Below are 45645 nucleotides of genomic sequence, written 5' to 3'. Positions count from 1 at the left end.
TCACGCAAAAGCCGCAGAATACCTTCATCCGAATACCGTTTCCGCGCCATAAATCCTGTCCCCAAAACTAAGATAACCTGCCAAAAAATTGTACAGTGGAAGGTAGCGACGGGTTTGCAAAGTCCGAAAAGCAAGATGAAATGATCAGGCCCCTCAAAAGCATTCAGCATAGGCGTGAAGATATCCCGACGATATCAGACAATGGGCACTTATGGAAACACGCCCTAAAAAGATTGAATCTGGTCCATCTTGGGCCAGTGCCCCCTAACCAAAACTTGTGCGCCGAAAATCCTTGACAAAACTAGGCTTGATTTTAGCGCCTGTTCTGGCCGCGCTTGGAAACCGGACCTTCGTCCACAACGCAGCATTCGGTGTTTTGGATCCACAGTCAGCTTTAGCCGCGTTTTGCATCAACGGCGGCTTTGTAGAATCCACAAGGGCATCGAGTATTCCGATATGTGGGGTCTCCAAGCTCAATGCCCTTGCTACCGTTGCTCCCGGATGTTGACCGAAGGTCCACGGTGGATATTTCTGGTCAGAAGAAGTTTAGGGACGTTTGTGGCCAGTGAGATCGCCGCCCCCTTTTTGTCCGATGCGTGTGATTGCAGTTGCGATGGGTTCCTCGACAACTGACATGTGGAAGGCGTTGGCATGGATCATGTGTGTGTTGCCGGTCACAAGCGCGACGTGCCCTTTCCAGAAGAGTAGGTCGCCGGGTGCGTACTGCCCGGCGGCGTCTTCAAAAGCTGTCTCTTGCTGGTCACTGTCGCTTGGGCATAGTGTGCCTGCCGTGGTCAAAGCGATCTGTGTGAGGCCTGAGCAGTCGATGCCAGTGCGCGTATTGCCGCCCCAGAGGTAGGGCGTTCCAAGAAAGAGGCGGGCCGTTTCAATTGCGTCAGCGGTGTAGGGCAACGGTGTGAGCTGTGACTTTGGCACGTGGCCAAAGGTGGTTTCGATGAAGTCAGGCATCTCAGACCAGGCAGTGAGCTTTGTTCCGAATGTCAGGCTGGCCGTTTCCGGGGATTTGATGTTGGCGTCTGAGTAGGCGTGTCCGGCAGGTGTTGTAACGACATGGGTGGGGTTGGTGATGGGCCCGACCGCAGCAGTGGGCACGAAGCCGACATACCCATCGAGATCGGCGCGGACATAGGCATGGTCATCGCTGTTTCCGAGAACGGTAAGTGTGGCACCACCAATCAGTTGGCGGTCACGAGGGCCGTTTGGACTTGCCAGTAAATCCACGTGGGGCACGATGATTTGCCCAGGCCTAGTGCCGTCCACGAGACGTGGATCGGGTGTGGTCCTGCGGTCGGTCATAGGCCCAGCATGTCTGGCAGGGCGGCAAAGAGGGCGCGTGTGCCTTGTCCTACACCGCCCTTCGGCCGGGCTGGGGCATCGCTGGGTTGCCAGCCATAGATGTCAAAATGCATGTAGCGGTTTTGCTCAACAAAGCGACGTAGGAAGAGGGCTGCGGTGATGGACCCGGCAAACCCACCCTTTGGCGCGTTATCTAGGTCCGCGATGCCCGGTTCGATCATGGCTTCGTAAGGCGTGTGGAATGGCATGCGCCAGACCGGGTCGGCGGTGGCGGACGCTGCTGTTTCCAGCGCTGCGGCAAGTTTGGCGTCGTCGACGTAATATGGCGCAAGATCGGGGCCGACCGCGACGCGGGCCGCCCCTGTGAGCGTCGCCATCGAAATAATGAGGTCGGGATTGTCTTCGTCCGCTAGGGCCAGTGCGTCGGCCAGAACCAACCGCCCTTCCGCATCGGTGTTGTTGATTTCAACCGTAAGTCCCTTGCGGCTGGTCAGGATGTCTTGCGGACGAAAGGCGTTACCAGCCACCGAATTCTCAACCGCCGGGATCAGGACGCGTAGCTGGACGTCCATCCTCGTGGCCATGATCATGTGTGCAAGGCCCAGCACGGCAGCGGATCCGCCCATGTCCTTTTTCATCAGCCCCATGGATGCGCCAGGTTTCAGGTTCAGACCGCCGGTGTCAAAACACACGCCCTTGCCCACCAAGGTAAGTTTAGGGCCGGTGCCGCCCCATCGCATGTCGACGAGGCGCGGTGCGCGGTCTGCGGCACGGCCCACGGTGTGGATCATGGGAAAATTCTGGGTCAGCAGGTCATCGCCGACAGTGACCGCTATGTCTGCGCCGAAGGCAGATGCGAGGTTTCGAGCAGCTTGTTCAAGGTCGGGTGGCCCCATGTCGGAGGCAGGTGTGTTGATGAGTGTGCGACTGAGCGCCTCACCGTTGGCTATCGCCTCGACCCGCGTAGCGTCGATGCCTTCAGGTGCAACAAGGCGCGCGCCCATCGGGGCCTGGTCCTTGTACCGGTCGAACCGGTAGCCAGCCAACAACCACCCAAGTGTTTCGGTTGCGAGCGCGTCCGCATCAAGATCCGAGACAAGGGTGTAGGTGCCTGCCGGCAGTTTGACGGCTCCGGCGGCCAGGTGAAAACGGCCCCGCGCCCGTGTGTGTTCGTTGCCGTAGCCAACGATAGCACCTGCATCGTCTGGCAGAAGCAGTGTCTGACCAATCGCGCCCTTGAAACCGTGGGTCGCGGCCCAATCCTGGATCGTTTGCGATTGCTTTGCCAACCATTCCGGGGCCGCCGTATCGTCAACAAGATGAACCGGGCGGGTTGCGGAATCCGGCGTGGCAAAGCTGAGTGTCATGGTGGTGAAGGTCCTGCGTGACGTACCACGCAAAGCCTAGACTGTTTGGTTGCCGCCGCAAGTGGCTGCACCAACATCACAACGTGATGTTTTGCAGATCCCAGATTGCGCTCAATGATCCTTCGCCGGTGCGCATAAGGCGGCCAAGTGTGGCGGCCAGTGCCACCTGATCCCGTGCCTTGGCGCAAGAGACGACATCGCCGGCCACTTGTGCCAGCACATCCATACCGATCTGATCTGCAATCGCGATCATGGATTTGGCAGCGCGCCGCAGATCGTCCAGTTCACCCTTGCGATACAGCCGATCGCAATGTGCCATGCGCAGCGCCAACTCCTCCATCGCCCGGCATACGACATCTTCGGCATTGGCTGGGTCCATTTCCCCATAAAGCGCATTCAGGCGGTCGTGATTGACCTGCACGGCTTCGTGCAGCTGAATTTGTGTTACTGTCGACAAAATGTCACCTCTACTCACCCAAAAGTCGGTCTGCCCCCACGGCTTGATCCGGTTATGGGTCAAAGACCCTTCCCAAATCGTTATGCCGGGTCGGTCTTTTCGCTCGAATTTGCCTCGAAATCGGGCTAATCACCCCGCCAGACAACCAAAGACACGATAAACCGGGGACGCACATGCACAGGATGAAGCCGCTTCCGACCTTCCTTTTAAAGCGGTATCAGGGCTGGAAGGCCACGACTTATGAAGAGAACAGCGCGTGGTACAAGCGGCTGGCGACCGAAGGGCAGCGTCCGCGCGCCATGGTTATATCGTGTTGTGACAGCCGGGTGAACGTGACGTCGATCTTTGGCGCGGATCAGGGCGAGTTTTTTATCCACCGTAATATTGCAAACCTTGTCCCGCCTTACGAGCCGGACGGCGATCACCATGGCACGTCGGCGGCTGTTGAGTACGCGGTGAACGTGCTGCAGGTCGCGCATCTTGTGGTACTGGGTCACTCCCGCTGCGGCGGTGTTCAAGGCTGTATCGACATGTGCGAGGGCCGTGCGCCCGAGCTTGAAGAAAAAGAGAGCTTTGTGGGCCGCTGGATGGATATTTTACGTCCAAAGTTCCCCGAAGTGGCTGATATGTCGGTGCCCGAGGACAAGGCGCAGCGTCTTGAGCAGCTGGCCGTTGTCACGTCCATGGAAAACCTGATGACCTTCCCCTTTGTCGAAGACCGGGTAAACAACGGCTCGCTCAGTGTGCATGGTCTTTGGACTGATATTGCCGAGGGCGGGCTTAAGCAATTTATGGGCAAAACGCTCGACTTCCAACCGGTGTAATCCGCGTCACCCGAGGGGACAGATTTGGATCAGATCCTGAGTCTTGCGGCAACAAACCTGTTGTCGCCCATCATCCTGAGTTTCGCGCTGGGGGTGGCTGCGTCACTGGCCCGGTCTGACCTGAACATCCCCGAAGCCGTCGCCAAGGGCATGTCGATCTACCTGCTCTTTGCCATTGGCTTCAAAGGTGGGGTGAGCGTGGCCGATCATGGCATTGACGGAACGCTGGCAGCGTCGCTGCTGGCTGGGATCATTTTGTCGGCGGCCTTGCCAATTGTTGCCTTTGGCCTGTTGCAGGTGATGGGCAACCTCAGTCGCCTGGATGCGGCGGCGGTAGCGGCGCATTATGGCTCGATTTCGATTGTGACCTTCGTGGCGGCGTCATCCGTGCTGGATGGCAGTGGAATTGCGTCCGAAGGGTACATGGTGGCCGTCGCTGCAGCGATGGAGGCGCCTGCCATCCTGTCTGCCCTGTGGCTGATCTCGCGCGGTGGGGACAATCGGCGGATGGACCCTGAATTGCTGCGTGAGATCATGTTGAACGGATCCATTGTTTTGCTTGTGGGTAGCTTTTTCATTGGTTGGATCACGGACATCGACGGGTTGGCCAAGATCGAGGCGTTTATCGTGTCACCGTTTCAGGGCGTGTTGTGCCTGTTCCTGCTTGATATGGGGCTAGTCGCGGGTCGTGGTTTGCGCGGTGGCTCGGGGGTGTTGAAGCCTGGTGTCCTGACCTTTGGCGTTGTCATGCCGCTGGTCGGGGCGACCATTGGTTGCCTCGCCGGGCTTTTGCTGGGTGTCAGCACGGGCGGCGTGGCCCTGTTCATGGTGCTGTCCGCCTCGGCCAGTTACATCGCTGTCCCTGCGGCCATGCGTGTGGCCCTGCCAGAGGCGAACCCGTCAATCTACCTGACCCTATCGCTGGGGGTCACGTTCCCATTCAACCTGACGCTGGGTATTCCGATCTATGTTGCCGTGGCCAGCGCGCTGACCGGAGGATAAACCCATGCAGACGCACAAGGCGAAACGCGTTGCCATTATCATCGAGCAGGTGATGCAAAGCCGTCTGACCGATGCCATGGCGGACGCAGGTGTGACCGGGTGGACTGTACTGCCGGTTCTTGGTGGATCTGGCCAATCCGGTACATGGAGCCGTGAAGGCCAAGTCGGTCGTGGCACGGGTATGGTACAAGTGATTTGCGTGATCCGCCCAGACCGGCTGGACGCACTTCTGGAGGCGGCTTTCGCCGTGGTGGACCGACATATGGGGATCGTCACTGTTGGCGATTGCGAAGTGCTGCGGGCCGAGCGGTTCTGAAAAAAGGGCGATGTCTCCCACTGGATGCACCGCCCAAACCACTCGTTACCTCACTCTTCCACGCGCCACTCACCCATTCACTGGTTCCTTCACCGCGTAGAAGTTTCGCGTCGACGGCTGACAAATGGCCGCTGCCGTCGCTGTTATGATGTGCTTGCAAAAGGCCAGAGCCATCGCATTTGCCGGTCAGAAGATTTGACCATGGCGTCCTGCCATCAACCCGTGCAACGTCGGTAGCTCGTTGCTGCGGGCAGGCGCGCTTTTGCATCGCCGCATTTGCAGGAAAAGTGCAACCAAGGTTGTGACATCCTGCGTGGTACTGGACCCGTAGGCCCCTATATGCTGCGAGTGTCCCAAAGCGAAATTACCGTTTCCTTTCTGGGAACCAGCATTATCCAGAAAGTGTCTTTGATCCTACTAAAAGTGAACAAGATCAAATAATTAGACGGCGCACCACTTGGCTAAATTTCAACATATCCCGGGCAAGCCACCAGTTTCCCGGTGGGCTCCGACTTTGTTGTTGAGAAGAGGCGAGGTGCCGTGAGTCGCTCTAGCGCAGCACCTTGTCCTCGGGCCAGGTGAGCCTGGTGTTGATCGAGATGCCCAGCGTTTTGCCCGCGGGTACTGACAACTGCCATTCGAGAATGCCCCGCTGATCATCCACGGCGCTGCTGTCTGGTGTGGGGAAAGCGGACCAGTCGATCACAAGATCCTCCTGTTCCGAAAAAGGTACCGCGTCGCGCAAGGCCACATCCCATGCCTGGTCGGTCAGGTTCTCAACCTCAATCCGTACGTTCTCGGTTTCTTCGTTCGAGCGAGTGATGATGCCGCGATCTCCCTCATTGCGGTCCAGGACTGCCCGTGTCAGCCGCAGGCCATCGATGCGACCAAAGAAGATGTCGGCTTCGGCATTTGGTGGCAGGGCGCTGACTTGGGTGCTGCCGACAAGCTGGCCGTCTACATAGAGCAATGCGCGCCCCGGCAGCAGGAGTTCACCGCTTGTATTTGTGATCTTTGTCAGTCGGAATGCGGTTTCGTCAAAGCGCGGAATGGCGCGTGCGCTGAGCGTCGCGTCCATGGTGAGTGTGTCGAACGCGATTTGCAGGTCCTCGCTGCGCGCCTTGATCGTGACGGGGGCTGGCAGTGCGTACGTCACGCCAATACCCTCGAAATTGGCTGCTGCTGTCTCTTCGGCGACTACGGGTGCTTCGATGATGGGTTCGGTCCTGCCCATCGCACTGTCGGATTGTAGCCGTAACAAGTCGCGTTTTTGCTGCACCGGGTCTTCGATCCGACGCAGCTGTGGCCACAGCTGGCTTGGCTCGGCTTGGGCAAAGGGTTCGAGCGTGGAGAGCGTGAGCTGGATGTCGGTCCAGTCCTCGTTCGTGAACTGCGAGATGACCGCACTACGCGCAATGGAGAGCGATGTGTTGTCCACCAGATCAAAGGCATAGACCGGTGCCCATGATACGCCGCCGGTGATGTAGGACAGATCGAGGATCGCTTCGACTGGTTGCGGGACGTTGACATTCAGCGCCAAGGTGGCAGGTGCTGTGTTGGTGGGCGTTGCTGCATCGAGGGCAGCCTGAGCCTCGGCGACCGAAAACTCAAGGTCGGGACGGTCCTTTCGTAATTGTCGCGCTTCGGCTTCGGCGTTGCGCATGGCCGCGCGGGCGGCAGTGCCATCGCTGGCGATCAGTTGCCCAATGGCCCGCAGGTTATTCACATCGGTGGCTGCGTCATCCGGGACAGTCAGACCGTTCAGGAACTGGATTTGATCCTGCGCCGCTTGGGCCGAGGCCAGCGCCAGCGCAATGCGGTCGTCCAATGCCGCCAATGCCTCTGTCGCCGCGTCCAGCGTCGATTTGGCTGCCAGCCATTCTGGTGTGCGTGGCGCTCGGTAGGGGCCATCCGGTCTGGCCGCCCAGCTGCGCGAGGTGATGGCGGCGCCTGTCAGGCGAATATCCATCGCCTCAAGCGACAGAGACGGGTCCATGTCGCGCAGTTCGAGCGTGTGCTGTCCTGCGGGCAGCGCAATTGTTGCGTTTCGGGATACGAGAGCCCCTTGGGCGTAAACCGTGGCAGCGACGGGTGGTGCTTGCACCGCAAACGTATCCGCGAAGGTGGGCAGAGGCAGCAGGACGAGGATCAGGGCGAGACGCATGAAGGTACCTTTGGTTGGTTGCCCACAGTCTGCATTGCGCAAGCCAAAAGAAAAGGGGCCGATTGGCCCCTTGTTCCCCGCAATATACGTTTTGGCTTCAGCCCTTTTTCAGAATCCGTGTGCCCAGCACTTCGGCAATCTGCACGGCGTTCAGGGCAGCACCCTTGCGCAGGTTGTCCGAAACGCACCAGAAGTTCAGGCCGTTGTCGATTGTGCTGTCTTGCCGGAGGCGGCTGATGAACGTGGCAAAGTCACCCACGCATTCCACCGGCGTGACGTAGCCACCGTCCTCGCGCTTGTCGATCACCATGATCCCGGGCGCTTCGCGCAAGATGTCGCGGGCTTCGTCTTCGTCGAGGAAATCCTCTGTCTCGATATTCACCGCTTCTGAGTGGCCAACGAACACGGGCACCCGCACGCAAGTGGCTGTGACCTTGATCGACGGATCAATGATCTTTTTCGTCTCGGCGACCATCTTCCACTCTTCCTTGGTCGAGCCGTCATCCATGAAGCTGTCGATGTGCGGGATCACGTTGAAGGCGATCTGCTTGGTGAACTTGGCGGGTTCTACATCGGTAGTGGGGTTGTAGACGGCTTTGGTCTGGTCCCACAGCTCATCCATGCCGGCAGCACCAGCACCGGACACGGATTGGTAAGTGCTGACCACCACGCGCTTGATCTTGGCGCGATCATGCAACGGCTTCAGTGCCACAACCATTTGGGCTGTCGAGCAGTTGGGATTGGCGATGATGTTCTTCTTCGCATAGCCCTCGATCGCGTCGGCGTTCACTTCGGGCACGATCAGCGGCACATCAGGGTCGTAGCGGTAGAGCGACGAGTTATCGATGACCACGCAGCCAGCCTTGGCCGCAACGGGCGCGTATTTCTTGGTCGCATCCGAGCCGATGGCAAAGAGCGCAATATCCCAGCCCGTGAAGTCGAACGTGTCCAGGTCCTTCGTCGTCAATGTCTGCTCCCCAAAGGACACTTCCGTGCCCAGCGAACGGCGGCTTGCCAGCGCAGCGAGTTCGTCCACGGGAAACTGGCGCTCGGCCAGGATGTTCAGCATTTCGCGGCCCACGTTACCGGTGGCGCCCGCGACGACGACACGATACCCCATAATCGACTCCTTTTCGGGTAGGTGCGTGGCCCTTACACCCATTGTCAGTGGGGGGGAAGGGTATCAGTCGGCGGAGTCACGGCTTAGTGCATAGATGGCCACACCTATCGCGAGGGCGATGGCGAAAAAGCCGAAGATCGCGATGTAAGGGGCGGTTGGGTCGCCGCCCGTTGTGGCCGTGTGGATACGACCCGAGATGGTTTGCATGACGCCGACGCCGCCTATTCCAAACAGGTTCATCAGGGTGACCCCACGCCCAGTGAGGTGCGGGGGAAAGAAGCTGCGGGCGTGGGCAATGATGACGGGGAAGGACGCGCCGAGTGCGCCTATGGCGGCGAAGAGTATGATCGACGTCCATGGGCCAGCGTCGATCCAGAAGATCACCAGGGCCAGAATTGCGACCGTCAGGGCATTGCCTGTGAAGACGATCCACTTGCGGGTTCCAAAAATTCGGTCGAGCGGACCATATGCAATTGTGCCGAGGATCATGGCGAGGCTCATCACAAGCGTGGCAATCCCGATCTGGGCCGTGGTCTGGTCGAACACGTCGCGCAGGTAGGGTCCGATCCATAGGCCACGCACGGCGGCGACGGGAGCGTAGTTGACGAACATGATCGGGATGATGAACCACAGGACGGGCATGCGCAGCAGGTCGAACAAGGATCCATTGCCCGCCGCGTCGGCCTTGGACGGGTCGCGGACGGAAAGCAGCACCCCGATTGCGACAATGGCTGTGACGCCTGCGAGCGCCCACATGCTGAGCCGCCAGCCCATTGTGTCGACTGCAAAAGCCATGGGATAGCTGGAGATCAGGTTGCCGATGGTGCCGATCCCGATCATCAGTGCCGCCAGCGTGGCGAAGCGCCCCGGGTCAAACTCGCGTGCGAAGATGTAGAAACTGGCCATCAGCACGGGTGAACAACCGATGCCGATCAGGGCCATCGCGGCGTGGATATAGATCGGTCCTTGGGCCACGGCAAAAAGGGCCGCACCCCCCGCACCACCGATCAGGAAAAGCCAGCCGCCTGTGCGTCGTGGCCCGACCGTGTCTAGCGCCTTACCGACGGGGAGTTGCATGAGAGCGAAGGCGAGGAACCAGTAACCAGAGGCTGTGGCCAGTACGTCGGGCGTAATGCCAAGTTCTACCTCGAGCGGGCCGGTCAGCACGGCCAGGAAGGCGCGAAAGAACTGACTGAGCACATAGGCCAGCGCCAGCAGGATCAATCCGGTTTGCATGGGGTCTCCGTTCCTTGGACCCTGCGTGGCATGAGGCGGAGGCACGTGCAAGTGACATTGTGTGGGGGCGGCCCCGTGTTAGGGTCCGTGTGGAAGGGGAATGGAATGTTCTACGATGACCTGCCGCGGCTGACGGCCTTTGATGATGTGGCCGACCTCAGCCGCTACACACCGCTGCCGGATGACTGGGTTGTGGGGGTCTCTGATATCGTAGGGTCCACGGATGCGGTGGCGGCCGGCAAGTACAAGACAGTGAACATGATCGGGGCGGCAGTCATTTCTGCCCAGATCAACGCGGCGGGTGGCCGAGCGTTTCCATATGTGTTTGGCGGGGATGGTGCTGCCTTTGCCCATCCACCACAGTTCGCGGATGAAGCTGGGCAGGCGCTGGCCGCCGTGCAGATCTGGGCGCAGGCGGAGTTCAACATGGGCCTGCGTGTTGGTCTTTATTCCGTTGCTGACATACGCGCTGCAGGACCTGAGGTGGCCGTAGCCCGCTATGCCGTATCGGACGGCATAGACTATGCGATGTTTGCGGGCGGGGGGGTCAGTTGGGCCGAGGCGGAGATGAAAGCGGGGGCGGAGACGGTGCCCTCTGTCCCCGCGGGGACAAAACCTGATCTGACCGGGCTGAGCTGTCGTTGGAGCCACATGAAGGCGCGCAACGGGACCATCCTGTCGCTACTCTTGTCCCCAGTAGACGGCGTTGACGCGTTGCGCTTTGGTGCGGTGGTTGAAGCTGTGTTGGCAGAGGTTGCGCATCTGGAGAGGGGTGGGCACCCCGCCCCGCCGGAGGGACCGGGAACGGACTGGCCACCTGTTGGTGCGACGCTTGAAGCGCATGCGAGCCATGGTGGTAAAGGCGTGAAGGCGGCGCGGCGGCAGGTCTTGTTCGAAACGTTGATTGCGTGGATCTTGATCAAGACTGGGATCAAGCTGGGCGGATTCGATCCAACGTATTATCGCAAGACTGTCGGTGCCAATGCTGATTTCCGCAAATTCGATGACGGGCTGAAGATGACCATTGATTGCGATGCTGGCACGGTGTCACGTCTGCGCACTGTGCTGGACGAGGCGCGGACCGATGGCGTGGCGCGGTACGGGATTCACACGCAGGACGAAGCGATGATGACCTGCATCGTGCCGTCTATCATGGACGACACGCATGTGCATTTCATAGACGGGGCTGCGGGTGGCTACACGCAAGCGTCGGTTGGGTTGAAGGCGGCCACACCCTAGCGCGTCCAACGCTGCGCCAGCTCGCGCAGGCTTTTGGCAAGCATTAAAAGATCGAGCCCCGTGGCCACGAAGCGTGCGCCCCAGTCAAGTGCGTCCCGCGTGAATTCGGGTGTCGTCGTAAGAATTCCAGGCGCCTTCCCCGCCGCTTCGATCCGGGCGATGGCCCCCTTGATCGTGGCCTGAACATCAGGGTGCGTGAGGTGGCCCATGTGCCCCATGTCTGCCGACAGGTCGGCAGGGCCGATGAACACACCGTCAATGCCGTCGACTGCGAGGATGTCGTCGAGATTCGCGATGCCCGCGCGGTTTTCGACCTGGATCAGAAGGCAGATTTGCTCATCTGCGGTGGGGCCGTAGTCCGTGATCGCGCCGAACCGGCTGCACCGTGCCCCGGAATACCCGACACCGCGCCCGCCTGTGGGTGGGTAGCGGACGTCATGCACCAGTTGACGGGCCTGTTCGGCAGTTTCAACCATCGGCACAAGTACGGTTTGGGCGCCTGCATCAAGAACCTGCTTGATGATCCAGGTTTCACCGATCGGCACGCGAACGGCTGCGTGGCTGTCGGACGCTTGCAGTGCCATGAGTTGCATCCGCATTCTCGAGATATCATAGGGCGTGTGTTCGCCGTCAATCAGGAGCCAGTCGAACCCTGCGGTGCCCGCGATTTCGGTGGCAAGCGGATCGCCTAATGACAGCCAGCAGCCGATGACAGTCTCGCCGTTTTTCAAGGCGGATTTGAATGTGTTATGTGGGGCCGGCATGGGTGATCTCCTTCTTTCGGTGCACCCTAGACCCGAGGTTGCGCATTTGGCCACTGTCGAAATGCGGCGCGTGCGCGCCACGCGAGTCAATACATCCGCTTCCAGCAGATGGGTTTGCTTCCGGCGACTGTCTGTTTGGTGAAATGAAGGTCAAAGGACCTTGATCACATCCTTTTCCACCGCGAGCATGTAGCCGCGCCGCGCGATGTTCTTGACCAGAAGTTCGCTGACGATCTGGTTACCAAGTGTATCGCGCAGGCGTTTGATGCGTGTGGCACCTGCTGCCTCCTCGCAATCGGCGGCGGATCGACCCGAGATCACACCTTCAATTTCTGACCCTGAGAGCACATCGTCGTCCATGCGGGCTTCGGCCAGCACGGACATGGTTTCCATGGCCGCGTCTGTCAGCTTGAAGCCAAGGTTGTTGAGGTAGACGGTGTTTTCTTCGCGGCTGATGAGCAGCGAGTTGACCTGGATGCCAACCCGTTCAATCTGGGCCATACGGCGGTTGAAGCCCACCAGCAGGATCACGAAGACAAGGGCCGCGATCATCATGGCGGTGGCGAAGACAAGAAGCACGAAAATCACCAATCGGTAGCTGGCCAGCGTGTCAGCAAAGGCTGTGCCGGATTGTGCGAGAATCTCCAGCAGTTTGATTTCGGCCTGACTGGTGAGGTCGGCGTTTTCGATGAACATGCGTTCGACGCGGGCATCAAAGGCACCCGCGTCCGGCAGGGTGAGGAAGAGAAGGGCTGCAGCGAGAACCAGCAAAACGAGGATGCCCGCGATGCCAAGGGTGACGAGCCTGCTGCCCGTGCGCCGCATGTCAGAAGCGGAGGTAGTATTGTCCTGCACTGGCTTTCCTTTGATCGAGACCTTCGGGGCCGAATACAGATTGAACCTGCAGCAATGTCCAGCCTTGCGCCGCGAGCCGTGATCTGAGTTGTTGTGTGGCGTTCCCGGCGCTGCACGCGCCAGAAACCTGCGCCACACCATAGTGTAGACGCAGGGGGTTGTCCTGTTTGGCCTTGTAGTCGGCAAAGCACTGGGCCTGTGCGGCCCCGGCCAGCGCCAATGAAAAGGCGATAGATATGGCGATCTTTTTCATAGTCCCAACCTGCGCCGAGTTGTGCAGATATTCAATAACATCAGGGGACTGAGATGTCTGATATTCGATAGCGTGGGGGCGTTATTGCCTGTCTGAGGGAGGTGGATCCAAGTTTGACCCAGCGCAGATGCTGCTTGGTCTGCCCCAGTCACGTTACCTTGGAAAGGACGCCCCATGACACTTCGTATTCACCGTCAGTTCATTGGCACTGTTGCTGCTGCCGCCATTGCCATAACCGGTTTCACCGCCGTTCCCGCTCGGGCGGGAGATGATGAGGTTGGAGCGGCGCTTGCCGCCTTGCTGGGCCTGGCAATCGTCGGAGCCGTCATTCACGAAAAGAAAAAGGACCGACGTGAGCGTCATACCGTGCACACCCCTGTGCATCCAAAACCATTGCCCAAACGCGTGAACCGAAAGCTGTTGCCACAGAAATGCCTGCGCAGCTTACATACGGATCGCGGACACCGCCGCATCTTTGGGCAGCGCTGCCTGAACAACCACTACAAGTTCACGCGCAGCCTGCCCGCAGCCTGCCATCGTGACGTTTACACGAACCGGGGCTGGCGTGGTGGATACGGGGCCCGATGCCTGAGCCGTCATGGATATCAGTTGGCCCGTCGTTAAGAACGGGCGGATGGGCCATGCCCCCATGGTCCACCTTGCAAAGGGCGGTGTTCGGGCACCGCCCTTTTTTATTGCGTCGCCTTGCGGCGACACGTGATGTTTGCACTTTCTTCCAGAAAGTGCGTTTTGTGCCTCCGGCGGTCGTATTTTTGATCAGAAGAATCGGGTGAGGTAGTGCCAGATTTTGAATTTGAAGCGCGTATTGGTGGACGTGTGGCGGGGGTGGATGAGGTTGGTCGGGGGCCGTTGGCCGGGCCGGTGACGGCGGCGGCTGTGGTCTTGGACCCACGAGCCATTCCCGAGGGGCTGGACGATTCAAAGAAGTTATCCGTTCGCAAACGTGAGGCAGTGTTGGATGCTATCCTTGGATCTGCGGATGTATCGGTTGCGCATGCCTCCGTCCGGGAGATCGAGGAATTGAACATTTTACGCGCCTCGCATCTGGCGATGGAGCGTGCCGTGGCCGGACTGCGACTGCGTCCGGATCATGCGTTGATTGATGGGACCATGTTGCCGCTCGGATTGTCGGTTCCGGCCACGCCCATTGTGCGTGGGGACGCCCGTTCGCTGAGTATCGCTGCGGCCTCAATTGTGGCCAAAATATGTCGCGATCGGATCATGGTGGATTTGGCGCAACAGCATCCCGGTTATGGCTGGGAGACGAACATGGGTTATCCGGCAAAAAACCACAGGTTGGCGTTGGAAAATCTTGGGGTAACCCCACACCATAGACGAACCTTCAAACCCGTCCACAATATCTTGTATCAAGAAAAAATCGTAAGCTCCTGATTCAAAAAAGAATTTGACGGCGAATCGGGTATGACTCACATTGGCTGCAACCAATGAGCGCACAAAGCGCCGGGACAGAGGCAGACGATGACGAAACATGTAAAGGGCGCCGACGCGCTTCCCTTGAACCAGATTATTGCGGGTGACTGCATTGATGTGATGAACAGCCTGCCTGCGGGTTCTGTTGACCTGATCTTTGCCGATCCGCCCTACAATTTGCAGCTCAAGGGCGAGCTGCACCGCCCGGACAACTCCAAGGTCGATGCGGTGGATGATCATTGGGATCAGTTCAATTCGTTTCGTGCCTATGACGAGTTTACCACGGCTTGGTTGAAAGCCGCGCGCCGCCTGCTGAAGCCCAATGGAGCTATCTGGGTCATTGGCAGTTACCACAACATCTTCCGTGTGGGGGCCTCTCTGCAGAACGAAGGGTTTTGGATTCTGAATGATGTGGTGTGGCGCAAGTCCAACCCGATGCCGAACTTCCGAGGCAAGCGCTTTACCAATGCCCACGAGACGATGATCTGGGCGGGCAAGGACGAGAACAGCAAATACACCTTCAACTACGAAGCGCTAAAGGCCCTGAACGAAGGTATCCAGATGCGCAGCGACTGGGTCTTGCCCATTTGTACGGGCCACGAGCGCCTGAAGGATGAGGCGGGGGACAAGGCACACCCGACGCAGAAACCAGAAAGCCTACTGCACCGTGTGCTGGTCGGATCGACCAACCCGGGTGATGTCGTCCTGGATCCGTTCTTTGGCACCGGCACAACCGGTGCTGTTGCCAAGATGCTGGGCCGGGAATTCATCGGGATTGAGCGTGAAGCCGCTTATCGCAAAGTGGCTGAGAAACGCATCGCATCCGTGCGCAAGTTCGACAAGGAAGCGTTGTCTGTCTCCGCCTCCAAGCGCGCGGAGCCGCGCGTGCCCTTCGGCCAGTTGGTTGAACGCGGCATGCTGCGTCCGGGCGAAGAGCTGTATTCCATGAACAAGCGTCACAAGGCCAAGGTCCGTGCGGATGGCACGTTGATTGGTGACGATATCAAGGGATCGATCCACCAGGTCGGCGCGCATCTCGAAGGCGCGCCCAGCTGCAACGGCTGGACCTATTGGTGCTTCAAGCGCGAGGGCAAGGTTGTGCCGATCGACGTCCTGCGCCAGCAGATCCGGTTGGAGCTGCACGACTAATCTACGAAACACCGCCAGGTGCCTGCGGCCTTATCAAGGCCCAAAAGGGGCACTGCACCTATGCCCCGCCTTTTTGGCGGGGCTTTTTTGTTAATGTGCTTTACATTGGAGGTGGCAATCGAAGAGGGCAGATAGAATGGTCGATGTGAGCGCCACCGTAGTGACTGCAGGCCGCGCTGATCGCGACGATGAAATTCCCGGGCATCGACATGCGCGGGAGGCACTGGAACGCAACAAGCGTGAAGGCATGGATTTGGCCGTAAAGGCCCGGACCGGTGCGCTGTCGGTCACGGCCATCATGCTTGTATTTCTGAACCCTAACTGGGATGTGCTGTGGTACCAGTTCCTTTTATTTTGCCTTGTGCTTGTGGGATTTGCACAACGGCGCGTCGGCCGTGTCGGGCAGTCGCGAGCCGAGCTGGCATTGCTGTTTTTGGATCTGCTCTTGATGACCCTGACCTTGCTGGTGCCGAACCCGCTGCAGGACGATCCGATGCCGACGGCTTTGATCTACAATTTTGAGGTATTCCAATACTTCTTCATTATCTTGGCGGCTGGCGTGCTGACATATTCGTGGCGCACCATCATTGCTATTGGGAACTGGACAATGGCCTTGTGGCTTTTGGGGACGCTTTGCGTATGGTGGTTTGGCAGGACGTTTCCAGAACTGTCCGACGCGGCAGGGCAGATGTTTCCCGACCACCCTGATCTGGCCCGCGCCTTTGATCCGAACAATGTGAATTGGGATCTGCGTTTTCAGCAGGTTGTAGTGTTTCTTGTTGTTGCGGTGATCCTGGCCGTTGCGGTGCGGCGATATCAGAACCTTGTTCTGGACAGCGCCGAGATGGCGCGCGAGCGCACCAATCTGGCGCGCTACTTCTCACCCTCCATGGTCGAGGAACTGTCGACCAAGGATGAGCCGCTGGGCCAGATTCGCAGCCACGATGCGGCGGTGCTGTTTGTCGATATTGTGGGTTTCACCACCTATGCTGACGGACGCCCGGCCCAAGAGGTGATCGAGACCTTGCGGGCCTTCCACACCCGCATGGAGAGCGAGGTTTTTGCCCATGGGGGCACGCTCGACAAGTATCTGGGAGACGGGTTGATGGCGACGTTTGGCACGCCTCTGCCGTCACAGGATGATGCGGCCCGTGCGGTGGCCTGTGTGCATGCGATGGCGGACCGCATGGATGCACTGAACGTTGATCGCCGTGCAGAGGGCTTGCCAGAAATCGACGCGCGCTTCGGCCTGCACTACGGACCTGTGGTTCTTGGTGACATCGGTGCCAACCGGCTGGAATTTGCGGTTCTAGGCGACACTGTGAACGTTGCAAACCGGTTGGAGGCAATGACGCGAGCCCTGGGCGTGCGCGCCATCATTAGCGACGCAACCATCTCGGCGGCGGGGGGCTCCAGCGGCGTCCGCCGTGCACCGGATCAGGTTGTCCGCGGCGTGGCCGAGATGCTACCGGTGTGGGTGCTAGATTAGAGTTGCAGGGCTCTATTCCGGCTCAGTGATCTTTGCGCCCTTGGCGCCAAGATGAACGTGGCAGCCGCGCATGATTTCTCCCTCAAACGTCTCTGCAAGGAGGTAGCGCAGATCGGTTGCACTGCACAGCGTCGTCCAGATATCTGGAAAAACGACGCCTAACCCCTGTCTGACAAGGCTATGAAAAGTCTTTTTCACCTCTTCTCGTTTGCTCAGGATTGCGTCGGTTTCCTCGGCACCGGTTATGGAGTGGCTTTTGCAACCGATGGAATAAAGCCGTTTGCAGATCAGATTGCACAATACATCTGGATCAGGTGCCATCTGGATCAGGTCGAGAACACCTTCGCGCACCAAAGTCATGTCAACATACGCCAGTGTTTCTTCATCGGTGTCCAATGCTTGCAGGAAAAATGCGGCGTAGCCAGCGGCGCCGTAGCGGGAATGGGTTTGGGCATAGATGAGCTGTGCCGTTTCACGCATAAAGCCGTAATCGCCGTACCACCGAGGGAGCAGGTGTATTCCCAAGCGCGAGAACCTGGCCAAATCGGTTGGATCCAAAGCCCCCCATTGGTCCACCGCACCTATCAATTCCTGTGCGTCTGCATCGCCGCCGATCATTGTCTGGTACTGTATTTCGGCGACAAGTTGCGCGTTCAGAGCCGTTGCATCAAGATGCGCAACGCATGCGCGCGCGCTTTCCAGATGGGTTGTAAACTTGTCCATTGGGCCGCTGCCCGTGAAGTCAGCGAAATTGTGACCACGTTCCCGCCAGCCAACGCTCAGGTGCATGGATGCTGCCAAGCAAGCGAGGCCATAGCTGTCGGGATAAGCCAGTGCAGCCTCTGTGAACGGCGTGACAGGATTGGCATCGGTTGTTCGATTGAACTGTGTTGGACCATCTGCCAATGCAGTATGTTGCAGGTGCGCCAACAGCATGCGGTTCAGTCGATTACCGGAAGGAAGCGGGGCGCGCGCTTGATCGTGGCTTTCGATCAAGTGGCCTACATCCCTCCATTTTCTTTCGGCAATGAGCGCCATGACATGATCATGTTCCGATTTGACATGCTGTGCGTCCGGATCGCCATCGAGGACGTCGAACGTAAAAGCAGATTTAAGTTCGTCATCGGTCAACATGTTGATCGAGCTTTCGTGCGCCATGCTCGACACGGCTGCGCGCATTGCTCCGAAGATCGCCATCGGCAGGAGAAGAATGTTCAGAAGGACGCGCACCGGATAGGGCAAGCGCGCGTGTATGAAGGAATACCAATAAGATATTTGCTGCAACGTAACCGTCCTGCATCGCCAATACGATCAGCTATGCTGTACCCGTTTGGCGGGAGGACGGCGCAAATGCGGCTTCCTGATGACGCCAATTGGCGTTGGGTTCTAACGCGGTAGCGGGTTTGCCGCTTTGTTATACGCCGCCCAATCTGTGATTTCCGGATAGTACATGTCGCGCCACTTCTGCACGCGCGGGTTCATCACCCGTTTCCAGACACCGGGCATCATCGCGGCAATGGTCATCACAGGGTAGCCGTAAGGCAACTGTGGCGCGTCGGCTTCGGTGTAGTTTTGCAACACGGGAAAGCGGCGGTCAGGCTTGTAGTGGTGATCCGAGTGCCGCTGCAGGTTAATCAGCAACCAGTTCGATGCCCTGTGTGCGGCGTTCCACGAATGGCGCGGTTGTACGTGCTCGTACTTGCCATCGCCCAGATGTTTGCGCGTCAGGCCGTAGTGTTCGATGTAGTTGACCAGTTCAAGCTGCCAGATGGCGGCGCCCGCTTGCAGGATGAACAGACCCACACCCGCCCAGCCGCCAAGCGCAAAGGCCAGCAGGAAGCACACCAGTTGCAGGTAGGCGTATTTCCAGAACGGGTTTGAGCTGTCGGTGGCGGGCAGGTCCTTGCGTGCCAACATCGCCTTCTCCGCGTTCCACGCAGACAGGAAGCACTGTTTTAGAACGCGTGGGTAGAACCGGTAGAAGCTTTCGTTCATGCGGGCTGTCACTGGGTCGCGTGGGGTAGCGACATAGCGGTGGTGCACCAACAGGTGTTCGGATCGGAAGTGGGAATACAGCACCATGGCCAAGAGCGCATCGCCCAGCCAGCGTTCGAGCTTGTTCTTCTGGTGCATCAGCTCGTGACTATAGTTGATCCCGACGGTGCCGGTAATGACGCCCACGCCAAAGAAGATCGCCAGTTTTTCGAGCGTGTTGAGGTGGTCTGCCGGGGAGACGTAAGCGATCAGGCCGAACAGCATCAGGAATTGCGCGGGCACCCATGCAGTTGTGATCATCCGGTACCAGAACAGGTCATCTTCAGTTGCTTCAAGATCTGCATTGTCGGTGTTCAGACCCACCGCCAAATCGAGGATCGAGAACATGTACCATGTCACCACAGGCAAAAGGATAACAGTCCAGCCACCGTAGATGGCGCTGGTGATCGCCAGTGGGATCAGCAGGAAAGACAGGGCGAAGGGCAGGGCGTTCTGCACCTTGGCGACAGTATCCGGCGGGAGTGTCATGCTTGGTGGTCCTTGAGTTGCGCGCATCACAGCTTAGAGACAAACATGGGTTCCTGCCAAGCGTGACGCGACGCCGCCTATCGTCACTTCTGCGCCAGATCGAAGGCTTTGCGCATTACAGTTGGAAGGTCGGAGGGCCGGAATTTGTCTCGCGGAATGTAATATCCGCGCTCAGGTTCTGCGTGGTCGACCTTGGCAACCATTACGTCAAGGATCAGATGAAAGTGGGTGAAGGTATGTCGGACCTCGCCCTCCAGCTTGGCCCAATCGGTTTCAAGCGGCGCGTTCTGGGGGCGCGGTTCGGACGTGTCCACCCAATCAGATCCCGGCCAACCCATCATGCCCCCCAACAACCCTTTGTCGGGCCGCGTTTCGACCAACCACGCACCGTCAGCGCGCCGGGCAAGATAAACGGTGCCATGGCGGATCGGTTTGGCTTTCTTCGGGGCTTTCTTGGGCAGTTCGGCCGCTGTACCGGCCACCCGCGCCCTGCACGGATCGCGCCATGGGCAGATGCCACAGGCCGGGGATTTGGGCGTGCAGATGGTAGCGCCCAGATCCATCACCGCCTGGGCGTGGTCGCCGGGGCGGTCTTGCGGTGTCAGGCTGTCTGCGTGCTCGGTCAGGATCGGTTTGGAGACCGGCAGGGGGGTGTGCTCATCGAACATGCGCGCCATGACCCGTTCCACGTTGCCATCCACAACAACATGTCGCAGGTCGAAAGCGATCGAAGCGATCGCGGCGGCTGTATAGGGACCGATGCCCGGCAGTTTGAGCAGGGCTGCGTGGTCCGCAGGAAACTTGCCACCGTGATCAGCGACAACTGCCCGGGCGCATTTCAGCAGGTTGCGGGCGCGGGCATAGTATCCAAGTCCTGCCCATTCGCCCATGACCTCTGCATCCTCGGCTGCGGCAAGGTGGGCCACCGTGGGCCAGCGCGCGATGAACCGTTTGAAGTACTCGGTGACGGCGGCAACAGTGGTTTGTTGCAGCATGATCTCGGACATCCAGACGGCATAGGGGTCCGGACACGCGCCCGCTTTCTTGTCTGCCGGGCCGACCCGCCACGGCATCTTGCGGGCGTGGATATCGTACCAGTCCAGAAGTTCATTGCTGAGGTCACGCAAGAGTTATGGCTCTCCTATTGAGATTGCTGGTGATCACGCCTTGATCCGCTATGATCACGAGTGAGTGACAGGGAACATAGCCATGGCCATGCGGCGTGCCAGTACAAAAGGGTTCAAACGGACAGCATCTTTGCTGACCGGTCGGATTCGGCAAGCCAGTGAAAGCCGGGGCTTTGCCCAAAGCCGCCTGCTAACGGACTGGGCAGAGGTGGCCGGGGCAGACGTGGCCGCCATCGCCCGCCCGGTCGAGGTCAGCTATGGCTGCGGAGGTGTCGGTGCGACGTTGACCTTGCTGACCACGGGTGCGCAAGCGCCGATGCTTGAGATGCAGAAGGACCAGCTGCGTCAACGTGTGAACGCGGTTTATGGCTACAATGCCATCTCGCGCATTCGGATCACACAGACTGCCGCCACGGGCTTCGCCGAGGGCGAGGTTGCGTTTGAGCATCGTCCGAAAAACACAACACCCATAGAGCCGGCGCCGGAGATGACGCAAGCCGCGTCCCATGTGGTTGCGCCTGTCGAAGACGAAACATTGCGCGCGGCCCTAGAACGGCTTGGCGCACATATCCTCACAAAAGAAAAACAAGGAACACCCTCATGAACCGTATCGTTGCCATCCTCGCCGTTGTTGTCGGTGTCGGTGGGTACTTCCTGTATAGTTCGATGCAATCCAGCGGGTCGAGTGCGCAGGAACAGGCGCAGGCCGAGCGCTTGCTTGGTGCCGCCAATGCGCAGGAAGCATCGGATGACATCGACACATCGTCGGTGGTCGAGATGCAGCTTGGTAACCCGGACGCGCCCGTGACCGTGATCGAATATGCCAGCTACACCTGTCCGCACTGCGCCAGCTTCCATGCCGGTGCCTACAAGCAGCTCAAGTCTGACTATATCGACACGGGCAAGATCAACTTCATCTACCGAGAGGTGTATTTCGACCGGTTCGGTCTTTGGGCCTCGGCTATTGCCCGCTGTGCGGGGACACCTGAAACCTTCTTTGGCGTTACAGATATGTTGTATGCTGGCCAGTCCGAATGGGCGCGCGCCGGTGGCGGTGATCCGGCCCAGATCGCCGACGAGTTGCGCAAGATCGGTCGTCTGGCTGGCCTATCGGGGGACGCGCTTGAGGCTTGTCTGACGGATGCCGACAACCTTCGCACGCTGGTTGGATGGTATCAGCAGAACGCGGCTGAAGATGGCATCAACTCGACCCCGAGCTTTGTCATCAACGGGACCAAGTACAACAACATGGCCTATCCCGAGATGTCCCGCCTGATCGACGAGGCGGCGGGCAGCTGATCTGATGGACAGCACCCGGCCTGATAGCCGGGTGCTACGCTTCTTGCATTTGTAGACTGGACGCGCTGACGCGCGGCATGATGCTGTCCATCCGCGTCCCGCGGCTGGGTTTGCGCCGCCGCCGGTGGTATTTTCAGTCAGAAGAAGTTTGTTTTGGCAGGCCGTTCAGCGCTGTATCAAGTTGATCAGGGTTTTCGAAGACGAGGCGGACCGGCAACGTGATCACCTTAGAGCGGAAAGCAGGCGGCAATCGTGCGGCATCCTTTTCTGTTGTGACCAGTTGAGCACCCATGCTGCGGGCGTCCCGTTCCAGACGGGTCAGGAAGGCCGTGCTGAGTTTCTGGTGATCGCCGAGCGCTTCGGTGCGAACAACCTTTGCTCCGAGTCCGCGCAGAGTGTCGAAAAATTTGTCTGGCCGCCCGATCCCGGCAAAGGCGACCATGGGTGTATTCGTCCAATCCATCCCGGTTTGCAGCGGCTGAAGATCGGCGCGAATGTGTGGTAACGTTTGTGGAAGACGGCTTGTATCAAATTCGCTTTGTGCTTCCATCGGCCCGATCGACAATATCAGGTCTGCGCGTGCCAACCCGGTTGCTACAGGTTCACGCAGTGGCCCGGCCGGAAGACATAGGCCATTTCCAAAGCCGGTTTCTGCGTCCACCACGACGATAGACAGGTCTTGATGCACGGCCGGGTTCTGGAATCCATCGTCCAGTATGATCACTGTTGCCCCAGCCGCGATGGCTGCGCGCGCGCCCGCTGCGCGGTCGCGCGCCACCCACGTGCGAGCAAAGGCGCTAAGCAGCAGGGGTTCGTCTCCGACCTGATCAGCCTTGTGCCGGGTTGGGTTCACTTCGACCGGGCCGGTTTCTGTCCCGCCATAGCCGCGGCTGACGATATGTGGATCGTGGAACGCATTGCGCAACCGTTCGGCAATAGCCATCACTGTTGGCGTTTTACCAGTGCCGCCAGCGTTGATGTTGCCTACACAGATGACCGGAACAGGCAAGTTTTCGGGTGTGCCGCGGGCAAGGCGGCGCGCCGTGGAACCGGCGTAGAGTGCGCCGAGAGGTGCCAGCAGCCGTGCGCGCCAGTCAGGTTTCCGTTTGGTCCAGAAAGTCGGCGCGCGCATCACCGTCCCCCCTCTTGCCGCATATCAAGGTGGCTTTGAATAAGTGAAATGATCCGGTCAAGGCTGTCCGCCCCACGCGTCACCACGTCCCAGCCAGCTAAGGCCATGTGCGCTGCATGATCGGGGGTGATCATTTGACCTACGGCTCTTCCCAATGATGTCGGATCATTGACGATCCGTGCGGCGCCAGCATTCATCAGCCGGGTAAGCGCATCAACATGCGGACCGACATTCGGACCATAGACAATGGCGGTGCCATGCGCCGCTACGGAGTACGGATCACATACGTCCGTGCTGGAGCGCATCGATCCGCCAAGAAATGTAACGGTGGCGACCCGCAGCCATAGCCCCAGCTCTGCATCGTCGTCGTCAATCAGAACCTGGGTGTTCTCGTCCGGAAACCCGCCGTCAGCCCAGTTGGCAACGCGGAGCCCTTGATCATTTGCGTGTTTTTCAGCTTCTTGTGCGTGTTGTGGGTCAGTGAAGTGCAGCACCAAAAGCAACCGGTGCGACGCTTTGAGTGCAAGTTTATGTGCTGCAAGTACGCCAGGGCACTCTGCCGGACCGGTGCGTGCTGACAGCCATGTCGGTCGCCCGCCCAGGCTCGCAGCAAGATCAGTCAAATCAGTTTCAGCCGCGGGCATCATTTTACCAAACGGATGCAAGGGCTGCGCCAACTCCATCGCGGCAACAGAGCGACCCATCTGTGCCAACCGCAAGTGGGCGTCTTCATCGCGCGCGGTCACGTGGTCGAATTGGGCGAGCAGGGCGCGGGGCACTTCGGGCAGCCAGCGATCGCGTCTGCTTTCGAATCCATCCCGCGCCGCGTCCACCAACATCATATACGTGCCGTTCTCAGCCGCAGACAGGAGCAAATTGGGTTGCAGATCACCCCAGGCCCAGATCAGAACGTCAGGTGACCAGTGGGCAATAAACGCGTCTGCAACGACCGGATGATCAGGGGGCGTGGCGTCTTGCCATATGCAATCGGAACCTCGGTTGCCAAAATCGCCATGCGCAGCCGTGAGCAAAACATTGCATTCTGGTCGCATGGCAATCAGGCGATGCGCCAGATCGTTGAGTGCGCGGTTATTCCCCGGCTCGGCCGCGTGAATCCAAACCAACTCTCCGGGTGGCCTGTCCCGAATGGGATCAAACCGGGGCGGCGTACGCCGCCCAGAAACTGTGCGATAGGCCGATAGCCCAAGCGATCCACGCACGTGAACTTCAGCCGAGTTCTTCGGTTGCGGTTGCCGCGTTTTCTTCGTCACGCAGGCGATGCAGGTGTGCGATGTAGTAGCGCATGTGAGCGTTGTCGACGGTACGCTGCGCCTCTGACTTCCAGGCGTCGTAGGCGGCCTGATAGTTCGGAAAGATCCCGACGATATGTAGGTCGTCAACCTCCTTGAAGACGTTCCGGGACGGGTCGACCAGTTCGCCGCCAAAGACGAGGTGCAGGCGCTGTGTCATCGCAATTTCCTTTGATCATGGGCTGGGCATGCCGCGCGCAGTTTGCGCATATGGGTCGGAGGGTCAAGGTGATCAGGCCGTACGTACGGGTCCCAACCGTTCAACCAATGCGCTGTGCAGGGGTGGCCCGGCAGCGACGACACCGTTCAAAGCCGGATGGGCATTGTTGAAGCGCAACGGTGCACCTGTGCGGTCCGTAATCCTGCCGCCAGCCTCTGTCACAATCAAGGCGCCCGCTGCGATGTCCCATTCCCAACTGGGTCTCAGCGTCAACATGCCATCAAACCGACCCTGGCCCACAAGCGACAGTCGATACGCCAGTGACGGGCGGTAATGCCGGTCGACGGGCGGTGCACCGTCGCGCCAGTGTTTGTCCTGGAAACTGGGGCGCGCGGCCAACACGGTGCTGTCAGCAGCCATCCCTGCACGCGTTGCTGTCAGGGACGTACCGTTCAATGTGGCCCCCAAACCAAGGCCTGCCGCGTAAAGCTTGTCCCGACTTGGCAAGTAGATGACGGCGGCGCTGATTTGTCCCTTGTTCGCGATGGCGATCGAAATGGCCCAAGTGCGTCCACCTTCGACAAAGTTTTGTGTTCCATCGATCGGATCGATGATAAAAACCGTGTCTGCAGAAAGGCGCGCGTCGTCATCCTCCGTCTCTTCCGACAGCCAACCGTAGTCGGGCCGGGCGAGGCGCAGGGTGGAAGCAAGGGCGTCGTTCACGGCCAAATCCGCTTCGGTCACGGGGCCTGCGTCGTTCGGTTTGTCCCATCGTGCCGCCGATGGGCCGACAAAGCTGGTTGCAACGCGCCCTGCGATGCGCGCCGCGTCGATCAGCAATGGTAGATCAGCTGCCGGCAAGGGTCATGCCCGGGATCAGAAGGGACGGCACCACGCGGCTCAGGTGCACGCGTGCATCGTTTGCAGGTACAATCTGGCGCAGCATATCGATCAGGTTGCCCGCAATGGTGCATTCGTTGACCGGATAGGCGATCTCTCCATTCTCGACCCACATCCCGGAGGCGCCCCGGGAGTAATCGCCGGTGTTCGGGTTGATGGTTGAACCGATCATTGATGTGACAAGAAGCCCGGTGCCCATGTCCTGGATCAGGTCATCGCGGGTGGCGGCGCCTGCATCCAGCGTGACATTCCAGTTCGATGGGCTGGGCGGGGCAGACGTGCCGCGTGCCGCATTGCCCGTCGGCGCCATCTCAAGCTTGCGCGCGGTCGAAAGATCGAGGGTCCAGCCTGTCAGTACGCCGTTTTCCACGATGGTCCGTCGATGTGTCGGCAACCCTTCTGCATCGAAGGGACGTGTGCCCGAGGTGCGGGGGCGGTGCGGGTCTTCGACCAGGTTCATGCCGTCGGGCAAAACCGCCTGCTCTAACTTGTCGCGCAGCCAAGACGACCCGCGCGCAATGTTCGACCCATTCGCAGCAGCCAACAAGTGGCCGATCAACGATGATGAAATCCGTTCGTCAAACAGGACAGGATATGTGCCGGTTGGCGGTTTGCGTGCTCCGATGCGTTCAACCGTGCGCATGCTCGCTTCGGTGCCGATATCTTCGGCGCTGCGCAGGTCTGATTGAAAGATACGACTGTCGCCGCTGTAATCCCGCTCCATATCGGTGCCGCTGCCCGCGATGGAAACACAGCTTAGCGCCCGGTCGGTGCGGCGATAGCCACCGGAAAACCCGTTGCTGGTCGCAAGCCAGATGTTGCGCGCGCCGTACGCGGCAGAGGCTTGCTCAACCTGGCTGATACCCTTGATCTTGCCTGCTGCCGCTTCGGCCGCAAGCGCATCGGATTGAAGGTCTTCGGCCGCTGGCTCCGGGGAGGTGTCATTCAATTGAAGTGAGTCGATATCCCAATCGGTTACCAGCTGGTCCGGCTCTGCGAGCCCGGCGAAGGGATCGTCGGGGGCTTCGCTCGCCATGGCGACAGCACGCATTGCCATCTCCTCTATCGTGCGATCACTGGTATCAGATGCCGAGACGTTGGCTTGTTTCTGCCCGACAAAGACGCGCAGGCCGATATCGATCGATTCTGACCGCTCGGCCTGTTCCAGTGCCCCGCTGCGCACATCGACGGATAGGGATGTGCCCTGAATTGCGATGGTATCCGCGGCATCTGCACCGGCGGATTTAGCCACATCCAACAGGCGTTGGCTTAGGGTCGATAGGTCGGATGGGGTCATGTATCTGCTCCGCGATCTTGGGCCTGAGGTAGCGGTGCAGGGGGTAAGGTGCAAGGGCGGCGACAGGCGCAGCCCCGCATATATATTTTAGCGGATGCGTTGACCGTTGGCCAGCACGTGACCTTCATCGTTGACTTCGATTTTCGAATTGAGGGTGTCTTCGCCCTCACCCGGTACAGCGAACAAGCCCATCATCATGCGGGCACCCATGGCCTGATCTTCAGGCAGCAGGCCCATGCCTACCAGTTTGTCGAGCAGACCATTTCCGCCCACAAGTGTCAGGTCCACCGCACCTTCCGGGCGGGGCATCCCGTCAAACGTGACCAGATCGCTGTTGTCGAACACGAAATCACCTGCACCTGTCAGGCGTGTGCCAACGACATCCAGCTCCAGCTTGTTGATCGTCAGTGCGTTCAATTCACCTGGGGCCGTGTCGGGTTCGTCCAGCACAGCGGCCTGCGTGGGATCGAGAAAGTCAAACAGCACCTTTGCCTTGCCGCTCAGATCCACGAGCAGTGTGGCCGGGTCCCGTGGCAGTTGCGATGTCGGGTCAAACAGGCTCCAGATCGCGTCGGACATGGAAAAATCACTGAGCGTGACGGCCATGCCGAAATCTTGCTCTTCGTTCGACTTCTGCAGGGGCAACAAGAAGCGCGTGCCGATCTCTGCTGCGGAAAAGGATAGAGGCAGCGGCAATTCGGTAAGCAGCACATTCATGTCCACGCCGCTTTGCGCCACATCGTAAAGCAAGCCGTCCGGTCCAATGGAAATGTCGAACTTTGCACCGGTGGATGTTGCGTTGGCTGTTCCGTTGCCGTCCGTTTCGCTGCTGAACGACATGTCATAGCTGCCGCCAGTGGTGGTAAAGGACGCATCCGCCTGAAACCCGTCGTTCAGCATCGCGTTCACGTCCTGCACATCCGTATCGATGGGTAAATCGCCGGTACCGTCCAGTTTCAGACCGCTCATCGTTCCTATGATTTGGAACATGTCGTCGCTTTCCGGGTCTTTGAACGCAAAATCGTAGTCGACAGATTCGACTTCCATGTTCTGCGACATTGTCCGCAAATCACCAACGGTCGTTTGAACGACCTGTGTCAGGTTGGTCATGGTCATGTCGAGTTTTGCAATCTCGGGGCCAACGGACACGCCGTCGATTGTTAGGCTTTGCAGCGCTATACGTGCGGCGTCGGCGGCGTAGGTATATGTCAGGTCGCCCGGATCGCCGGAAGCCACCATGTTGGGTGCAGTTTGGTTAAAGTCGATAGCGAGGGTTACATCCTCGCCTGTTTCCGGCTGGAACGACATGTTCATGGTGGAGTTCGCTGGCAGCTCGATTGCCACGCTACCGTCGCCCTGTTCCACGAAGTTGATGGATTCAAGCACTACTTTGAAATCGCTTGCGCCGGTGTCATCAGCAAACTCGACATTCAACATCATATCCGACACGGATACGGATCCCGACCCAATGGTCTCGGATCCGGTTACAGTATAGCCAGCGCTGGACATATATGATTGCCAGTCCGCCCATACCTCTTCGGCAGTCAGGTCTGCCAAAGCGGCGGTAGCGGGTAGGCACAGTGCAACGGCAGTGCCCGAAAAAAAGTGTGAAATACGAGACATGTCAGAATCCTTAAACAGCTTTGGCCATATCGTCCGGGACAGTGCACGGAGCGTCAAGACCGCAGGGTGGACCTAAGCCGCTGATGTCCGTACCACAAGGCCGGGACAGCGATGCGGAGGACAGAATGCACGACATGAGCGGAAAGACGGCGTTGATCACCGGCGCCAGCAGGGGAATTGGTGCAGACACGGCACGCGTGTTTGCGCAGGCCGGCGCGAATGTGGCCCTGGTGGCGCGCAGCTCTGATGCGGTTGAGTCCCTAGCTGCCGAAATTGGCCCGAAAGCGATCGCGCTGCCCTGCGATGTCAGTAGTTTTTCTGCAATCGAAGGCGTTGTGCGCAAGGCGGTGGACCATTTCGGCGGCCTCGATGTGCTGATTGGAAATGCTGGTGTGATTGAACCTATCTCTCATCTGTCCGATGCAGACCCCGATGCGTGGGGCCATGTGATCGACATCAACCTCAAGGGTGTCTTCTATGGTATGCGCGCGGCGTTACCTCTCATGTTGCAAGCGGGTGGTGGCACGATCCTGACGATCAGCTCCGGTGCTGCGCACGGCCCTGTCGAAGCGTGGTCACACTACTGTGCGTCCAAGGCCGGTGCCGCTATGCTGACCCGTTGCGTGGACAAGGAAAACGGCAGTTTGGGAATCCGCGCCATGGGGCTATCGCCGGGCACTGTTGCCACCCAGATGCAGCGCGAGATCAAGGCCAGCGGCATCAACCCGGTCAGCCAGCTGGACTGGTCCGATCATATCCCTGCGGATTGGCCGGCCAAGGCGCTGCTCTGGATGTGTTCCCCGGACGCCGACGATTGGATTGGCCAAGAGATTTCCCTCAGAGATCCCGACATTCGAACACGGGTGGGTCTGACATGATTGAGATTGATCGCTCTACCCCGATCTGGACCATCACGATCAACCGCCCTGAAAAAGCGGGTGCGCTGACCGAGCAGATGTTGATTGACCTGCGCGATGCGGCACGTGATGCAGGGCAGGCCGCCGCGGTTATCCTGACAGGCACAGGCAAGGTATTCAGCGCAGGTGCGGATCTGGATGCGGCGCGCGCGGGTCTGGCAACCTCTCCCTTGTGGGAGGAACTGTCGGGGGCCATCGCTGACTTGCCCGGCCTGACCATTGCGGCCCTGAACGGAACGGTGGCGGGGGGTGCTACCGGGATGGTGCTTGCCTGCGATCTGCGCATTGCCGTGCCATCGGCCAAGTTCTTTTATCCGGTCATGAAGCTGGGATACTTGCCACAACCCAGTGATCCGGTCCGCATGGCGGCACTGATCGGTACCGCACGGACCAAGATGATCTTCCTTGGTGGTCAAAAGTTGCCTGCCGCAACAGCTTATGAATTTGGCTTGGTCGATGAACTGGTCGAGAACGGGGCCGTGTTGGATCGGGCTCAGCAGTTATGTATCGATATTGCGGCGGCAAAGAGTGAAACGGCGCGCGCAATAAAGGCCATGTGTAGATAGTTCAGACACAACAGTTGTCAACTTTACGTTACACGTTGTAGGCTTTCTATTAATGGCCCGCGACTCACGCATAGACTACGCACGGCGCGACCCCAAACCCGCTCAGGGTTCGCGGGAACTGACGACTTATGAGCGTGTAGAATTACTGGTTTCAGGCATATTGCGTGACGTTAGCATTCGGCTGGAGGAAAAGCGCACAGTCGATACTTCCCCACGCAAACGCTAACGTTTGCGACGGGTTCCCGGAACCTTTGATGCAAAGCCCGGTGGACGTTTTGCCACCCACCCCAAAAACTTGGCCAGCCGCGGGTGCGCGCGCAGTGCCTCGGGCGTGTTGTAGTCGCGGGCGAGTTCCGCCTCTGTCAGCGCTGCATGGATCTCGCGATGGCAAATGTGATGCAGCAACACCGTTGAGCCGCCTTTGCCGCCCTTTAGCTTCGGGATCAGGTGATGCAGGCTTTGCGGCACGTCTGGTGGGATAGGACGGCCACAGAGCGGACAAATTGGGGCGTTGGTCGGGTCGGACAGTGGTATGCTCTCTTGCGCAGATGGCGTTGCCCGTGACAATTGACGCGTTGTTTGAATGAGGCAAGAGGTGCGCTGTGGAGTTTGATCTCGAAAGCCAGCCCGAGATTGTGCAGACCATTGCGGGCTACGCCCTGCAAGGGTGGGAGCTGGCGTTGTCCTGGCTGCTCAGCCCTGCGGCATGGTCACAGTTTGCTCTGCTGATCGTCGCTTATTTGGGTGCCGTGGTGATTACGCGCCGCTTGCAACCGACATTGGCCCGCGTGCTTGACCCGGGCGATAGTGACGGCATCCTTGCCAAAGCGCGCCGTTTCGTGACGCAATTCCTGCCGCTTCTGCTTCCTCTTCTGGCCTATGTTCTGACCGGGATCGGCGAAAGCGTGGTCCGATCGATCTTTGACAGTGGCGCGGTCATCGCCTTTGGCAAACGGGTGTTCCTGTTTCTGGCCGTGCGTGCGCTGGTGCGGGACATTATCAGCGATCCGTTCCTGAAACTTCTGGGGCGGTACGTTCTTATCCCGATTGCAGCACTCTATACTCTGGGGCTGCTTGAATTGGCTGCGACCCGCCTCGAAGAGACGGTTGTGCCGCTTGGCAACCTGTCATTCAACTTGCTCTGGCTCTTGCAGTTCTTGGCCGTGGGTGGCGTGATATTCTGGCTTGGGCAGTGGTCTAACAGCCAGTCCAGCACCTTCATCCAGAAACAGGAAGAGATGCGTCCATCGCTCCGGCAACTGGTGGCGAAATCGGTCGAATTCCTGATCTTTGGTGTCGCGTTCCTCGTGCTTATGAACATCATGGGTATCAACCTGTCTGCCCTCGCCGTGCTGGGCGGTGCCATCGGCGTCGGTCTCGGCTTTGGTTTGCAAAAGATTGCATCCAACTTCATCTCGGGCGTCATCCTGCTTGTCGAAGGGCAGGCGACCGTTGGTGACTATGTTGAACTGGATGGAGGCGAGGCAGGCACCATCGTCAAGATGACCGCCCGCGCTGCAATCCTTGAAACTTATGATGGCCGCTGGATCGTCGTCCCGAATGAGGACTTCATCACCACCCGGGTCGTCAACTATTCTGACAGCGGATCGGCGAACCGGTACGAGGCACCGTTTTCGGTCAGCTACAATACTGATATCAACATGGTCCCTGACATCATCAATGCAGCGGTGTCTAAGCTGCCTTTTGTCCTGCACAAACCGGAAGGGCCGGATTGCGAGCTTGTGGGCTTTGGCGACAGCGGTATCGACTTTGCCGTCGAATACTGGGTCAACGGAATCGATGACGGGCGGAACAAGTACAAAAGCCATGTGCTTTTTGCGATCTGGAATGCCCTCAAGGACAATGGCATCGAAATCCCATATCCGCATCGCGTGGTCGAGATGAAGGGTGAGCTACGGGCCACTTCGGAGTGACCCGCGTTGCCGTAATCGGTGGTGGGCCAGCGGGGTTGGCCGCTGCGGAAGTGATGGCCGAGGCGGGGTTTCCAGTCACGGTATACGAGGCCAAGCCAAGTGTTGCGCGCAAGTTCCTCATGGCCGGGAAGTCAGGATTGAACCTGACCAAAGCCGAAGATCTGAGCACCATGTTGCCGCACTATACGGAAGCAACGGATTGGCTGACCCCAGCGCTGCAGGCGTCGGACAGCGCCGCTGTTGTCCGCTGGGCCGAAGGCTTGGGACAAGAGATGTTCACAGGATCGACCGGTCGCGTGTTTCCCAAGGCGATGAAGGCATCGCCGCTTTTGCGGGCATGGTTGCAACGGCTGGACGGTCTGGGGGTGAACATCTTGCCCCGACATCGGTGGATCGGTTGGAACGATAAGCAGCCGATGGTTAAAGGGTCGGATGGCGCGGTGTCATCCGTTGAAGTCGACGCCGTCATATTGGCCTGCGGTGGGGCCAGTTGGGCAAGGCTTGGTTCCGATGGTGCTTGGGCGGATTGGATCGGTGTCGACACGCGCCCCTTCGCAGCAGCGAATGCAGCAATTGCGGTTGGGTGGTCCGATCATATGGCCAAACATATCGGCCAACCGGTCAAGGGCGTCGCGTGGCGTTCAGGTCCGTATCGTTCGCGGGGGGAAGCGGTGATGTCACATCGCGGTCTCGAAGGCGGGGGTATCTATTCCGTCTCGCGCGGGGTGCGCGAAGGCGCTGATCTGTATGTGGACCTGCTGCCTGATTTGAGTGTGGATGATGTGGTGGCTCGGCTGAACCGCCCCCGCGGCAAGGCGAGCTTTGCCAATCATCTGCGAAAGGCGCTGCGCCTGTCGCCTTTGAAAATCGCACTGGCGCAGGAATGGGGGCGGCCTTGGCCGGTTGAGACCCTGAAGATCGCCAGGCGGCTGAAGAAGCTGCGGATTGCACACACTGGACTGCGCCCGATGGACGAAGCCATCTCAACTGCCGGAGGTGTGCCCGCCTCTGCGCTGGACGGCGCGCTCATGCTGCGGGCACGGCCGGGAGTGTTTTGTGCCGGGGAAATGCTGGATTGGGAAGCGCCGACAGGGGGCTATCTTCTGACCGCGTGCCTCGCCACTGGGCGCTGGGCCGGACAGGGTGCTGTGCGGTATCTGAAGCGTTAGCGACCTGCCGCTGCACGAAACGCTGGCCTGGCACGTAGGCGTTTAGAATACGCCTTGATGCTGTCGGGAAGCGCCGGAAATTCGGCACCAAACGCCCAGCCAAAGCAATGTACAGCCAACAGATCAGGCAGCGAAATGTGATCGCCCGTGATGAAATCACCGGATTGTTCCAGCATGCCAGCGAAAGTGTCCACATTTCGGGCAAACTCCTTGTGCAGCGTCGATGAGATATCGGAGAGCCTCAGCTTCTCTGGCAGAACAAAGGTATGCTTGCTGTGCGTCCAAAGCAGTGCGTCCAACTCGTCAATCAGCCATAGGGTGATGGCGTCCTGCCGGGCGCGGGCTGCTGTACCGGCGGGGGCCGTCAGCCCACCGTGTTTGTCGGCAAGGTATGTCATGATGGCGACGCTGTCGGTCAGCACGTCATCTCCATCTACCAGCGCCGGTATCTTGCCCAGCGGGTTGTGCGCCGTTGCCTCTTCCGACCGTGGGAATGCCTCAACCAGATCATAAGGCTGCCCCAACTCTTCAAGCATCCAGAGTACGCGAAAGGCGCGGCTTTTGACGGTTCCAATGACGCGATACATGCATTCTCCAATCCTGATTGGATGCAAGATCGCAGGCCCCGTCCGAGGCCGCAAGGTTACTGTCAAATTCTGGCAGTTGGGGCGGATATATCTGCTTCAAACAAGCCAGAGGAGGTCAGTCATGTCACGATCAGGATCCTGTATTTGTGGGGCAGTGAAGTTCACCATAACCGAACCCGTGACTGAAACCGGCGCGTGTCATTGCAGCATGTGTCGTAAATGGTCAGGCGGCGTGTTTATGGGCATTCAGGTGCCCAAGGGCGGAATGCAGATCGAGGGAGAGGATAATTTGACCGTTTACACCTCGTCCGAATGGGCAGAGCGGGCGTTCTGCAAAACCTGTGGATCGTCGGTGTTCTACAGGGTGACGGCGCCCGGTCCGCTGAACGGCGAGATGCATGTCGGCATGGGGACTTTGACCGACCCGTCAGGTATTCCACTGACTGGTGAATTGTATATTGACCTGAAACCGGATGGCTACGCTTTTGCCGGTGAAGGGCGGCACCAGATGACCGACGCTCAGGTCACCGCCATGTTCTCGGCCCCACCCCAAGAGCACCTGTGATCCAAAGGCCGCTTATGCGACGCCTTTATTGAGGAGGCTCTGCCCCAGTGCCCCTAAAGATTTTCCTGGAACCTGAGGAGGACGCCTGCTTGGTCTATCGACGCGCAAGCATGGCAAGCCGGATGAAGCAACGTTCGACCAACGCCAGGGCTGGCGCATTCTGACCGGCTGAGCGCAGCTGCAAGTCAGTGTCCGTCAGTTCCGTCAGGGCCATTTCCAGCTTGGGCGCTCCCCAGTTTCGCGCCTGTGCCAGCATCTTGTCACGGTTAGGCCCCCAGATTTGAGGGCGACCGGAGGTATCGCATGCCGCGCGGTGCAGCGACCGAAAATGGCGCATGGCACCAATGCACAAGCTGACCGCGTTTACCCCTTGCGCCTGCAACCGCTGCATCACCGGGCCGATGGCCGCTGCGTTTCCGTCACCCACAACCAGCAGAACGTCGTCGACATCCGCTTCGATTGAGGCTGGCGCGCAAGCGGCAATGTCGTCTGCGCTTAGCGGGTCCGGATCGTTCAGCTTGTACAGCCCGACCTTTTCCAGTGTTTGTCGAAAATCCCCCGGCTCCAGTTGGCGTGCGAGGTCCATCAGCAGGTGCATCGCCTCTTGCGGCGGGTTGGTGATGCCTGCCGCGGTCAGGTCGCGCTCGATTTCGTCCCGTGTGGGCGGATTGTCATAGATGCCAGCAGCATGGGCGGATGGGTGTGCCTCGAATGCCTTGCGCAGTTTCGATGTGGGTTTCAGCGCGCCCGCGGTGACCACGATCTGTGCATCCCCGGGCGCCCAGTCCGACAGGGCCTCCGTGATGATGGGTCCGACGGTTTCATTTGCATCCTCGACCAAGGCAACGCGGAGGCCGGGGAAAAACCCGATGGCCTTGACCGCGTCCAGCAACAGAGCGGGCTCTTTGCGCAAATCACCCGCTGCAATCCGGGTCAGGCGCATCTCTTCCTCACCCTGTGGCCCGATCAGCGCCGCAACAACCTGTTGGCGCTTCAACGCGATGCGCATGCCGTCGGCACCGTATATCAACAGGCCCGCTGCATCCGGGTCCGGTTTGGAAAAATACGCGGTCGCCTGGCCCGTGTTCAGTTTCACAGGTCAGAGGCCTGCAACTGCAGAACAATTTCGTCTGCAAGGATGGTCATAAGCCGTTCGACCGCATCACGTTTGGCCGTAAGGGTCGCAACAGTTGTGCCGGTTGCCGAATAACCCACGAAGTTATCCACAGTGTCAGATTGCAGAACGGCACCTGTCGCAGTGTCCGAAAGCGTATACGTGGCATCGCCAATCACGTGGAACCTGCGGATGTCTCCATCCGGGTCGATGGCGCGCGCTTCTTCCCGCACCGCCAACTCGATGCCAAGCCGGTAGGCGGGGTCACCCGCGCGCCCCAGCCGCTCTTCCAACTGCCGCACCAGAAGGAAGCCTTCGCGGTCGATGGGCGTGTCGACCAGCACACGGTTTTGCAGCTTTGTGCCCGTGCCCCCCGGGCCATAGACGGGTTCGAACCCGCAGGCGGTCAGGAGAAAGGTCAGGGCAAGGGCTGCAATGATGCGCATTTTGGTCAGACCACCACGTTGACGATACGGCCCGGCACGACGATCACCTTCTTGGGGGTGCCGCCGTCCAGTGCCTTTTGCACAGCTTCGGTTGCCAGCGCTTGTTTTTCAAGCTCGGCCTTGTCCATGTCGGCAGGTATGGTGATTTCACCACGCCGTTTCCCGTTGACCTGAATGGGCAAGGTGACGGTGTCAGACACCAGCATCGCCTCGTTTGCCTTCGGCCAGGGAGCGTTGATAACAAGCCCGTCGCCGCCCTGATGTGCCCATATGTCCTCGGCCAAATGCGGGGTCATGGGGGCCATGAGCTGGGCAAGCGTCATGACGGCCTCGCGTTGGGCGGCATAGCTGGCCTTGGACTTTTGCAAGGTTGCGGTGAAGCCATAGAGCTTGGCGATGGCCGCGTTGAAGCCAAAGGATTCGACGCCCAAAGTCACATCATGGATCGTCTTGTGCATGACGCGCAGCAGGTCATCGTCGCCCGTGCCCGCAGCTTCTTTGTCCATCTGTCCGATGCGGTCGCAAATGTTCCAAACGCGAGACAGATGCTTGAATGCTGCTTCGGCCCCGCTTGCGGTCCATTCCACATCGCGCTCAGGCGGCGAGTCGCTCAGCACGAACCAGCGTGCCGTGTCTGCCCCGTAGCTGGCAATAATGCCAAGCGGATCGACCACGTTCTTTTTCGACTTCGACATCTTGGCCGACGGGACAACTTGGACCATGGCGCCAGTGGCACCAAGGCGGGCCCCGGATTCGGTCCACTCGATATCCTCGGGCAGGTGATAGACAGGCCGATCGTTCTCGTCCCGGGTCACATAGATCTCGTGCGTCACCATCCCTTGCGTGAACAGCGCGTTAAAAGGTTCTTCACAGCCCTGTGGCAAATGCCCGGTAATGCGCATGGCCCGCGCAAAAAAGCGGGAATAAAGCAGGTGCAAGATCGCGTGCTCGATGCCGCCAATGTACTGGTCCACATTCATCCAATAGGCTGCGTCCTCCAGATCGGTGGGCGTGGTCGCGCGCGGCGCTGTAAAGCGAGCGAAGTACCACGACGAGTCAACGAACGTGTCCATCGTGTCCGTTTCGCGCTGTGCCGGCTTGCCGCATGATGGGCAAGGAACATTCCGCCATGTCGGATGACGATCAAGTGGGTTGCCCGGAATGTCAAAGCTGACATCGTCGGGCAATTCGACCGGCAGGTTTTCTTTCTTCTCTGGCACCACGCCGCAATCGTCACAATGGACAACCGGGATCGGGCAACCCCAATAGCGTTGGCGGGACAAGCCCCAGTCGCGCAGACGGTATTGTGTCTGACCCTTCCCAAGACCGTTGGCTTCGAAATAATCGATCGTGGCGTCGATGGCTTCCTGACTTGTGACTTCACCGATGCCTGCAAAGTGGTCGATGAAGTCGACTTTTTCCGTTTTGGTCGGAACAAGCGCTTCGTTCTCTACCTCGGTGGTGTCACCGGGCATGTAAAAAGCATTCTGAACGTTCAGATCGTATTTGCGCGCAAAGTCGAGATCGCGCTGATCGTGCGCAGGGCAGCCAAATACGGCGCCGGTGCCATAGTCCATCAGGACAAAGTTGCCGATCCAGACTGGCAGCTCGACGTCAGGATAGACCGGGTGCTTGACCCGGATACCTGTATCGATGCCCTTCTTCTCCGCCTTTTCCATGGCCGCTTCAGTGGTGTCCATCTTACGGCATTCATCGATGAACGCGGCAAGCTCCGGGTTGTCCGCCTCAAGCGCCTTGGCGACCGGGTGGTCGGGCGATACGGCAATAAACGACGCGCCACGCATCGTATCGGGACGTGTGGAATAGCAAAGGATGACGCCATTCCCATCCGTACGGTCAAAGGGAATGTCGATGCCGCGGCTCTCACCGATCCAGTTTTCCTGCATCAGCCGCACCTTGGCGGGCCAGTTGTCGAGCTGGCCAAGCGCGTCTTTCAGCTCTCCGGCCATATCGGAGATCTTGAAAAACCACTGTGTCAGCTCACGCCGTTCCACCTCGGCCCCCGAGCGCCAACCCTTGCCGTCGATCACCTGTTCGTTGGCCAGTACGGTCATGTCTACTGGGTCCCAGTTTACCTGGGCGTTCTTGCGGTAGACAAGACCGGCTTCGAGCATGTCGAGGAACAACGCCTGCTGCTGGCCATAGTATTCCGGGTCGCAGGTTGCGAATTCGCGAGACCAGTCAATGGACAGGCCCAGCGGTTTCATCTGCCCGCGCATGTCGGCGATGTTGTCATAGGTCCACGTCTTCGGGTGGCCGCCAATGGCCATGGCAGCGTTTTCGGCTGGCATACCAAACGCGTCCCAGCCCATTGGGTGCAGCACGTTATGACCTGTCGACATCTTGTAGCGGGCAATCACGTCACCCATTGTGTAGTTGCGCACGTGACCCATGTGGATGCGGCCCGAGGGGTAGGGGAACATCTCGAGCACGTAGTACTTCGGCTTGTCGGCACTGCGGGTTGCGGTGAACACGCCGGCTTTTTTCCAGGCGGCCTGCCAGCGGGCTTCGATCTCGGATGGGGTATAGGTGGCCATGGGTTCTGGTCCTGAATGTAAAAACGCCGGGCATGAAGCCCGGCGCATCTGATAATAGGGAATGGGGTGCGCCGAAAGGGCCTAAAGGCGGTTATCAGCCACCCGTAGTTGGCGAGCCCGTGTCAGGATCGCATCTTCGATCGCCCGCACGGTCGCTGTGCTGGCCGGGCCATTGCGCGTTTGCAAGGCGACGTTGAGCGAACGGGCATCCAGCGCCGGATCCCCGATCAGAACGGTTGCGCGATAGGCGCGTCCGCCGCCGGGAGGGGTGCCGAACCCAGTAACGATTACCCCAGTGAACGGATCAACGGATTGAATTGGAAGGAAATCCAAGACCTGAAGGCTGGCTGACCAAATGTACTTGTTGACGCGAACAATGGATTCCTGGTTGCGCCGCGCACGCAAAGCCTCACCAAGAGTTGTTCCTGACCGGATATCGCGCTCGCGCGCGCTGTCGCCGTCGCCGACGATGCGTTCAGAGTCAGGATCGGTCAAGCCAATGCGCCCGCCGCACCCGGCCAGCAACACCGCCAAGGAAAGAACGGCCAACCGGCCCAACACGCGCGTTTTAAGCATCGGAATTCCCAACCCATATTCGTTGACGCCCGTGATAGCCAAGTTGACCTGCGCTCGCAAGACAGGGTCACATACCAGGCAGACGTGATAGAAAAGTGACCTTTGTGGGATGGCGGTACTGTGGCAAAGCTGCACCAACCATGTCCGAATTGCGGCCCTGACCTGATGCGTCGCTTGAGATGACCCGGCAAATGGTTGAGACAGCATCCATCCCCTCACCGGATTCCCCGGTTAGGGCGTGTGACTGAAAACCGAGGGAAAACTCATGAAAAAAGTTCTCTTCGCTACAACTGCACTGGTTGCCACGACTGGCATGGCCGCTGCAGAAGTTAGCTTTGGCGGCTTTGGCCGTTTCGGCCTCGTTTATGACGAAGGCAACGATGCTACTGCAGGCAATGACGACGTTCGCATCGAACAGCGTTTCCGTCTGACTGCGACCGGCACAACAACTTCCGACAATGGTCTGGAATTTGAAGGCCGTATCCGCTTCCAAACAGATGACAATGCGAATGGCTCGTCCAACGTTGCTAACAACTCCGCAGCAGGTTTTGCCGTTTCGACCGGCGGCTTCCGCCTGGACGTTGGCCACGTGTCCGACGTGCTCGACTCGGGTGATGTCGTTGACTACTACGGTTACGGTGTTGGTTTGACATCGTCGATCGAACAGTCGTCAGGGTTTGGCCTGCCTGCTTCGGGCTTCGGCACAGGATCGGACGATATCGCGCCTACTGTGAAACTGCGCTACACTGTTGGTGATTTCACAGTGTCTGCTTCGATCACTGATGATGCGCGTGTTGGTGGTGTTCCTGCAGACGCAGCAGATAACGGTACCCTTGATGCACAACTGGTTGCAGCTGGTGCCGCTCAAGGCGACGACATCGAGCGTGAAGAGTATCAGATTGGCTTCGGCTACAACTTCGGCAACTACTCGGTTGGTGTTGCATTCGGTAACGAAGACGCAGACGCTTTCACCACCGAAACCGATACATCGACTGCTTCGATTGACAACGACTTCTACGCGTTGTCGTTCGGCGGCGAAATCGGCGCACTGGCCTTCTCGATCCTGATCGCTGACTACGATGCCAATGACGACACGTCGTATGGCTTCTCGGTCAAGTACGATGTTGGCGCAGCAACCGAAATCCGTTTCGCATTTGCTGACACCGGCGTTGATGACGAAGACGAAGTGTACGGCATCGGCTTCCAGCACTCGCTGGGCGGTGGTGTATCGCTGCGCGGTGGTGTTGGCCAACTGCAAGACGGCGACACCTTCGCCGACCTGGGTGTGGTCTTCAACTTCTGATAGTTGACGACATCCAAAAGATTTGGGGCGGGCCGTTGGCCTGCCCCTTTTCATTTCTGGCCCCTTTGCAATTGCGTCCGCACCATGCTTTCTGCGTGATATCCCGACGCAACAGGTGCACCCATGTCCCTTTCCGAAATTAACTCCAGGATCGAAGCCGCCTGTGCGAAGGCCGGGCGGGCAGCCAATACGGTCAATCTGATCGCAGTCAGCAAAGTGCAGCCGCTGGACCGGGTTCAAGCGGTACTGGATGAAGGACACCGCCTTTTTGGCGAGAACCGTGTGCAGGAGGCGGCAGGCAAATGGCCCGATTTCCGCGACCAATATGGCGAAATCAACGTGCATCTGATTGGCCCCCTCCAAAGCAACAAGGCACGACAGGCGATGGAGCTGTTCCAGGCCATCCATTCGGTCGACCGCCCCAAACTGGCCAAAACCATTGCGCGGCTTGCGCAAGAGATGGGCAAATGCCCGGAACTTTTTCTTCAGGTCAACACGGGCGAAGAGGCGCAGAAAGCAGGCGTGTTGCCCGCAGATGCGGATGCCTTCATTGCCGAATGCCGTGCGCTTGCACTGCCGGTACGTGGTTTGATGTGCATCCCGCCGGTGGATGAAGAGCCATCGCTCCACTTCTCCCTTTTGGCCAAAATTGCTGCGCGCAACGATTTGACGGGCCTGTCCATGGGGATGAGCAGCGACTTCGAAAGCGCAATCGCACTGGGCGCAACCCATGTGCGCGTTGGCTCTGCGATTTTCGGTGCACGCACCGCTTCTGCGTAGGGCCGGGATACATTCCGATCCCGTTGCGGGCCAACCAAGCGCTTCGCGGTCAGATAACGATCAGCCGTGTCTCGTAACGGATACACCGCGCAATCCATCCCAGATGATCGGGTCTCAGCGCGATACATCCCTCCGTTGGAAAACCGGGCCTTCGCCAGCGATGGATAAAGATCGCAGATCCATGTTCTGGCACGGCATAGGGCCAGTTCCAATCGGTCAGAATGACCAGGTCATAAAGCGGATCGGCGCGGCGCAGTACTTCATGACTTGGCGCATAGGGCGCGCGCACCATGTGATTGTAATCGTCGTCGTCAGTATCGTCAGACCACAGGTTACCGGGGTGTATTGGCACAGCCCAATCTGTAGGGGCCGCCATGCGATCCGGACGATACAACATACCCACAATCCTGTGACAGCCGCGGGGTGTGGCTCCGTCGCCCTCACGCTTCGTGTCGCTGATGCCGCCCTTGCCAATCGTGCAGGGAAACCACCGCCCGGCAAACCGCAAACCGCGTGGCGTGACCACCATGTCCCGCGGTGTCACAGTAGGTGTCCCGATTTCGCAGCCTTGGTCGCCAGGTAGTCACGGTTGAACTGGTTCTCACCCACCTTCAACGGCACACGCTCGGCCACGGTGACGCCGCTGGCTTCCATCATCGCCACCTTCGCAGGGTTGTTCGTCAGCAAACGCACGGCACTGAAGCCCAAGGACTTCAGAATATCCGATCCCAAACGAAAGTCCCGCTCGTCATCCTCGAACCCAAGGCGGTGGTTCGCGTCAACCGTGTCAAATCCCTGATCCTGCAATGCATAGGCGCGCATCTTGTTGGCAAGGCCAATCCCGCGCCCTTCCTGGTTCATGTACAGCAGAACACCCGCACCCTCGGCCCCCATCTGTGCCAAAGCGCCACGCAACTGTGGTCCGCAATCGCATTTCAAACTGCCCATCACGTCGCCCGTGAAACAGGCCGAATGCAAGCGGGCCAGAACGGGCCTGCCACGATCAGGGCGGCCAATCTCGAACGCATAGTGCTCTTCCCCGCCATCCTCGGGGCGGAAGACATGCAACCGCCCGGCCTCGGATGCCTCGACCGGCAATCGGGCCTGAACGACAGGATGCAGCAGGCTTGAGCCGCCCAACAATGGCGCTGCCAAAGCAAGTGGAACAGCCGTCAGCCCATGTGTGGCGGCAAACGCCAAGCCCTCGGTGATCCGAACACAGAGCGCAGCGGGCAATAGCCGCGCCGACTTACACAGCTGTAGTGCTGCACGATGCGGGGCCGCATCCCCGTCGCGGACAGAACGTAAGGGCCCCTTCATCGGTGTCGCTAAATCATCCGCGGGATCGGCCAGAGACTTCAACCACCCCAGCGCGGCGGCATCGGGCACCGCAATTCGGGCCACATCACCATCGTAAACGCGCGCCTTCAACGTATCCGCCCGCCAGCCTGTCAGCGCCAGCTCTGGTGCCGCGCCAAGGGCGCGCATCCCGACCAAACGTGCCTCTGTCAAAGTCTCGACGGCTACAGCCAGCACATGGGCGTCGCCCAGCACCACAATCGGCACGCCCATCCGCAGATCGGCCCGTGCCCGTGCCAGCGTTTCCGTGATGTCCGGGCCCAGTCCCATGTAACAAATCCCTCTCGTCGCCCCACCCGACATAAGCAAATCGCACAAGAATTGAAACATTTGCCCGCTCACCGACACATGGGCGTGAAACAAAACGCCCATAACTTGCTGAAATGACAACGGCAGCGCATCTATCATTTAACATCAAGGGAGAAGAGGCCCATGGCGCAATTGAAGAAAATCCTGCTGGTCGACGATGACGAAGACCTGCGCGAGGCGCTCAGCGAACAGCTGATCATGACCGAAGATTTCGACGTGTTCGAGGCTGGCAACGGTCAGGACGCGCTGGTTAAGGCCAAGGAAGCGATCTACGACCTCGTAATCCTTGACGTGGGTCTGCCCGATACGGACGGCCGCGAACTGTGCCGTGTGATGCGCAAGCAGGGGGTCAAGTCGCCTATCCTGATGCTGACGGGTCACGACACCGACGCCGACACGATCCTTGGCCTTGATGCAGGCGCTAATGACTATGTCAGCAAACCTTTCAAATTCCCTGTCCTTTTGGCCCGCATCCGTGCCCAGTTGCGGCAGCATGAACAGTCCGAAGACGCCGTCTTTACCCTTGGGCCATATACGTTCAAGCCGTCCGTGAAGATGCTGATCACCGAGGATGACCGCAAAATCCGCCTGACGGAGAAAGAAACGAACATCCTCAAGTTCCTCTACCGTTCGACCGAAGGCGTGGTGGCGCGCGACGTGCTTCTGCACGAGGTTTGGGGGTACAACGCAGGCGTCACGACCCACACGCTTGAGACGCATATCTACCGTCTGCGCCAGAAAATTGAACCAGATCCGTCAAATGCCCGCCTTCTTGTGACCGAATCCGGTGGATATCGTCTGATGGCGTAAGGTTGATCTGAGTCAAAGCGCATGCTGATGCGTATGGTTTAGATGTACAAACACCCGCGCATGTCGGGGCCGCGTTGCGGCAAAACATGCACCTCCCTGTTGGACTTGCCCGGGCCTGAGTGCCCGGGTTTTTTTGTGGAGAAACGCGGCGTGCATTGCGAAAGGTTTCGAGCTTGCGACTTCTGCCAGTGATGAGAGAAAACGCTAGTTCCCGTCCATAGCACCTCTCCGTGTTCCTTTAATCATACATCGGCGCGATGGCCGAATATTGCCAATCAAATGGCGAACAAGGAGGCACCACCAATGGCTGGGATCATCTTTTACATAAATCCCATGTCACGCGGATGCATCGTGCGTTGGATGTTAGAGGAAGTGGGTCAGCCCTACGAGACGCGTGTTCTAGACTATGGGCCGCCCATGAAATTGCCGGACTATCTGAAGATTAATCCTATGGGCAAGGTTCCGACTATGCGGCATGGGTACGCCGTAGTGACCGAAGCCGCTGTCCGCTGCGCTTGCCTGGCTGCCGTCTTCCGTGAGGTAGGACTCTCGCTCCGGAACCAGGCCAGGCACCCCTGAAAACGCGGTCTACCGGTGTTGGATGTCCTTCGCTGCGGAACCAGGCGAGGTGGCAATCACCAACTCCTACTTCAGTTTTGAACTGCCCGACGACCTGCAGGCGCCAGAGCGGTCCAGTTACGGCTCGCTGGAGGCGGTCGCCGACGCGCTTGCCGCGATGCCACCGGAGGGGCGTTCAATGCCGCTGATGTATGTGTTGGTTCACAAATTCTCTGAGAAAAGATGCTCGGTGCTTTGCTTGATAGACAAGGATCTGCGAAATACGTCAAACGCCTGGCGGCGCACCCCGCAGCAGTGTGGGCGCGCAAAAATCGACGACGCGCTGATGGCGGCACCGAATTGACATAACCGGACCGCAGAGTGGAAAGGATACCAACGGTCAAACCCCTCGGTTCGACCCGCCAAAGCTGATGGGGTGGATAGCTCCTGCTCCCCTGGTGTCGCACTGCGCTATAGCGCAGTTATGTATCACTGCCAGGAAAGGAGCTACCCAATGCAAGTTGCAACAATTGGTATCGATTGGGCCACATATGTCTTTCAAGTCCATGGGATTACTGAGAATGTTACGGTTGTGTTCAATCGAGTGCTACGGCGCGCTCAATTCATACCCTTTTTCGAGAAGCTTGAACCATTTTTAGTGAGATGAAGGTGTGTTGATCCAGCCATTATTGGGAGCGAGAACTCTCGAAGCTGGGCCATGATGTGCGGTTGATCCTGACCAATTATATGAAGCCCTATGTCAAACGCGGCAAACCTGGCCACGTTGACGCTGGGGCAATATGTGAAGCTGTTACAAGACCAACGATGCGTCTCGTCACGCCAAAGTCAGAAGCCCGACAAGCGTCGCCATTTCTTCATCGGGCCCGCGATCTGATCTTCAGGCAATGGACCCATCTTAGTAATGTATTGCGCAGTTTGCTGGCGAATTTTGGTATCATCATCCCGTAGGGAACTGGAGCATCCGTCAATTGTGCCAAGGGTGTTTTGGGTAGAGGCAAGCCAAGTTTACCTTAGGTTGCGGTGGGTGTACTCAAGCAGCTTAATTACAAGCTCGTCGCCGTGCATCTTCGCTTCCGCTGGTATAAGGTGCGCATGCGGCTGCACTCGAAATTGGACAAGCGTGTAATGCTGTTGCGCGCAATCCCAGGCGTTGGACCCATGACTGCATCAGCTATCTTGGCCACCGTCGACAATGCAAAACAGGTCAAAAATGGTCGACAACTTGCCGCTTGGCTCGGGCTGACCCCAGTGAGCTTTTCAAGTGGCGGAAAGGAACGATTGGGCCGGATCATGAAGCAGGTAGACCGATACATCCGGCGTCTGCTGGTCGCCGGTATGTCGGCGCGGTTGCGACAAATGAAAGTGACCCCGCCCTAAACTACAAACGCGGGGTGGACTTCTCACCAAAACCGTCTGATGCGGCAGGTGCAAAATATGGCTGCAAAGCGCAGTACGCGGACTTTGCAAAGTTGGTCTAACGGCCCATAGCGGTCACTCGTCAACGTGCCGACTTGTTGCAGTCGCAACCCGTATTGCTTACATTCGCCGCGGCAGCAGAGCTTGGTCTGGTCGAACTCACAGTTTGCGGGTGAGGATTCCAGGGGTGGTCGCAACACTTTAGTTTTATGAGAGAGATTGAGTGTTTAGATATGAAGTACCGCGGGCGGACGTTTTATACCGACAAGCAGAAGTCGGAGA

The 45645-nt window shown here is 58.9% G+C and carries 47 protein-coding genes; 21 read left to right on the top strand and 26 right to left on the bottom strand.

Annotated features, from left to right (window positions below):
* Window positions 1–546 precede the first annotated feature (546 nt).
* The 3 genes from Q1A75_RS17880 to Q1A75_RS17870 form a co-directional block, all read right to left on the bottom strand.
* Window positions 547–1317 (bottom strand): NlpC/P60 family protein, encoded by a 771-nt coding sequence (locus tag Q1A75_RS17880; RefSeq protein ID WP_299553629.1) that lies wholly within the window; start codon window positions 1315–1317, stop codon window positions 547–549.
* Window positions 1314–2684: a M17 family metallopeptidase gene (locus Q1A75_RS17875; RefSeq protein ID WP_299553625.1), complete on the bottom strand. Its 1371-nt coding sequence runs from the start codon at window positions 2682–2684 to the stop codon at window positions 1314–1316. Before Q1A75_RS17875 ends, Q1A75_RS17880 begins: the two co-directional genes overlap by 4 nt.
* A 76-nt stretch (window positions 2685–2760) precedes the next feature.
* Entirely contained in the window at window positions 2761–3141 is a 381-nt protein-coding gene (locus Q1A75_RS17870; RefSeq protein ID WP_299553622.1) for a hypothetical protein, read from the bottom strand.
* Window positions 3142–3314: 173 nt separating this feature from the next.
* Here Q1A75_RS17870 and Q1A75_RS17865 point away from each other — a divergent pair, with 173 nt between their 5' ends.
* The 3 genes from Q1A75_RS17865 to Q1A75_RS17855 are packed head-to-tail and all read left to right on the top strand — an operon-like array spanning window position 3315 to window position 5283.
* Window positions 3315–3965, top strand: a complete 651-nt coding sequence (locus Q1A75_RS17865; protein WP_299553620.1) for a carbonic anhydrase — start codon at window positions 3315–3317, stop codon at window positions 3963–3965.
* A 24-nt stretch (window positions 3966–3989) separates the two neighbouring features.
* The gene (locus Q1A75_RS17860; RefSeq protein WP_299553617.1) at window positions 3990–4967 is read left to right on the top strand and encodes a sodium-dependent bicarbonate transport family permease; all 978 of its coding nucleotides are present in this window, start codon (window positions 3990–3992) and stop codon (window positions 4965–4967) included.
* A gap of 4 nt (window positions 4968–4971) precedes the next feature.
* Entirely contained in the window at window positions 4972–5283 is a 312-nt protein-coding gene (locus Q1A75_RS17855; RefSeq protein WP_299553614.1) for a transcriptional regulator, read from the top strand.
* A 550-nt stretch (window positions 5284–5833) separates the two neighbouring features.
* On the opposite strand, the gene Q1A75_RS17850 is transcribed toward Q1A75_RS17855, so the two are convergent.
* The 3 genes from Q1A75_RS17850 to Q1A75_RS17840 form a co-directional block, all read right to left on the bottom strand.
* The gene (locus Q1A75_RS17850; protein WP_299553611.1) at window positions 5834–7447 is read right to left on the bottom strand and encodes a DUF4139 domain-containing protein; all 1614 of its coding nucleotides are present in this window, start codon (window positions 7445–7447) and stop codon (window positions 5834–5836) included.
* Between the two features lie 97 nt (window positions 7448–7544).
* Window positions 7545–8567, bottom strand: a complete 1023-nt coding sequence (locus Q1A75_RS17845) for an aspartate-semialdehyde dehydrogenase (RefSeq protein ID WP_299553607.1) — start codon at window positions 8565–8567, stop codon at window positions 7545–7547.
* A 63-nt stretch (window positions 8568–8630) separates the two neighbouring features.
* Entirely contained in the window at window positions 8631–9803 is a 1173-nt protein-coding gene (locus Q1A75_RS17840) for an MFS transporter (RefSeq protein ID WP_299553604.1), read from the bottom strand.
* Window positions 9804–9908: 105 nt separating this feature from the next.
* On the opposite strand from Q1A75_RS17840, the gene Q1A75_RS17835 reads away from it, so the two are divergent.
* The gene (locus tag Q1A75_RS17835) at window positions 9909–11042 is read left to right on the top strand and encodes a DUF3095 domain-containing protein (RefSeq protein WP_299553601.1); all 1134 of its coding nucleotides are present in this window, start codon (window positions 9909–9911) and stop codon (window positions 11040–11042) included.
* Here the strand turns inward: Q1A75_RS17835 and Q1A75_RS17830 are convergent.
* From Q1A75_RS17830 to Q1A75_RS17820, 3 genes are all read right to left on the bottom strand, one after another.
* Window positions 11039–11806: an HpcH/HpaI aldolase/citrate lyase family protein gene (locus tag Q1A75_RS17830; RefSeq protein WP_299553598.1), complete on the bottom strand. Its 768-nt coding sequence runs from the start codon at window positions 11804–11806 to the stop codon at window positions 11039–11041. The two genes, Q1A75_RS17835 and Q1A75_RS17830, sit on opposite strands and share 4 nt — an antisense overlap.
* A gap of 150 nt (window positions 11807–11956) precedes the next feature.
* Window positions 11957–12661 carry a hypothetical protein gene (locus Q1A75_RS17825; RefSeq protein WP_299553595.1) on the bottom strand — a complete coding sequence of 235 codons (705 nt, stop codon included), beginning with the start codon at window positions 12659–12661 and terminating at the stop codon, window positions 11957–11959.
* Complete coding sequence (locus Q1A75_RS17820; RefSeq protein ID WP_299553592.1) at window positions 12633–12914, bottom strand: hypothetical protein; 282 nt, start codon at window positions 12912–12914, stop codon at window positions 12633–12635. Before Q1A75_RS17820 ends, Q1A75_RS17825 begins: the two co-directional genes overlap by 29 nt.
* A 174-nt stretch (window positions 12915–13088) precedes the next feature.
* Here Q1A75_RS17820 and Q1A75_RS17815 point away from each other — a divergent pair, with 174 nt between their 5' ends.
* The 4 genes from Q1A75_RS17815 to Q1A75_RS17800 all read left to right on the top strand — a co-directional run bounded on the left by Q1A75_RS17815 (window position 13089) and on the right by Q1A75_RS17800 (window position 17004).
* Entirely contained in the window at window positions 13089–13538 is a 450-nt protein-coding gene (locus Q1A75_RS17815) for a hypothetical protein (RefSeq protein WP_299553590.1), read from the top strand.
* A 174-nt stretch (window positions 13539–13712) separates the two neighbouring features.
* Window positions 13713–14327, top strand: coding sequence for a ribonuclease HII (locus tag Q1A75_RS17810; RefSeq protein ID WP_299553587.1), 615 nt, complete (start codon window positions 13713–13715; stop codon window positions 14325–14327).
* 87 nt (window positions 14328–14414) lie between these two features.
* Complete coding sequence (locus Q1A75_RS17805) at window positions 14415–15515, top strand: site-specific DNA-methyltransferase (RefSeq protein WP_299553584.1); 1101 nt, start codon at window positions 14415–14417, stop codon at window positions 15513–15515.
* Between the two features lie 136 nt (window positions 15516–15651).
* Window positions 15652–17004: an adenylate/guanylate cyclase domain-containing protein gene (locus Q1A75_RS17800; RefSeq protein ID WP_299553581.1), complete on the top strand. Its 1353-nt coding sequence runs from the start codon at window positions 15652–15654 to the stop codon at window positions 17002–17004.
* Between the two features lie 12 nt (window positions 17005–17016).
* On the opposite strand, the gene Q1A75_RS17795 is transcribed toward Q1A75_RS17800, so the two are convergent.
* From Q1A75_RS17795 to mutY, 3 genes are all read right to left on the bottom strand, one after another.
* Entirely contained in the window at window positions 17017–18288 is a 1272-nt protein-coding gene (locus Q1A75_RS17795; RefSeq protein WP_299553578.1) for a hypothetical protein, read from the bottom strand.
* A 102-nt stretch (window positions 18289–18390) separates the two neighbouring features.
* Window positions 18391–19527, bottom strand: a complete 1137-nt coding sequence (locus tag Q1A75_RS17790) for an alkane 1-monooxygenase (RefSeq protein ID WP_299553575.1) — start codon at window positions 19525–19527, stop codon at window positions 18391–18393.
* Window positions 19528–19610: 83 nt separating this feature from the next.
* Entirely contained in the window at window positions 19611–20654 is a 1044-nt protein-coding gene (gene mutY / locus Q1A75_RS17785) for an A/G-specific adenine glycosylase (protein ID WP_299553572.1), read from the bottom strand.
* Between the two features lie 82 nt (window positions 20655–20736).
* Here mutY and Q1A75_RS17780 point away from each other — a divergent pair, with 82 nt between their 5' ends.
* The gene (locus Q1A75_RS17780; RefSeq protein WP_299553569.1) at window positions 20737–21258 is read left to right on the top strand and encodes a DciA family protein; all 522 of its coding nucleotides are present in this window, start codon (window positions 20737–20739) and stop codon (window positions 21256–21258) included.
* Complete coding sequence (locus tag Q1A75_RS17775; protein WP_299553566.1) at window positions 21255–21953, top strand: DsbA family protein; 699 nt, start codon at window positions 21255–21257, stop codon at window positions 21951–21953. Before Q1A75_RS17780 ends, Q1A75_RS17775 begins: the two co-directional genes overlap by 4 nt.
* A gap of 133 nt (window positions 21954–22086) precedes the next feature.
* On the opposite strand, the gene lpxK is transcribed toward Q1A75_RS17775, so the two are convergent.
* The 6 genes from lpxK to Q1A75_RS17745 all read right to left on the bottom strand — a co-directional run bounded on the left by lpxK (window position 22087) and on the right by Q1A75_RS17745 (window position 28375).
* Entirely contained in the window at window positions 22087–23085 is a 999-nt protein-coding gene (lpxK, locus tag Q1A75_RS17770; protein ID WP_299553563.1) for a tetraacyldisaccharide 4'-kinase, read from the bottom strand.
* Window positions 23085–24356: a glycosyltransferase N-terminal domain-containing protein gene (locus Q1A75_RS17765; RefSeq protein WP_299553560.1), complete on the bottom strand. Its 1272-nt coding sequence runs from the start codon at window positions 24354–24356 to the stop codon at window positions 23085–23087. Before Q1A75_RS17765 ends, lpxK begins: the two co-directional genes overlap by 1 nt.
* Window positions 24313–24555 carry a DUF4170 domain-containing protein gene (locus tag Q1A75_RS17760; protein WP_299553557.1) on the bottom strand — a complete coding sequence of 81 codons (243 nt, stop codon included), beginning with the start codon at window positions 24553–24555 and terminating at the stop codon, window positions 24313–24315. The genes Q1A75_RS17765 and Q1A75_RS17760 overlap by 44 nt, the downstream gene beginning before the upstream one ends.
* A 72-nt stretch (window positions 24556–24627) precedes the next feature.
* Window positions 24628–25416 (bottom strand): 3'(2'),5'-bisphosphate nucleotidase CysQ, encoded by a 789-nt coding sequence (locus tag Q1A75_RS17755; protein ID WP_299553555.1) that lies wholly within the window; start codon window positions 25414–25416, stop codon window positions 24628–24630.
* Window positions 25403–26752, bottom strand: coding sequence for a TldD/PmbA family protein (locus tag Q1A75_RS17750; protein ID WP_299553552.1), 1350 nt, complete (start codon window positions 26750–26752; stop codon window positions 25403–25405). Before Q1A75_RS17750 ends, Q1A75_RS17755 begins: the two co-directional genes overlap by 14 nt.
* An 87-nt stretch (window positions 26753–26839) precedes the next feature.
* Window positions 26840–28375 carry a DUF2125 domain-containing protein gene (locus Q1A75_RS17745; protein WP_299553549.1) on the bottom strand — a complete coding sequence of 512 codons (1536 nt, stop codon included), beginning with the start codon at window positions 28373–28375 and terminating at the stop codon, window positions 26840–26842.
* Between the two features lie 125 nt (window positions 28376–28500).
* Between Q1A75_RS17745 and Q1A75_RS17740 the strand changes: the two genes are divergently transcribed.
* Window positions 28501–29253: an SDR family oxidoreductase gene (locus Q1A75_RS17740; RefSeq protein ID WP_299553546.1), complete on the top strand. Its 753-nt coding sequence runs from the start codon at window positions 28501–28503 to the stop codon at window positions 29251–29253.
* Entirely contained in the window at window positions 29250–29858 is a 609-nt protein-coding gene (locus Q1A75_RS17735; protein ID WP_299553544.1) for an enoyl-CoA hydratase/isomerase family protein, read from the top strand. The genes Q1A75_RS17740 and Q1A75_RS17735 overlap by 4 nt, the downstream gene beginning before the upstream one ends.
* 222 nt (window positions 29859–30080) lie before the next feature.
* On the opposite strand, the gene Q1A75_RS17730 is transcribed toward Q1A75_RS17735, so the two are convergent.
* On the bottom strand, window positions 30081–30386 hold the full coding sequence (locus Q1A75_RS17730) for an HNH endonuclease (RefSeq protein ID WP_299640692.1): 306 nt from the start codon (window positions 30384–30386) through the stop codon (window positions 30081–30083).
* Between the two features lie 74 nt (window positions 30387–30460).
* Between Q1A75_RS17730 and Q1A75_RS17725 the strand changes: the two genes are divergently transcribed.
* Both Q1A75_RS17725 and Q1A75_RS17720 read left to right on the top strand, forming a co-directional pair.
* Window positions 30461–31792, top strand: a complete 1332-nt coding sequence (locus Q1A75_RS17725) for a mechanosensitive ion channel domain-containing protein (protein WP_299553539.1) — start codon at window positions 30461–30463, stop codon at window positions 31790–31792.
* Complete coding sequence (locus Q1A75_RS17720) at window positions 31789–32961, top strand: TIGR03862 family flavoprotein (protein WP_299553536.1); 1173 nt, start codon at window positions 31789–31791, stop codon at window positions 32959–32961. The genes Q1A75_RS17725 and Q1A75_RS17720 overlap by 4 nt, the downstream gene beginning before the upstream one ends.
* Here Q1A75_RS17720 and Q1A75_RS17715 read toward each other — a convergent pair.
* Window positions 32958–33548, bottom strand: coding sequence for a glutathione S-transferase family protein (locus Q1A75_RS17715; protein WP_299553533.1), 591 nt, complete (start codon window positions 33546–33548; stop codon window positions 32958–32960). The genes Q1A75_RS17720 and Q1A75_RS17715 overlap by 4 nt on opposite strands.
* 121 nt (window positions 33549–33669) lie before the next feature.
* Here Q1A75_RS17715 and Q1A75_RS17710 point away from each other — a divergent pair, with 121 nt between their 5' ends.
* A complete protein-coding gene (locus Q1A75_RS17710; protein ID WP_299553530.1) occupies window positions 33670–34113 on the top strand; it encodes a GFA family protein in 444 nt (147 codons plus the stop codon).
* 94 nt (window positions 34114–34207) lie between these two features.
* On the opposite strand, the gene holA is transcribed toward Q1A75_RS17710, so the two are convergent.
* The 4 genes from holA to Q1A75_RS17690 form a co-directional block, all read right to left on the bottom strand.
* Window positions 34208–35209 carry a DNA polymerase III subunit delta gene (gene holA / locus Q1A75_RS17705; protein WP_299553527.1) on the bottom strand — a complete coding sequence of 334 codons (1002 nt, stop codon included), beginning with the start codon at window positions 35207–35209 and terminating at the stop codon, window positions 34208–34210.
* The gene (gene lptE / locus Q1A75_RS17700) at window positions 35206–35673 is read right to left on the bottom strand and encodes an LPS assembly lipoprotein LptE (RefSeq protein ID WP_299553524.1); all 468 of its coding nucleotides are present in this window, start codon (window positions 35671–35673) and stop codon (window positions 35206–35208) included. The genes holA and lptE overlap by 4 nt, the downstream gene beginning before the upstream one ends.
* Window positions 35674–35678: 5 nt before the next feature.
* Window positions 35679–38231 (bottom strand): leucine--tRNA ligase, encoded by a 2553-nt coding sequence (gene leuS, locus Q1A75_RS17695; protein WP_299553521.1) that lies wholly within the window; start codon window positions 38229–38231, stop codon window positions 35679–35681.
* 81 nt (window positions 38232–38312) lie between these two features.
* A complete protein-coding gene (locus Q1A75_RS17690) occupies window positions 38313–38807 on the bottom strand; it encodes a DUF3576 domain-containing protein (RefSeq protein ID WP_299553635.1) in 495 nt (164 codons plus the stop codon).
* A 265-nt stretch (window positions 38808–39072) separates the two neighbouring features.
* Here Q1A75_RS17690 and Q1A75_RS17685 point away from each other — a divergent pair, with 265 nt between their 5' ends.
* Both Q1A75_RS17685 and Q1A75_RS17680 read left to right on the top strand, forming a co-directional pair.
* The gene (locus tag Q1A75_RS17685; protein ID WP_299553518.1) at window positions 39073–40110 is read left to right on the top strand and encodes a porin; all 1038 of its coding nucleotides are present in this window, start codon (window positions 39073–39075) and stop codon (window positions 40108–40110) included.
* A gap of 123 nt (window positions 40111–40233) precedes the next feature.
* On the top strand, window positions 40234–40890 hold the full coding sequence (locus Q1A75_RS17680; protein WP_299553515.1) for a YggS family pyridoxal phosphate-dependent enzyme: 657 nt from the start codon (window positions 40234–40236) through the stop codon (window positions 40888–40890).
* Between the two features lie 49 nt (window positions 40891–40939).
* Here Q1A75_RS17680 and Q1A75_RS17675 read toward each other — a convergent pair whose 3' ends face one another.
* Window positions 40940–41434, bottom strand: coding sequence for a L,D-transpeptidase family protein (locus Q1A75_RS17675; RefSeq protein ID WP_299553512.1), 495 nt, complete (start codon window positions 41432–41434; stop codon window positions 40940–40942).
* Window positions 41431–42519 carry a GTP cyclohydrolase II gene (gene ribA / locus Q1A75_RS17670; protein WP_299553509.1) on the bottom strand — a complete coding sequence of 363 codons (1089 nt, stop codon included), beginning with the start codon at window positions 42517–42519 and terminating at the stop codon, window positions 41431–41433. Before ribA ends, Q1A75_RS17675 begins: the two co-directional genes overlap by 4 nt.
* A gap of 162 nt (window positions 42520–42681) precedes the next feature.
* On the opposite strand from ribA, the gene Q1A75_RS17665 reads away from it, so the two are divergent.
* From Q1A75_RS17665 to Q1A75_RS17650, 4 genes are all read left to right on the top strand, one after another.
* Window positions 42682–43368 carry a response regulator transcription factor gene (locus Q1A75_RS17665; protein ID WP_189367454.1) on the top strand — a complete coding sequence of 229 codons (687 nt, stop codon included), beginning with the start codon at window positions 42682–42684 and terminating at the stop codon, window positions 43366–43368.
* 279 nt (window positions 43369–43647) lie between these two features.
* On the top strand, window positions 43648–43947 hold the full coding sequence (locus Q1A75_RS17660) for a glutathione S-transferase N-terminal domain-containing protein (protein WP_366142217.1): 300 nt from the start codon (window positions 43648–43650) through the stop codon (window positions 43945–43947).
* A gap of 22 nt (window positions 43948–43969) precedes the next feature.
* Entirely contained in the window at window positions 43970–44290 is a 321-nt protein-coding gene (locus Q1A75_RS17655; protein WP_299553506.1) for a hypothetical protein, read from the top strand.
* A gap of 815 nt (window positions 44291–45105) precedes the next feature.
* Entirely contained in the window at window positions 45106–45324 is a 219-nt protein-coding gene (locus Q1A75_RS17650; protein ID WP_366142216.1) for a transposase, read from the top strand.
* Window positions 45325–45645 lie beyond the last annotated feature (321 nt).

Origin of the sequence: uncultured Tateyamaria sp. (genome assembly GCF_947504105.1) — a bacterium.
Classification (GTDB): Bacteria; Pseudomonadota; Alphaproteobacteria; order Rhodobacterales; family Rhodobacteraceae; genus Tateyamaria.
This window is presented reverse-complemented; position numbering and strand designations above follow the sequence as displayed.

Coding starts and splice junctions, on each gene's coding strand:
- Q1A75_RS17880 (WP_299553629.1), bottom strand. CDS start 1,317: ATGACCGACCGCAGGACCACACCCGATCCACGTCTCGTGGACGGCACT.
- Q1A75_RS17875 (WP_299553625.1), bottom strand. CDS start 2,684: ATGACACTCAGCTTTGCCACGCCGGATTCCGCAACCCGCCCGGTTCAT.
- Q1A75_RS17865 (WP_299553620.1), top strand. CDS start 3,315: ATGCACAGGATGAAGCCGCTTCCGACCTTCCTTTTAAAGCGGTATCAG.
- Q1A75_RS17855 (WP_299553614.1), top strand. CDS start 4,972: ATGCAGACGCACAAGGCGAAACGCGTTGCCATTATCATCGAGCAGGTG.
- Q1A75_RS17850 (WP_299553611.1), bottom strand. CDS start 7,447: ATGCGTCTCGCCCTGATCCTCGTCCTGCTGCCTCTGCCCACCTTCGCG.
- Q1A75_RS17845 (WP_299553607.1), bottom strand. CDS start 8,567: ATGGGGTATCGTGTCGTCGTCGCGGGCGCCACCGGTAACGTGGGCCGC.
- Q1A75_RS17840 (WP_299553604.1), bottom strand. CDS start 9,803: ATGCAAACCGGATTGATCCTGCTGGCGCTGGCCTATGTGCTCAGTCAG.
- Q1A75_RS17835 (WP_299553601.1), top strand. CDS start 9,909: ATGTTCTACGATGACCTGCCGCGGCTGACGGCCTTTGATGATGTGGCC.
- Q1A75_RS17830 (WP_299553598.1), bottom strand. CDS start 11,806: ATGCCGGCCCCACATAACACATTCAAATCCGCCTTGAAAAACGGCGAG.
- Q1A75_RS17820 (WP_299553592.1), bottom strand. CDS start 12,914: ATGAAAAAGATCGCCATATCTATCGCCTTTTCATTGGCGCTGGCCGGG.
- Q1A75_RS17815 (WP_299553590.1), top strand. CDS start 13,089: ATGACACTTCGTATTCACCGTCAGTTCATTGGCACTGTTGCTGCTGCC.
- Q1A75_RS17805 (WP_299553584.1), top strand. CDS start 14,415: ATGACGAAACATGTAAAGGGCGCCGACGCGCTTCCCTTGAACCAGATT.
- Q1A75_RS17800 (WP_299553581.1), top strand. CDS start 15,652: ATGGTCGATGTGAGCGCCACCGTAGTGACTGCAGGCCGCGCTGATCGC.
- Q1A75_RS17790 (WP_299553575.1), bottom strand. CDS start 19,527: ATGACACTCCCGCCGGATACTGTCGCCAAGGTGCAGAACGCCCTGCCC.
- Q1A75_RS17780 (WP_299553569.1), top strand. CDS start 20,737: ATGGCCATGCGGCGTGCCAGTACAAAAGGGTTCAAACGGACAGCATCT.
- Q1A75_RS17775 (WP_299553566.1), top strand. CDS start 21,255: ATGAACCGTATCGTTGCCATCCTCGCCGTTGTTGTCGGTGTCGGTGGG.
- lpxK (WP_299553563.1), bottom strand. CDS start 23,085: ATGCGCGCGCCGACTTTCTGGACCAAACGGAAACCTGACTGGCGCGCA.
- Q1A75_RS17760 (WP_299553557.1), bottom strand. CDS start 24,555: ATGACACAGCGCCTGCACCTCGTCTTTGGCGGCGAACTGGTCGACCCG.
- Q1A75_RS17750 (WP_299553552.1), bottom strand. CDS start 26,752: ATGACCCCATCCGACCTATCGACCCTAAGCCAACGCCTGTTGGATGTG.
- Q1A75_RS17745 (WP_299553549.1), bottom strand. CDS start 28,375: ATGTCTCGTATTTCACACTTTTTTTCGGGCACTGCCGTTGCACTGTGC.
- Q1A75_RS17740 (WP_299553546.1), top strand. CDS start 28,501: ATGCACGACATGAGCGGAAAGACGGCGTTGATCACCGGCGCCAGCAGG.
- Q1A75_RS17735 (WP_299553544.1), top strand. CDS start 29,250: ATGATTGAGATTGATCGCTCTACCCCGATCTGGACCATCACGATCAAC.
- Q1A75_RS17715 (WP_299553533.1), bottom strand. CDS start 33,548: ATGTATCGCGTCATTGGAACCGTCAAAAGCCGCGCCTTTCGCGTACTC.
- Q1A75_RS17710 (WP_299553530.1), top strand. CDS start 33,670: ATGTCACGATCAGGATCCTGTATTTGTGGGGCAGTGAAGTTCACCATA.
- lptE (WP_299553524.1), bottom strand. CDS start 35,673: ATGCGCATCATTGCAGCCCTTGCCCTGACCTTTCTCCTGACCGCCTGC.
- leuS (WP_299553521.1), bottom strand. CDS start 38,231: ATGGCCACCTATACCCCATCCGAGATCGAAGCCCGCTGGCAGGCCGCC.
- Q1A75_RS17690 (WP_299553635.1), bottom strand. CDS start 38,807: ATGCTTAAAACGCGCGTGTTGGGCCGGTTGGCCGTTCTTTCCTTGGCG.
- Q1A75_RS17685 (WP_299553518.1), top strand. CDS start 39,073: ATGAAAAAAGTTCTCTTCGCTACAACTGCACTGGTTGCCACGACTGGC.
- Q1A75_RS17680 (WP_299553515.1), top strand. CDS start 40,234: ATGTCCCTTTCCGAAATTAACTCCAGGATCGAAGCCGCCTGTGCGAAG.
- ribA (WP_299553509.1), bottom strand. CDS start 42,519: ATGGGACTGGGCCCGGACATCACGGAAACGCTGGCACGGGCACGGGCC.
- Q1A75_RS17665 (WP_189367454.1), top strand. CDS start 42,682: ATGGCGCAATTGAAGAAAATCCTGCTGGTCGACGATGACGAAGACCTG.
- Q1A75_RS17660 (WP_366142217.1), top strand. CDS start 43,648: ATGGCGAACAAGGAGGCACCACCAATGGCTGGGATCATCTTTTACATA.
- Q1A75_RS17655 (WP_299553506.1), top strand. CDS start 43,970: ATGTCCTTCGCTGCGGAACCAGGCGAGGTGGCAATCACCAACTCCTAC.
- Q1A75_RS17650 (WP_366142216.1), top strand. CDS start 45,106: ATGACTGCATCAGCTATCTTGGCCACCGTCGACAATGCAAAACAGGTC.